Here is a 55,504-nt window from a genome sequence, read left to right on the forward strand (position 1 = left end):
TAAATGCCAAATATTTCAGCCTTTTTCCTAAAAGCTGTTTGTGACCTAAATAGTGATACCTTTGAACCAATTCGTCCCATAAAGGTTCCAGGTCACTCCCACAAACTTGCATCAGTTCTGCCGATGGCAATTCTTTCAATGACCCAATGAATAGATTTTTATTCTCCAAGATATCAAAATTGATCTTCACAGCTTCCTCCACAGTTCTTCATGTAGGCCGGAAGTGTATCAGATAAAAAAGACTCCGTCTATAATTTTATATGTCGCTGTCGTGCTAGGTTTCCTTTGGTATTTACCAAGGTATTACTTAATTGGGCCGCATCCAAGGGATAAGCATATTTTGGCCCTGCCCACTGAAGAAGAAAACGTACGTCAACAGGATATATAAAAAAATTGCTATAGTAAATGTGTATAGCTTAAAAAAGGCTTAATCATAACTTCGGCAATATGTTTGTTTTCCGCAGATATCGTATATGGTAAAAGGAAATTAGTATCAATTCCAAAACATTAGAAACAGGACTGCGGACATGATAGAAATGATAGATATTGGCATATCTGATGCCATCGCTTACCGAATAGAAGGCAAGATCACAGAAGAAGAGATGAAAGCGGTTCTTGCTGCTTTCAAAGAAAAAATCAGAAAAAATGAAAAACTGATAGTCTCCTCAAAGAATTTGTAAAGGATTTTATATTCCAGGTTGTGTATGGCACATATCATACAGTTAAGCCGGGATCAGGTCAGACAATTCCCGAACGAGGAATTCCAGAAGCATTCTATTTCTCAACGGCAGGTGTTTATTGGTTGGAAAGACAATATTAATGTCCACATCATCAAAGAGAAGGTAATCGGGAAGAATATGCACTAAATCGCCGGTCTTTAAGTCATCTGCAACATCCCAAAGAGATTTTATGCATATTCCTAATCCAGCCTTGGCTGCGGCAACCGTTGCTTCTCCGCTGTTGCTGCGAAAATTGCCCCGCATCAGTATTGTCGTTTGTCTCCGCGTGTGGATATTGACCAATGTCCACCGCCTGTAGTTCCCTAATATCAGTGCATCATGTTTTTCTAATTGTTCAATTGTATCTGGTTGACCATATTGCTGCACATAGGTTTTCCCTGCCACGAGTATCTTTTTATTCGCTGCCAACTTTCTGACTATGAAATTCGATGCGTGTAAAGGCACGATTGTAATTGCGAGATCAATGCTTTTTTGTAACAGGTCAAAACGCATGTCGTCCAATATTAAATCGATTTTTACGAGAGGATAGGCGTGCAGAAATTCGGCCAGGCAGGGAACCACGTATTTGAGACCAAAAGAGGTCGGCGAAGTCAACCGGATGCGCCCCTTTAACGTTTCGGCTGAAACGGTTTCAGCCTGTATCCCCAGATCATCAATCTCTTCGAGAATGCTTATCACCTGTTCGTAAACCCGGCGCCCATCTTCGGTAAGCGAAATCTGTCTCGTTGTCCGGTTAAACAGCCGTTGCCCCAGTGACGTTTCCAACCGTTGCAGCCGTTTAGAGGCAACAGCCGGCGACATGTCCAATGCTTTCCCTGCAGAAGATATCTGGCGGTGACGGGCAACTTCGATAAACAGGCGCAGATCCGATATATTTTCAAGCATTGTGGGGTAACCCTTTTATCCATGTATGATTTTCAATAAATTTGAAAAAGTATTTCAAGAAAAGGCGGTATTGTCAATTTTTAAACGATAAATACTTTGGTATCAGGGAAAGGGTCGATCCAATTGATCAGGATAGCACCCCCAAATTATATGGCAATTTAAAACTAAACCCATCACCTATAAATAAAACATGGAGAGCAATCATGGGATATCAGAACATAAAACAACAAAGGGATTTAAGTTTAGATCATAACGAAACCGGCAGAAACGCTTATCCTGAAACCGGCGACTTCAGTATGCTGTTTAAGCCGTATAGGCTTGGAGACCTGACACTGCCTAACCGTTTGGTTATGGCTCCGATGACCCGTTCGCGCGCTGACATTAACGGCCGGCCAACTGAGTTGGCTGCCACGTATTATGCACAGAGAGCCGAAGCCGGGCTGATCGTAACCGAAGCAACACAGATTTCCCGCGAAGGTCAGGGGTATTCTCTAACACCAGGGATTTACACACCCGGGCAGCGTGATGGGTGGCGCGTGGTTACCGATGCAGTACATGCCGCCGGCGGCCGGATTTTACTCCAACTCTGGCACGTTGGCCGAATATCACATCCGCTGTTGCAGGAGAACAATCGTCTGCCGGTCGCCCCTTCTGCTGTTCGTGCTAAGGGGGTGCGGGTCTATGTGGTTGACGGCGATGGGGAATTGAGATCCGTTGATTGTGAAGAACCCCGCGCCCTCGAAACTCACGAGATTCCAAGAATCGTTGACGATTTTCGCCGTGCTGCCGCATTAGCCATGTCGGCGGGGTTTGACGGCGTGGAGATCCACGGGGCAAATGGTTATCTCATTGATCAGTTCCTACGTTCGACAACAAACCTTCGTACCGACAGATACGGTGGGTCACCTGCCAACCGTGTCCGTATTCTGACTGAAATAGTCGATGCAGTTACTGCCGAGGTCGGGGCGAGGCGTACGGGTGTTCGCCTGTCTCCGCACGTTACACTACAGGATACTGCCGACCCTGAGATGATTGACACCAGCCTTGTGGCCATTGAAGCGCTTGCATCCAAAAATATTGCCTATGTGCATTTTGCAGAAGCCGACTGGGACGATGCTCCCCAAGTGCCGATCGATTACCGGGAATCCGTCAGAAAGCGCTGGCCTGGAAGTATTATCGTTGCCGGCCGTTACACGGCTGCGCGGGGGGCCAGACTTATCGCCTCCGGTCTGGCCGACCTTGTGACCTTTGGTCGTCCGTTCATTGCTAATCCCGACCTGCCCACACGGATTGCCGAAGCTTTGCCGCTGGCAACTGCTGATGCTTCGACTTTCTTCCGTGGAGGAGAAAAAGGCTACATCGATTATCCACGCTTCGGTCAACACCCCGAGGAGGGATAGACCTTAGGGGCTCGGAAAAATTGGCATTCCGTAACAGCTTGCCGAGTCCCTTGAAATTGAAAATTTATGGAGGTAGGAAAATGGAATACAAAACATTAAAGAAATCAAGATGTAATCAGAACATATCCGGCATTGGCCACATGGTACAAAAAAAACGTAATTTTGCCGGCTTATCGAAAGCAATGCGCATCGGATTAACGGTCATCATCATTGTATTCGCCATTGTTGGAGGGGGGACGAACAAAACTTTGGCAGATGACGCCATATGGGTGAAAACCTGGACCGCCAGCCCGGAACCCACATGGACCGGTGACTTCCCGCTTCCGACACTGTTACCTTTCAATTTGTGGAATCAGACGGTCCGTCAGAAGGTCCGGGTCAGTCTGGGTGGGGACAGGCTACGTATCGTCCTGTCCAATGAATATGGCAAAGCACCGTTGACTATCGAGTCGGTCCACATTGCCTTGCCAGGCTCAGAAGCATCAGCAATAGAGACTGGCACCGACACGGTGGTTACCTTTAGTGGTGTTGAGCGTTTGGTCATCCCTGCCGGCGCACCAGCGATAAGTGATCCGATTGAATTGAGCGTACCTGCGCTTGGCGAAGTGGTGGTTTCTTTTTTTGTTCCCGGCCCCATGCCCATCGAAACATTTCACTGGGATGCCCTGGAGATTGGACATATCGGGATAGGAAACCAGGTGAGCAACGGGTTTATCCATCAGCCGACCGAAACAACCACCCGCATCTTTCTCACTGATATTCTCATGCAGGCGCCTTTGAACACAAAAGTCGTGGTTGCTTTCGGCGACTCAATCACTGATGGAGCGGCTTCGGGTCTCGGAACCCATTCCAGCTGGCCGGATTTTTTGGCTGAAAACCTTGTTTTGAACAATGTAGCCGTTCTGAACGCAGGTATTTCAGGCGCGCGTCTGCTGGACACCCGTATGGGTGAAAACGCCATGGCCCGGTTCTCGCGTGATGTGTTGAGCGTGCTGAATCTAAAGACTGTTATTATACTCATAGGCATTAACGACATTGCCTGGCCGGGACATCCTTTTGCTCCCAACGCACCTTTTCCCACCAAGGAGCAATTGATTGCCGGTTATCGTCAGCTTATTGCAGCTGCCCACGCCCATAATGTGCGTATCGTGGCTGCCACTCTCACGCCGTATAAGGATGCGCTCAAGGATACGCCACTTGAAGGCTACTACACTCAAAAAGGAGATGACCTTCGCCGGCAGATAAATGACTGGATCCGTTTAAGTGGTGAATTCGACGCGGTTGTAGATCTGGACAAACAAATGGCCAGTCCTGATGATCCGCTCGCCATACGCAATGCTTGGCAATCCGACCACCTTCACTTTTCTCCAAAGGGGAATAAGGCGGCAGCCGATCTGATGACACTGGAAATTTTATTCGGAAAATAGAATCCCGAATTTGCTGTGTGGATTCAGGGGAATTGCATGTAACAAATATGTAGACTGGGCGCGCTTTTTGGTCTCAATGCAATGCAAGGATGGCCAAACCGTCCCTTTCAGAAAAAGTACATGGCCCGAACCCAGACAACATGTTATAACAGCCATGGGCTGACCTGGTCTATCAACACCCAGACTCAGCCCACAACGAAATAAAATCTGGTCAGACTAACGACGGTTCCGGAATGATTGTCAGTTCTTCGAGGAGTGTTCTATACGCGAGTAGTGGCCCTGACTTTGCTGAGGCAGCAAGGGCAGTTACATTAGAACTACGAGACAGGATCAACACATACAGGAATAAGGTATAACACCAGCATCACCGGATGAACCGGTGATGCTGGTGTTATATTGCACGACATTATGACAGAAAAGAAAATGAATCCCCATAAAAATGATAATATCCGCATCTGTCCTCATTGCGGTACTGAAAATGTCCGAAGAGCAGAAGTCTGGATGACAGGCATGAGCGAAAGAGACCCGCTTTTATGCTTCAATTGCAAAAAATATTTTTATGCCGATATTGACCCCGGTTCTTCAGAAAATGAAAAAATTTCAGGCCGGAATTTCAACACAGGTTTTTTCATAACCGCTATTCTTCTGTCGGGCCTTGTACTCTGGCTGAACCGGACTTTTGATGTATTAACCCTCAAAGAAGATTCGGGACGTATTGTTTATGAGATATTAGTCATTCTGATTGTCAGTTCAAGCCTGGCTTCGGGTAAAATAAGACAGAATCTGAAATATCTTGCAATCTGGGCCGGAATTTTTCTGATTATGATGACGGGATACTGCTATCGTCATGAAATGTCAGCTATAAAAGAAAAAGTCCTGGCGGAATTTGTCCCGGCAAAAGGCTTCCAAAAAATTCCGGATTCTATCAGTTTCCCCGTATCATCCGACGGACATTTCTATATACGTGCCGAAGTTGACGGAATTCCCGTCACTTTTCTGGCAGATACAGGTGCAAGCCATATTGTGCTGTCTCCGCATGATGCCGAAAAACTGGGTATCAAGAAAGACAGCCTCCGCTTTGACAGATTCTATGAAACCGCCAATGGAACTGTCCGGGGGAGTTCGATCAGAATCACCGACTTCAGAGCAGGGACAATTCATCTGAAAGAAATCGGAGCATCGGTAAACGAGGCGGAAATGCGGAATTCACTTCTGGGAATGACTTTTTTCAGGCGCATGAAAGGTTACGAAGTGAAAAACGATGTATTGACTCTGTTTTGGAAAGAATAAAAATGCAATATAATCGAGTAGATAAGTGAGTATGAAAGATAAACAGAAACCATAAAGCAATTTGTTGACTTCATAAAATATGAAATGGAGATAATTCGAGATTTACTTTCAAAAGGCGCTGAGGGTATTATTTTAGGATGTACTGAGATACCATTGCTGGTTAAAAAAGAAGATGTAGACGTTCAACTTCTTGATACAGCAATAATTCATTCTGAAGCTGCTCTTAAGACTTCCGTGAATTAAAATATTAAGCCAACCAGTCATTCCGGCGGACTCGCTGATGCTCGCCGGTGAATTTAACATTATGCATAATGTGTTAAGGACAATAAATATGAAAAAAAGTTCTTGACCCGTCTATTGGTTCACCCTTTAGAACTGTCATTGTCATGGCCGTGGCAGAAACTAAAACTTATAATAAAGGGGAAGTGTAATCATGCAACATCAATTGACCAAAGAAGATTGGGTTGATATGTTCAAGCAAATCGGACTGACTGAAGATCAAATGCAAAAATGGCATCATAATTTTGAAAAAAGCCACCCGGAGGGACACAAGGCTTTTCTTTCCTGGTTGAGGATTCCTCCCGAAAAGATCGTTGAGATCCGGGATAACAGCAAATAGAAGAAAAGTGGCGGCAGCATTGGCTGTCGCCACGCTTTCGAAAAAATGAAAATTTACTCCATTTCTCAACTGGCCAGACTGTTCGGTCTTTCACGGAGTACCCTGCTTTACTATGATCGAATTGGTCTTTTAATTCCCTCCGCTAGGTCAAAGGCCGGTTATCGCCTCTATACGCGAAACGATTATGATAGGCTTGACCAAATCTGCACCTTTCGCAATACAGGAATGGCCCTGGCTGATATAAAAAAAATGCTGGCCTCAGAGAATGCCCCAAGTGTAAAAATACTTGAGAATCGACTATGGGAAATCGGACAGCAGATAGCAGATCTGAAAGGCCAGCAGCAGGTCATAATCCGCCTACTCAAAGAAATGACAAGTGACGTTTACGGGCCTGTCATTGACAAACAGATGTGGGTAAAAATGCTTCAGGCTGCCGGCATGGACGAATCGGCCATGATGAAATGGCACGCAGAATTTGAATCCCGATCTCCAGGGGCCCACCATGACTTTTTACTATCTTTAGGAATATCGGAGATAGAAGCGAAGGATATTCGTTGCCGGTCTCGAAGGCTCGTAGACAGATAGCGGTAAGGGTTTGGAAAAGCCAGTGATACAGAAGCTATTCACTGGCTTGATAATCTTTACGGTTGAACTTTTCGGGGATTGGCATAAGTCGCTCCCCGATTTACATTGAAAATATGGTTTCCGTTCAGACAATAGGTGTCGATTCAATCAGAAACGTTTAGACGGTGGGATAAAATTAATTGCCAATGGCCCTATGTGTGGATAAATTAAACGTTTTGGTTTAATGCAATTTACGTTATGGTGTCTTCCAAATACTAATTTATACTTAATAAACAAAGAGGTGCTGCCATGCCAATTGCAGACAAGATGGTCGGAATTGTAAAATCCGCATCCATGATTCGAAAAATGTTTGAGGAAGGCATCCGGATGAGAGAACAGTTCGGGGCTGATAATGTGTTTGATTTTTCTTTGGGAAATCCCGATGTTCCCCCGCCGCCGGTGGTCAAGGAAACGATTCTGGACCTGATCAACGATGCCGCAACCTCCCACGGATATATGCCCAATGCCGGATACCCCTGGGTGCGCCAGGCCGTCGCCGATTACCTGAACGCCCAGTGCGGCGTTGGGATGACTGCGGATCTGGTGGTCATGAGTGTAGGCGCGGCCGGTGCGTTGAATGATACCTTAAAAGCCTTGGTCAATCCCGGCGAAGAGGTTTTGGTGCCGGCCCCCTATTTTGTGGGGTACAACCAGTATGCTTTTATTGCCGGTGCCAGCCTTAAAACCGTCTCTACCCAGCCCGATTTCCATTTGGATCTTGGCGCCATTGAGGCCGCCATTAATAAAGAGACCCGCGTCATGCTCGTCAATTCCCCCAACAACCCCACGGGCGTGGTCTACACCAAACAGGAGCTGGATGAACTGGGGCAGCTTTTAGAAAAGAAGAGCCGGGAGTTTGGTAAGCGCATTTATCTGATTTCGGACGAACCCTACCGCAAGATTGCCTATGATGTGGATGTGCCCTGGATGTTCGGCGTATATGACCATACCATTGTTTTGACCTCCTATTCCAAGGAACTCTCTTTGGCCGGCGAACGTGTGGGATATCTTGCGGTTCATCCTGCTGCTGAAGATGCGGCGTTGATTGCAGCAGCCGCCGGCGTGGCCAACACCATGATGTTTGTCAACGCCCCGGCCTTGTTCCAGCAGGTGGTGGGAAAGCTGCAGGGGGTTTGTGTGGATATTGATATCTATCGAAAGCGCAGGGACCTTGTCTGTGACGGGCTTGCTGCGGCAGGGTATGAGTTTAACGTACCCGAAGGTGCATTCTACCTGTTTCCCAAGACCCCCATTGAGAATGATGTGGAATTTGCGGGCCTGCTTAAAGAGGAGAATATTTTGGTTGTGCCCGGTTCCGGATTCGGCGGACCCGGCCATTTCCGCCTCTCCTATGCGGTACCTGAACAGGCCATTATAAATTCCATGCCCGGGTTTAAACGGGCTATGGAAAAGGTTTAAAAGCTAAAATAACGCCATTTTAACCACGGAAGACACGGAAAGTTAGGGCACAAAGCCCTTTCCGTGTCTTCCGTGCTTTCCGTGGTTAAGTCTAATTTTTTCAAGTTTAGCGATCCGATAGGGCGGCCTTGGATACGCCCTTTGTTTCTTTTTTCTCATACTCAAGAATAAAAAACAGAACCGCGCCGACAATCAGGGCCATGGTCGGTCCGGACCAGAATGCACTGCCCCAAAGCTTGGTATAGTTGGCTGACACCAGCGCTGCCGCCATAATGCCGGCAATGCCGCGCTGGACATTTGTGGTGCAAAGGGTCAGCGCAAGATAGATACACAGATAGCCCTGAATCAGAAGGGTCAGGCCGAATCCGATCAGCTTGCCGGGCAGGATGACTTGAACCAGCGGATGAAATACCATGGCCAGGCTCATGCCCCAGAAAATGGAGGTGGCCCCGCCCCAGTAGGAGGGCTCCTGTTCAGGTGTTGAGTGTTTATACCGGTTCACCACCAGGGCCTGGCCGCCTGTCCACTGGGGGCCGCAAAGAGGCAGAAATGGCAGGAAAAGGCCTTGAACGCCATTTCTGATGGCAGTGATAATGTGATTGCGACGAACTTCGAACACAATGCGTTCATCTTTGCGGGCCTCGTTGCAGTCTTCGATCATCGTCTTCAGCACCAGAATATCACCGAATGCCAGCACATAGGCGACAATGGCCAGGGAGAGCGCCGCCATCCATTGACCGGCAGACGGCATGCCCACGCTCATCACGGAAAAAGATGAAAGCATCTCCCCAAACGGGGCATCAATGATAATCCTGTCAAACATTCCCGAAGGCGGCGCAATTTCACCGGTGACCAGCCCAACGCAATATCCAATGATAAATCCGGGGGCAATCCCGAAACCTGCCACCCAGGTGAACAGATTTGATCTGGCCCTGAACCTCAGAGCCCGGGACGAGAACAGAATAAAAAAGCTGGCCAGAGCGGCCACGCTGAAGGCCACCGGCATTTTACCGATAAACGGCTGGCCCGGATCAAACACCCGCATCAAGGAGGCGAATCCTGCGCCCAAAAGAATACCGGACCGCATGGAGATGGGAAAGTTTTTGATAATCCAGCGGGTAATGCCGGTGATACCAAAGACCAGAAATATCAGCCCCACAATCACCTGCAGGGCAATCAGCGCCTGGATACGTTCCGGTCCGGGATCAAATCCTGTTAAAAAAGAGATATACAACGGCACTCCCGCAGTAATCCAGCCGCTGATGGAGGGATCTCCAAAAGAGGTATGCAGCAGATAGAAGAAATTGTTGATCACGACCATCAGCACCGCGATTTCAAGGGGGATGCCCAGCACTTTGACCATGGCCGCAGTGATTCCCAGCGGGATGCAGCTCAATATGGCGCCCTGGATAAAGTCTTGGTACTCAAGCCTGTAATGAACAAATGGAATGCGCAGCTTAAGCGGTCCCCCGGCATATGGCAGTTCATGTCCTTTTTCATGGGTGGTATTCATTTGAAAACCTCCTGGTAAAACAATTTGTCGAAAGTTGTTTGTCCGGCTGCGGCATCAATGGTTCTGCCGTCCGCACGGCGCCCCTGGGACCGGTAGCGCAACTGCCGGTCCCAGGGCTGAAGTATTTCGAGGATTAGAATTTCAGACCAACGCCGTAATCGGCAAAATTTACGGTTTTCGGTCGGGCACTAATCTATGCAGCGCTTAGCCGGCCCATGCGCAGACGCCTTTAATTCCCAACGATTTCAACAAATAAATTGATTTTTGTCTGATTTTTTGGCATGTTGCTGTCCGCAGAAACACAAGATGAAACCATTTGAGGTTAACTAAATGAACACAAAACGACTGATGCTGGGAAACGAAGCGTTAGCCTATGGGCTGCTGAAAAACGGTTGCCAGATGGCCTGCGCCTACCCCGGTACCCCTTCTTCGGAAATTTTGTCCGCAGTTGTTGCCCTGAAAAAAGAGATGGATCTGGATATTCACGCCCAGTGGGCCGTGAATGAAAAAGTGGCATTTGAAACCGCTTATGCAGGCGCCCAGGCCGGGCTTAGAACAACGGTTGCCATGAAACAGGTTGGATTGAACGTGGCTGCCGACCCTTTGATGAGTTCCGTATATTTAGGCGTGAAGGGAGGTTTTCTGGTGATCAGTGCCGATGATCCCGGCCCCCACTCCTCCCAGACCGAACAGGATTCACGCCTGATGGCGGTCATGGCCAAGCTGCCGGTGCTGGATCCGGATTCCCCGGGCCAGGCGGCAGAGCTTGCCGGCATCGCCTTCGAGTTGTCCGAAGCCTTTGAAATTCCGGTGATGCTGCGGCCCACCACCCGGGTGTGCCACTCCCGCCAGAGCATGGACGTGGAAAAAGTTGACATAACATGGCGCGAGGCCGCCTTTGAAAAAAATCCGGGCAGATGGGCAGCAACGCCAAAATTCCGCCTCCAGCTGCACAAGGAACTGGAAGCCAAACTTGCCAAAATCGCAGATTATGAACCCACCCGCCCCCGGCTGGTATCCGGCAGGGCCAAAGATGGTGGGCAAGCCATAGTCGTGGCCGGTGTGGCCGCGGCCAATGCCAGGGACATTATTAAAAAAAGAAACCTGGATATTCCCGTGTACCAGGTGGTTCAGCCCTTTCCCTTACACAAGGAGTTCATCAGACAAATGGACACCTACGATGAAATCCTGGTGCTGGAAGAAACTTGGGGCGTCATTGAGATGCAGCTGGCAGACAAAAACCGGGTTAAAGGTAAAAACACGGGCTTTATCTCTCCGGCGGGTGAATTGTTGCCCGAAAACGTGGAAGAACGAATCTGCGCCTTTGCCGGTGTGGATTATCAGGCCCCGCAGATTACCATGATGCCGGGACGGCGTCCCACCCTGTGCGCAGGCTGCCCCCACCGGGCCAGTTTTTATGCCATTAAAAAGGTTGCCCCCAAAGGTATCTTCACCAGCGACATCGGATGCTACACACTGGGCTGCAACCTCGGGGCCGTGGATACGGTTACTTGTATGGGGGCCGGCATAAGCCAGGCCGCGGGTTTCACCATTGCCTATGCCAAAAACAGGAAACAGCCGCCCGTCTTTTCCACAATCGGCGACTCCACCTTTTTCCATTCGGGTATTCCCGGGTTGATCGAAACCGTTACCAAAAAAATCCCTTACGTTCTGGTAATCCTGGACAACCGGACCACGGCCATGACCGGCCACCAGCCAACACCGGCCACGGGCCGGGACGCCTCGGGCGATGCCTGCATTGCCGTGAATATTCCTGACATTGTCAAAGGCTGCGGGGTGAATTTCATCAAAACTGCAGACCCATATGACCTGCCGGCATTTATCGACATTCTCAAAGAGGCAAGCGCCTATTGCAAAGAAAACGGACCGGCTGTGGTCATTGCCGAACATCCCTGTTTGCTTGACATGGACAAGGGCGAACTCAAGGCATCCTTTAAAAAAGTAATCGTTGATAAAGATATTTGTGACGGCTGCGGATATTGCGTAAGCCAGTTTGAATGCCCGGCTTTGAGTATGGACAACGAGACTGAACAGGTCTGCATTGACCCCGGCCTTTGCACCGGATGCGCTGTTTGTTCCTTTGTCTGCCCCAAGGGCGCACTTGTACTTGAAAACCAGGAGTAAATATCATGTCTAATAATCAGATTATCATTTCAGGCCTGGGTGGCCAGGGGGTTCTTTTTATAACAAAACTGCTGGCAGGGGCTGCCATGGCCGACAATCTTCCCGTACTCACCTCAGAAACTCACGGTATGGCCCAGCGGGGTGGAAATGTCATTTCCTATCTTAAGATCGGTGATTTTTCAGGGCCGCTGATCCGGCCTGCCACGGCAGATGCCTTGATTGCCCTGAAAGCGGAAAGCTTTGCCCACCATTCCTATTTTCTCAAACCAGGTGGCTTGGCCGTGGTGAACAGTTCCGATCCTGTTGAAGATGACAGGTACCGGGTGTTCTCCGGGGACGCCGCCGCTTTGGCCGAAGCGGCCGGCAACGTACGCAGCGAAAATGTAGCCATGCTGGGGTTTTTCCTAGGCGCCATGAAAGACAACACCCAGGTCTTCAACCCGGACAGTCTTGCCCGCATGATCAAGGAAAAATTCCAGACAAAACCTGCGGTGGCGGAAAATGTATTGAGCCTGCTTGAATCAGGCATACAACTATATGAAAAAAGGTAAGTTAATGAGTTTTATCCCTTCAAATATAACCGGCGAACAGATCGCAGATATTCAGGAGCAAGGTCTGAAATGGACCGTTTCCCACGCCTATAACAACAGCCCTTATTACAAAAATAAGCTCGAAGATGCAGGGTGCAGGCCCGAAGATATTAAACGCCTTGATGATCTGGAAAACCTGCCCTTTACGGATAAGCACGACTTTCTTAAGGACTATCCCTTTCCGTTGCGGTCTGTCCCAATGTCCGACATCGTACGGATCCACGGTTCTTCCGGGACCACAGGTAAAAGAAAGATCCTGTGCTACACAAGAGAGGATGTGGACAACTGGGCCAACATCTTTGCCCGGTGCTATGAGTTGGCCGGTGTGACCAAAACGGACCGGGTTCAGATTGCCGTGGGCTACGGGCTCTGGACGGCAGGTGTAGGTTTTCAGAACGGGTGCGAGCGTTTGGGTGCCATGGCCGTTCCCTTGGGGCCAGCCAACGTGGACATGCACATAGACATGCTTATGGATCTTGAATCCACGGTATTTTGCTCCACAGCTTCCATGGCCCTTCTCATGTCCGAAGAAATTGAAAAACGCAAACTCACGGAAAAAGTCAAATTAAAGACCATCATTTTAGGTGCCGAACGCCACAGCGCGTCCATGCGTAAACGCATCCAGGAGATTACCGGAGCCGAACATATCCATGACATCTATGGCATGACCGAGCTTTACGGCCCCGGCACAGGCCTTGACTGTAGGGAACACGCAGGAATTCATTATTGGGCCGACCATTTTATCTTTGAAGTGATAGACCCGGTGACCCTGAAACCGGTGCCTGTCGGGGAAGAAGGAGAGCTTGTGGTCACCACCCTGAAAAAACAGGGAACCCCGTTAATCCGGTACCGTACCCATGATGTCACCCGGCTGATCTCCGGGGCCTGTGCCTGCGGCAACCCCTTCCCCCGGCATGCCAGGATCTCCGGCCGAACAGATGACATGTTTATTTTCAGGGCCGTAAATATTTATCCCAGCCAGATTGATCATATCCTAGGCGACATTGACGGGGTGGGCAGTGAATACCAGATTCACCTGAACCAGGATGCAGACGGCAGGGATTATATGACCATCCGGGTGGAGCGTACCAATGGTGCCGGGGCAGGAGAAGACAACGGCCTGGCCGACCAGGTCTCCGGCCGGATCCGTAAAAAACTGCTGGTCAGATCCCAGGTTGAAATTGTGGATTACGGCGATTTGCCCCGGACAGAAAAAAAGAGTAAACGGGTGTTTGATACAAGAAACTAGAAACAAGAGGGAGAAGCGCCTTTGGCGCCCATTTTATATGTCTGCTTATAGTTTCCAGGTTTCTGACTTAATAAAATAACATTAAACCGCGCATATTTGAGATATGTGCCCAGTGGCGAAACGTGGAAGACGGCTTAAAAGGCAAGGCATATGGGTGGTTTTATTTTGATCCCGGGCCTAGCCCAAAACAAACAATGAAACTAAAGGCTCAAAACAAGACAAGGCTCAAATAGGCGCCGAAGGCGCTTCGCCCACTTGTTTCCTGTTTCTTGTCTCTAGTTTCTTGAACAAAGGAGTTAAAATGAAAAAAGTCTCATTATTTTTCTGTGTTCTGGCAGCGGTCGCCTTGGTTTCCGGTATCACCCCTGTAACGGCACGGGCCAAGGTCAGCTTAAACTATGCAAATTTTCCCCCTGCGCCCACCTTTCCCTGTGTACAGATGGAACGATGGAAAACTGAAATTGAAAAACGCACGGACGGCGCCGTACAGATCAACACCTTTCCCGGTGGTACGCTTTTGGGGGCCAAGGACATGATGGACGGGGTTATCAACGGCCAGGCCGATATCGGTTGTATCTGCATGGCTTACCAGCCCGGCCGTTTCACCGTGACCAATGCCACAAGTCTGCCCCTGGAAATTCCCGATGCCAAAACCGGCAGCCTTGTGCTTTTGGACCTGTACAACAAATACCAGCCCAAGGCCTTTGACAAGGTCAAGGTGTTGACCATGTTTGTCACAGCCCCTGCCAACATCATGTCCAAGGCGCCTGTGGCCGAGCTTTCCGACCTCAAGGGATTGGATCTGCGTGCATCCGGAGGTGCGGCTCAGATTCTTAAATCCTGGGGCGCCAACCAGGTGGGCATGCCCATGTCAGACACCCCCGAAGCCCTGCAAAAAGGTGTGGTCAAGGGCCTTTTTTCCTCTTTGGAGGTGATGAAGGATCTTAAATTTGCGGAAATTTGCAAATACATCACCATTACCGACACCGTGATCTATCCCTTTGCCGTAATCATGAATAAAAGCGCCTGGAACAAACTGCCCGATAATGTTAAGCAGGTCATGGACGGCATGATCGAAGAACAGGCGGCCTGGACCGGCGAATACATGGACCGGCATGTCAGCGATTCCATTGCCTGGTCAAAGAAAGAACACCAGGTCGAGGTGATTACGCTGACGCCTGAACAAAAGACCGAGTGGAATGCGCCACTTGCACCCATTACGGAAAGCTGGATCAAAAAAGCCAATGAAAGCGGTCTGCCCGGAGATCAGATTATAAAAGACATTAAAGAACTTATTGTGAAACGCACCGCAAAATAGCGATACACCCATGGAAACCATTGAAAAAATAAGCGATGCCTTAAACCGGTGTGCCGGATTCATTGCCGGGATCATCCTGGTGTTCATGATTCTTTTAACCATGGGCAATATTGTGCTGCGCAGGGTCTGGGTGCCCATCCGGGGCACCTATGAAATCATGGGATTTGCAGGGGCCGTGATCACGGCCCTTTCCATGGGCATTACCCAGAAAAAAAGAGAGCACATTCATGTGGACATTTTAATCAGCCGGTTTCCGAGAGGTGTCAAAAAGGCAGTATTTGCCGTGAACAATGGGTTATGCACCATTTTTTTTCTTGTGGCCGCCTGGTTTGTGGGCCGGCGGGGCATGACCCTTCTTGAAACAGGCGAGGTGTCGGAAACCCTTAGAATGGTCTATTATCCCTTTGCCTTTGTGGTCGCATTCGGCTGCTTTTTGCTGGCTGCCATGCTGTTTATTGATCTGGTCAAATTATTTATTCTAAAGGATTCCAAATGAGCCTGACCCTGGTGGGCATCCTCGGGATTGCCGTTCTGATGGTTTTGCTGTTCGTGTTCGGCATGCCCGTAGGCTTTGCCATGGCCCTGGTGGGCTTTGGCGGCTTTTCCTATATTCTTAATTTCAATGCCGGTGTAAACATGGTCAGCCAGGAGTTCTGGTCGGTGTTTTCCAAGTACGGGCTCACCGTTATTCCTTTGTTTGTGTTCATGGGACAGATCGCCTTTTATTCCGGGGTCAACGAACGCCTTTACAAGGCGGCGTATAAGTGGGTCGGCCATATACGGGGCGGTATTGCCATGGCCACCATCATGGCTTGTGCCGCATTTGCCGCCATCTGCGGGTCCAATACCGCCACGGCAGCCACCATGACCACGGTTGCATTTCCCCAGATGTCCAATTTCAGGTATAAGCCCATGCTTTCCTGCGGATCCATTGCCTGCGGTTCCACCCTGGGGGTTGTGATCCCTCCCTCCGTGGTGCTCATCATTATCGGCCTTTCCACGGAACAGTCCATTGCCCGGCTTTTTTACGGCGGCATCGGGGCTGGCCTTCTTTTGTGTCTGCTGATGCTGGCCTCGGTGTATGTGGTCTGCCGTCTGAATCCCGAATGGGGCCCGGCCGGTCCGAAAGCGGGTTTCGGAGAACGTATCCGGTCTCTTTCAGGTGCCGTTGAGATGCTGATTCTGTTTTGTCTGATCATGACCGGGCTGTACGCCGGATATTTCACCCCGTCCGAGGCTGGCGGGGCAGGGGCCTTTTTCGCCGTGGTCATCAGTCTGGTTCAGCGGACCCTTTCCTGGGAGAATTTCAAAAAGGCCATCATGGATACCCTGCGGGTCTCCTGCATGGTCATTATGCTCATCGCAGGGGCCATGATCCTGGGTAAATTTTTAACCATCACCCGTATTCCGTTTAACATGGCCTCGTGGGTGGCGGGCCTGAACGTTCCCGATCCTGTAATCCTGGCCGTAATTTTCGGCATGTACGCTATTGGCGGTGCCATCATGGATGCTTTGGCCCTTTTGCTGATCACCATTCCCATATTTTTTCCGGTCGCCTCCCAGATGGGCTGTGACCCCATCTGGTTTGCAGTGCTCATCACTGTGGTCACCACCCTTGGCGCTGTCACGCCCCCGGTGGGTGCCACCACCTATGTGGTGGCCGGTATGGCCAAGGAGAGCACCTTAAATGAAGTATTTAAAGGGGTTAGCTTTTTTCTGCCGGCCTACCTGCTCTGTATTGTGCTGTTGATGGTCTTTCCCTGGGTTATTACCTTTCTGCCGGGACTGCTGTAGGTGTCTTACATTCAGCGCAGATTTGCGTATGAGTTGAATATTTCAGGCTTTGGTTGACAAAAGGGTTTGCCTATTTTAAAAATTGAAGAGCGGATAAATTCTTCTACAACAGAAATTTTTGCTTCAAAATACCCTTGAAAAAGGAGGATTCAAAACATGGCGTTACGAATCAACGCGCTTCTTTTGGTAATTTTTACAGGCTTTTTTGTTTCGGCTTCTGACTGCGTTTGTGCAAGGTCTTTGCAACCTACTTTGGAAAGTGCCTGGCATGCCTATCTCCAGGCCAGCAGATCCGGAGATGAGTCGGAACTTGAAAAAACAATGTCTTCCTACAGCCTTTACACCTTGAAAAATAAACTGATTTCGGCACGGCGGTCGTTAACGTCCGACATCATAAAAAGTTTTGCAAAATACGGCCCCGATATTTCCAAAATGGAATTTGTCCGGTTGATTGAAAGAGAAGATAATGCAGGGCTTGTCTATGTCATGGATTCAGAAAAAAAAGACGCCGATGGAAATCCCACAGTGACTTTCAGTGCTATTAAATTTGTAAATGAGTCGGGATGGAAAGTGGAAGCCACCATGAATTGCGACCGGCCAAAATATCTGGTTGATGGCCGGAAAACAAAATTTTATCTGTCAGACCTGCGACCGGCTTGTGCCATGGACGGAAAGGTAAAACCTGCTCCGGCTCTGGTCCAAAAGCCGTATTCAACAGCGCTGCTTGATATATTCAGCTATGGGTATCAGGCTCAGGTTACGGTTAACGGTGTCCCACAGGAACCCGTCACAGCCAGTTGGTCCGGGGTGCTGATAGGTGGCCTTAACAAGAACAAAAACAAAATCAGCATTAAAATGACGAAGGTAGACACAGCCAAACAGAGCGTCCCTAAAATAAGAATTCGTCAGCTTCTTAAAAATCGTACAACACGGGAAGTTTTGAAGTTTGCACCCCAAAAAAATATTGAAGGGGTTCATACATTTACCGTCTCTGTTAGATAACTTCCTGTAAATGGAGGTGAATTATCATGACAAGCATGAAGAAAATACATAATTACAACGGGTTCTCCACGGAGTCAGACAATTCAATCTTCAGCCTGGAAAGCAATTTCGGCGCCCATCACTATAACAGGATTAACCTGGTGGTCAGAAGCGCCCAAGGTTGCTGGCTCACCGACGACAAGGGAAACAAATACCTGGACTGCCTGGCAGCCTATTCGGCCGCCAATCCGGGGCACCATCATCCCACCATTACCAATGCGTTGCTCAATGCGCTCACAGGCAATTATGCATCGGTTATCTCCAACGTGGTGTTCACTGACCCATTGGGCATTTTTCTTTCCGAGTGTGCGTCATTTGCCCCCCAGCTTGCCCCTAAATTCGGTGCGCACGGCAATAAGATCCTGGCTAAAAACGGTGGTGTGGAGTCCGTTGAAACGGCGATCAAAGCTATGCGCTACTATGGGTTCAAACAAAAAGGAATTGAAGACGGCAAGCAGGAAATTATTGTATTTAACGGCAATTTCCATGGCCGGACCCTTTCGGTGGTCTCCTTTTCTTCCAATAAAAAATACAGAGAAGGGTTCGGTCCTTTAACTCCGGGCTTTGTCTCTGTGCCCTTTGGGGATTTGGCCGCAGTAAAAAAAGCGGTGACCCCCAACACCTGCGGCATTCTTGTGGAACCGCTGCAGGGCGAAGGCGGTATGATTATCCCGCCCAGGGGATTTCTCAAAGGATTGAGAGAACTGGCTGACGAAAAAGACCTGTTCCTGGTTTGTGACGAAATCCAGGTGGGGTTGGGCCGTACGGGCAAACGGTTCTGCTTTGAGCATGAAGGCATTGTCCCCGATGGTTTAATCCTGGGCAAAGCCCTTTCCGGCGGCCTGGTGCCTTTGTCCGTATTCATGACCAACGCTAAAATCATGGATATGATTTTTTCCAAGGGGTCCGACGGTTCGACATTCGGCGGTTATCCCCTGGCCTGTGTGGCAGGTACCGCAGCCCTGAAAGTATTCCTGGAAGAAAAACTGGATGAACAGGCTGCAGAAAAGGGTGCACGATTAAAAAAACGCATTGAAGATATCGGCAAACGCTCTCCCCATGTCAAGGAAGTCCGGGGCCTTGGACTTTTCATCGGTATTGAAGTTAAAGACAGCAATGCCATGGAGTTCTGCCGCAAACTGATGAAGGAAGGACTTGTTGTCAATGACAGCCACGGCCACACCATCCGCATTTCTCCGCCCCTGGTCATCAATGATGCGGAGATGGATTTTATGGTGGAACGTCTGGAACGGGTTCTGGTTCCTTAAACGCAGTATCTGAAATGATTTCCCCATTAAAGGGCAGGGCTGGTCATATGACCAGCCCTGCCCCTTGTTTTCCTAGACAGGGTCTACCACCAGCAGCATCTGGCTGATTGATTGCGGTACTGGCCACCACAAATTCCACCACCCGGGCCGTATCCCCGGCCGCCCATGGGACCTGAGATATTGTACTGCCGTGCCTTGGTCCTCAGTTCAATCTGGGTCTTGCTGATATTTTCAGACAATGCCCTGGCTTTCTTGGGATCGGGGTTTGTTCCTGCCATCAATGCATTCAGCTCAGCCCGGTCGGCAAAGAGTGATGCCCGAAGCGCCTGGGTATCTTTGAAAAAGGCATCCAAGTCTTCCTGATTGACTGCGGACTGATTATTTAACCGGTTGCCATAACCGCGGTTGCCTGCGCCGGGTCCGTAACCGCATCCCCAGGCATATGCACTGACTGCAAAAAATCCCACGATAAAAATTGTTGTGACTGCTGTGATTGTTTTTTTCATGATAAACTCCTTTTAAGTTAGGTGGTTATAAAATTTAAGGTTTTAAAATATGTACATCGTTCGATCTTATGGACCTAATATTGCAAGTGGTATGCCAGAAGATATATTTATATATAACTACCTGTAATTGCATGGGGTTATATTTTTAGTGGTTTCTAACCATTGTAAAAAGGAGATGCCGTGATTAAAATTTAATCACTTTGCCGGATGCCGGTGATTAAAATTTAATCAGTGAAGCAGAAGCGTATTATGAAGTCAGAGAACAAAACACCCTATTTAAACCGGTCCATATCCCCTTGGGTGATCATTGGAATCAGTGTGGTCCTGGTGGGCGTGGTGGTTACCCAGGCCGCCATGAACTATAATCGTGAAAAAAAATATATGGGACAGATCCTTTCGGAAAAAGGCGCGGCACTGATTCGATCCTTTGAGGCGGGAACAATCACCGGCATGCTGGGCCGGATGGGAAGCGAGGCTCATCTGCAGACGTTGATGGAGGAAACGGCGGCTCAGGAGGATATCTCATATATCGCTATCACGGATCAATCTGGGATGATCCTTGCGCACAATCAAAAGGATAGAATAGGTACCTCGTTTACACCGCCCCTTTCCAAAGCGGATGCCCAGCCATCGGATCACCCCCAATGGCGCACGGTCAAGGGTCAGGGATCAAAATATTATTTTGAAGTATATAAAACGTTTCTGCCGACATTAAGAGGCAATGGGAAGCATCTGCATGGTCAGGGCAGAGGGTTCCGACGGCATATGATGGGCCGCGACCACATGGAAGAGTCCCATGAGTGTGCCCAGGGCTGGATCAGAGGCCAATCCCGGCAGCGCCTTTTAGATCCTGAAAACCGGCCGGCCATATTTATTGGGATGGACATCGCACCATTTGAACATGCCCGAAAAGAAGATCTTCAAAACAGCACTATAAGTATCGTACTGATTTTGTTTCTGGGACTGGGTGGCATTGTTTCTTTGTTCTGGGCCCAGAACCATGCCCGTTCCCGCAGGCTTCTTCTGGACACACGAGCATTTGCCTCCGAATTGGTAACAAGCCTGCCCATGGGGATTGTGGCGGTGGATGATGCTGCAAAGGTTATCTATGTAAATGAGACAGCCGCCAATTTTTTAAGAAAAAAGCTTGATCAAATAAAAGGTAAAAAGGCCGCCCAGGTGCTGCCGCCTTCTTTGTTGACACGGCTTGACCAGGTGGATAAAGGCGGTTTGGTTTCAGAACAGGAAATGAAACTGCCGTCCCACACGGGCAAAGCAATTCCGGTCACTGTAACCATTACAAAGATTGCCGGTACCCAGGGCAACTTTATCGGCCATGTTTTCATTATTAAAGATTTAAGCCGGATCAGGGCCCTGGAACTTGAGATCAAACAAAAGGAAAAGCTTGCGGCCGTAGGTATCCTCGCGGCCGGAGTGGCCCATGAAGTCAGAAATCCCTTAAGTTCCATAAAAGGTTATGCCACCTATTTCAGCAGCCTGTTTGATGCTCAGCCTGATAATAAAAAAGCCGCCAACATCATGGCTGAAGAGGTTGACCGGGTGAACCGGGTCATTTCGGAACTGCTTGAGTTTGCCCGGCCCATTCAACTGGAATTAAAGAAAACCAAGATTTTTGAGCTGGTGGACAAGGCATTGCGGCTGATAAAGTATGAGGCCGATCCGGCAGGTATAAAGATCATCAGTTCCGTTGAACCCAACCTGCCTGAAATTGAGGTGGATAAAGACCGGTTAACCCAGGTGCTGCTCAACATTTTTATAAATGCCATCCAGGCCATGCCGTCGGGCGGCACGCTAAGCGTCAACGTTAAGGCTGTGGAAAACAGGCTGCAATTTGATATTTCAGATACGGGCAACGGCATATCGCCCCAGGACCAAGCCAATATATTCAATCCCTATTTTACAACCAAAAAAAGCGGTACAGGCCTTGGCCTTGCCATTGCCTTTAAAATCATCGAAACCCATGGCGGGACCATCACCATTGAAAGCCTGAAAAATAAGGGCACCACCTTTTTGATTTCAATCCCCTTGAAACAAAACAAATTGGATCATAATGAAGAGGAACTGATATGAAAGGCCGATTACTGATTGTAGATGATGACACCGCCCACCTGTCAATGCTGGAAACCCTTTTAAAAAGTCTTTCTTACGACATTGAATGTGTCAAAGACGGTGCCGATGCCATCCGGCAAGTACAAAAAATGCCCTATGACCTTGTTCTCATGGACGTCAGGATGGCCAACGTGGGCGGCATGGAGGCGCTCAAAGAGATCAAGCACCTTAATCCCGCCATACCAGTCATTATCATGACCGCATACTCTTCGGTGGATAAAGCGGTTGAGGCCATGCGGCTGGGGGCGGATGACTATCTGACCAAGCCCTTGAATTTTGAGGAACTCAAGCTCTCCATTGAACGGGTGACCAAACATCTGCAATTGTCCCTGGAAAACAGTCAACTTAAAGAACAGTTGCTGGGTGAAGGAGATTTCTCCGGGATAATCGGTACAAGTCCGGCCATCAGAGAGGTCATTGACACGGCTAAGATTGCCGCACCCACCGATGCGAATATTCTGATTTCCGGGGAAAGCGGTACCGGTAAGGAGCTGTTTGCAAAGGCCATACACAAAAACAGCAAACGAAAAGAGAGTCCTTTGATTTCGGTGAATTGTGCCGCATTGAGTGAAACCCTGCTGGAATCTGAATTGTTCGGCCATGAAAAAGGGGCGTTCACCGGGGCGGATAAATCACGGGACGGCCTTTTCATATCGGCGGACAAGGGCACAATTTTTCTTGATGAAATCGGAGAGATCCCTTTATCCATGCAGGTAAAACTGCTCAGGGTCCTCCAGGAAAAAGAGATCCAGAAGGTGGGCTCCGATAAAGTGAAAAATATTGACGTGCGTGTGATTGTGGCCACCAACAAAGATTTGGAAAAAGAGGTGGAAGGGGGGAATTTTCGCCAGGACCTGTTTTACCGGCTCAATGTCATCAATGTAAAGGTGCCCCCACTGCGGCACAGAGCAGATGACATCCCTTTGCTTGCCCAAAAATTCTTAAACAGGTACACAAAAGAGAACAAAAAAGAGATTAAAGGGTTTACCCCCATGGCCATGGATGCCTTGGTCAAATACGGCTGGCCGGGTAACGTGCGCGAACTTGAAAACATTATTGAACGCGCCATTATTTTGTGTCTGGGGCAGTATATCTGTGAAAAAGATTTGCCTTCAAACGTGTTAAAGGATTATGAACCGGAAAATATAGTCGGCCATGGGCTTTCCGGGGGCGGAAAAACCCTGAATGAGATCGAAAGCATTGCCCTGATTGAGACGCTTAAGCAGACAAAGGGCAACAAAACCGAAGCGGCCAAAATTCTTAACATTACAAGAACAACGTTGAACAATAAGCTTAAGCGGCACAATCTGGACCTGGATAAAATTTTGCCGGAAAATCCATGATTGTAACGGTTAGAAATGAGTCAGACCGGACTTTATTGGGGATTTTTACACACGACAGTTTTATCCATGATGTATATTGGGGCCATTGAAATGAAACAACAAAAAGAAATACATAAGGCTTGAAACATTCTTACAAGTATCTTAGATTGAAAAAGTTATAAAAGCCATTCCCTGGTATAGGGTTAACGGTAAATGAGAAGTAATTGATACAAATTAGGAAACTTATGTCAGTTACAACTTGTCTTCGGCTGTCTGTAATCGTCTCTTTGCTCTTTCTGTCTTTTGGCTGCGGAAATGTAAAATCCCCCAGCCCTGCCCAGACTATTTCTAAACTTGAAAAGAGTCGCATAAGGGCAAAAAAAGCACGGGCTGACGTTTCTGATGATCCGGAAGAAAAAACAGCAGCGGCTCCTGTATCAAAATTACGCTTGAAACCTGTTCAAAAATCGGGTCCGCATGCTGCTCAAACGGCCCGGCAACCCATTTATTCTGAAATCGGCAAGGCCTCCTTTTACGCAGACAAATTTCAGTCCAGGAAAACCGCCAGCGGAGAACCCTTTAACCAGAAAGCAAAAACTGCAGCCCATAGACAACTGCCTTTTGGTACCAAGGTAAAGGTCACCAACAAAAAAAATAAAAAGAGTGTAATTGTAACCATCAATGACAGAGGCCCCTTTGTAAAGGGCCGCATCATTGATCTAAGCAAGTTTGCCTTCAGCCGCATCGGCAATACAAGAGACGGCACCCTGAATGTGGAAATTCAAATTGTCGATTAAAACGATTTTGATCAGCACGCTTTGTCATTAGTTAAGAATTTGTCAAATTGAAAAATCGGCTAAAGTCGTTAATACCTCTACTGGAAAAGCTCAAATGCAAAGCCTATGCAGAAATCTCAAAACAAATTATCCCAGCCGGATGATGCTTCATTCGAGCCGGCGTATCCAATACGTGATCATCACTTAGAAAAAGCCTCAAGGACATCATTTCAAACCCACTTGAGTCAAGCCGAAATGCGTCTAATGAAAGCAGGCGCAAGACGCAAACAGGTGTGGCGCACCATTCGAAGGATTTTTACATTCCTGTTGATCCTGGCAGTACTCTTGGGGGTGATTTATGAGCTTCAAACCTCCAAGCTTCAAGCGCATTATCTCAGCAGACTGGCGGCAAAGATCTGTGTGCGGGTTGATTCCGGAAAAAGTACGTCTGTTCAGTTTCCTACGGCAGGGCCCTATGATACGCGGCTTGGATATGTAGAATTGCCGACATTTCTTCGAAATCTCGACATCGCAGGTTACGACATCGAAGCCCAGGCACGCTTTTCTCCTTTTCTGCTTGAATACACCCAGGCCGGGTTTTATCCTGCGTACCGGGAAAAATCCAATGCAGGTCTTCGCATCGAAGACCGGTTGGGGCGCCTTATCTATGTCACTGCCTATCCTGAACGTATTTTTTCAGATTACAGCCAGATTCCGGACATCATCGTAAAAATTTTGCTCTACATCGAAAATCGTGAGCTGCTGGATCCACGCTACCCCCTTAAAAATCCCGCCGTGGAATGGAAACGCCTCACCGCCGCGGCCTTGGAGCTGGGGATTAAAGTCGTGGACAACAGTCGAAATGTTCCGGGGGGAAGTACCTTGGCTACCCAGATCGAAAAATACCGCCATTCGCCCCAGGGCCTGACACTTTCTGTTAAGGATAAATTTCAACAGATGGTATCTGCAAGCATGCGTGCCTATCTGGATGGAAAGGAAACCCTGCAGGCCCGATATGGCATTCTATGTGATTTTATCAACTCCATGCCCCTGGGTGCAATTACCGGGTACGGGGAAGTCATGGGGCTTGGCGACGGTTTGTATGCCTGGTACGGCGCCGACTTTACCCAAACAGTTCGCCTGTTGGCAGAGCGGCCCTTAAATTTATCCGGTTCAGACGTAAAAGCCAGGGCTGTTGCGTTGAAGCAGGTCGTCAGCCTTTTTGTGGCCCAACGCCGTCCATCGTATTATCTTTTACAAGACCATCCTGCCCTGAAAACCAAAACCGACACTTACCTTCGTTTGCTGGCCCGGGTTGGTATCATCACGCCAAGAGATCGGGATGCGGCGATCGAGGCACCTCTTGTTCTTCAGGAGCGGGTGGTGCTGCCAAAGGCCCAATCATTTCTCCATCGAAAGGCGCTCAATGCAGTCAGAGTCCAGTTACTGAACTTGCTGGATGTCGACCGGCTGTATCGGCTGGACCGTTTCGATCTCTCCGTTACCAGTACCGTGGACCAGTCCGTACAGCAGGAAACAACAACCTTGCTCAAAAGTTTCAGTGATCCCTTAACGGCCCAAAAGAATGAGCTATACGGGTATCACCTCCTCGGAGACGGTGATCCGTCCAATATTGTCTACAGCCTGACTTTGTACGAGCGGTCTGAAGGAGCCAATTTTATGCGCCTTCAGACCGACACGCTTGATCAGCCGCTCAATATCAATTCGGGCACCAAGCTGGAACTCGGCTCATCGGCCAAATTCCGGACATTGGCGACCTATCTTGAGATCGTTGCTGCCCTTCACGAACAGCACCATTCGCTCTCCCGGGCAGAATTGGCCGCAGTGGAGGTGGACCCAGCGGACGATTTGAGCCGCTGGGTGATCTCTTATCTAAGCGGATCTGGGGACAGGGCCCTTTCCGCCATGCTGAACGCCGCCATGCAGCGCAGCTATTCGGCAAGTCCCGAAGAGCAGTTTTTCACCGGCGGCGGTGTTCACACCTTTTCTAACTTTGACACGCGGCATGATGCCCGAATGTTTTCCGTGCAGGATGCCTTCAATCATTCGATCAACCTGGTATTCATTCGAATGATGCGAGACATTACCCAGTACTACAAATATCAGATCCCCGGGGTTCGGCAGCTTCTGGCAGATGCCAACGACCCCCGGCGGCACGATTATCTGGCCAAATTCGCGGATCAGGAGGGGCAAATTTTTCTTCAGCGGTTTTACCGCAAATACGCAGGAAAATCTTTTGATGAGGCATTTGACATCCTGCTGGAGGGAATGCGCCAAAACCCGAAAAACCTGGCTGCCGCTTTTCGATATATCAAACCGGCTGCCGGGCTCAAAGAATTCGAGGCGTTTCTTTCCGGTCACTTGAAAAACGGGCAGGCCGCCGGCAATCGTTTGCAGGAATTTTTTGAAATATCAGGCCCCCATGCCTATTCGCTTGTGGAGCTTGGCTATGTTACCCGGGTTCACCCCCTGGAGCTGTGGACGCTGGCTTATCTGAACCGGCACCCGGATGCCGGCCAAGGCGAAGTGATTCAAAACAGCGCGGCGGAACGTCAGGAGGTCTACACATGGCTGTTTAAGACCTCCAGAAAGAATAAACAGGATGTGCGCATCCGAGCCCTTCTCGAAGTGGAAGCGTTCAGTGAAATATTTTCGGAATGGAAGCGCTTGAAATACCCGTTTAACAGCCTGGTGCCGTCCTATGCCACAGCCATCGGCAGTTCTGCAGATCGACCGGACTCCCTGGCGGAACTTGTGGGCATCGTTTTGAACAAGGGCAAGTGGTATCCCACCATTCAGATCCAGAAACTTTGTTTTGGAGAAAAAACGCCCTATGAAACCAGGCTGGCCTATCAAAAAAGTGAGGGGAAGCAGGTGATGCACCCGGAAGTTGCCAAAGAGCTGCGCCAGGCGCTTTTAGGTGTGGTTGAAAGCGGTACGGCCCGGCGTATTCACAACGCATTTTTGCTTTCCGACGGCACCTATTTGGCCGTTGGCGGGAAAACAGGCACTGGCGACAACCGCCACAATATCTACAATTCGGACGGACAACTCATTGAATCCAAGGCGATAAACCGCACCGCCGTGTTTGTCTTTTTCATCGGCGACCGGTTTTACGGTGTTGTCACCGCCTATGTGGCGGGCCAGGATTCCGACGACTATACCTTCACAAGCGCCCTTGCGGTACAGATTCTCAAGGCCGCAGTACCGAAGTTGATGCCCTTATTAACAGGCGGTGGATAGCAGCGGGCCTCAGGTCTATTCCTTTTAAATAGCATTGATTTGTTAAAATGTCTTGACAACTTAACATGCTGTCAATTATGATGCGGGTATTATTAATTGAACGGTCCGCCGGATAATGCGTGAAATACAATTTCCGGGGGACTGCAAACTTGAGAATAAGACAGGCCATGCTGAATCCAGACTCCCCCATACCCTTGTATCATCAGATTTGTGAACAGCTCCAGTCCCGTATCCGGGAGGGGCTTTACCCACCCGGGCATATGATTCCGTCTGAAACGGAACTCTCAAAATCATATGGGGTAGGCCGGCCCACCGTGCGCCAGGCCATGGATCTTCTGGTGCAAAGGGGCTTGATCCAAAGAAAGCGTGGGTCCGGGACCTTTGTGAAGGAACCTTCGCCGCAAATTGATCTGTTTTCCCTTGCCGGGACCTCCCAGGCATTTTCAACCAAGGGGGTTCCCACACAAAAAAGAGTAATTGTGCCTTTGGAAAAAAAGACCGTTACAGGTGATGGTGCAAACCCTTTTCACGGCAAGGCCGCCTTTGCTATGTCCCGTTTGACCGTTGCCCGGGACGAACCTGTGCTGCTGGAGGATATTTTTTTGGATCCGGACTTGTTTGCGGGTATTGATCATATGGATCTTGGGGATAAATCCTTATCCCGGGTGGTGTCCGAACGGTTTTATCTTACACCCTCCGACGGTACCCAGCAGTTCCAGGTGGAACCTTTGAATGAACAACGGGCCTCTCTTTTGAGCATGCCGCCTTTAGATCCGATTCTGGTGGTTCGGCGGCTGTTAAATTTTCCCAAAGCGTCCGGCGCGATCTATTCAGTGCTGTTCTGCCGGACGGACCGGTTTGCTTTTTCCCAGACCATTAAAAATCAGATATAAATTTATGACCTTAATCAAATTGCCAACCATTTTACGAAAGGCAGATACATGAAACACCGCGGATATTACGGCCCCTTTGGCGGGGCATTTTTACCTGAAATCCTTGTGGCCACCTTTGAGGAGCTGGATGAGCGGTTCAGGCTGGCCAAAGAAGACAAGCGTTTCTGGGAAGAATATGAAACTTTGATGACAACTTACTCCTGCCGTCCCACGCCCTTGACCTATGCCGAAAACCTCACCCGGCACTTTGGCGGGGCAAAAATCTATATCAAACGCGAAGACCTCAACCACACAGGTGCCCATAAGGCAAACAATGTCATGGGCCAGGGGCTTTTAGTAAAAGAGATGGGTAAAAAACGGGTGATTGCCGAAACCGGGGCAGGGCAGCACGGTGTGGCCACGGCCACCATGGCCGCTAAGTTCGGTTTTGACTGCACCATCTACATGGGTGAAGTGGATGTCCTGCGCCAGCGGCCCAATGTGTTCTGGATGGAGCAGCTTGGTGCCACCGTGGTGCCGGTCACCGACGGTACCCGGATTCTCAAAGATGCCATCAATGAGGCATTCAGGGACTGGGTCACCAACATGGACTCCACCCACTATGTCCTGGGAACCGCCTGCGGACCCCACCCCTTTCCCGAAATGGTCTCCTGGTTCCAGTCCATTATTGGAAAGGAAGCCCGTACCCAGATCATGAAAGCCGAAGGCCGGCTGCCGTCCAAGGTCTTTGCCTGTGTGGGCGGCGGCTCCAATGCCATGGGACTTTTCCAGGGTTTCATGGATGATCCGGTTGAGCTTGTGGGTGTTGAAGCCGGTGGCGAAGGCATTGCCTCGGGCCGTCACGCATCCCGGCTTTGTTCCGAAGATGCCAGTCCCGGCATTGCCCAGGGGTATAAAACCTATTTTCTGCAGAACAGCGACGGCCAGATGAAAGAGACCCACTCCATTTCCGCAGGCCTTGACTATGTGGGTGTCTCCCCTATTCTTGCCAACATGCGGGATGAAAACAAAGCCCGGTTTGAATATGCCACGGACACCGAGGTGGTGGACGCCCTGAAATTGACCATGCAGATGGAAGGCATTATTCCGGCCCTGGAGTCTTCCCATGCCTTTGCCGGGGCCTTCAGGGAAGTCGGCAACATGTCCAAGGATGACATCATCATCATCAACCAATCCGGCCGGGGGGATAAAGACATCTTCACCGTGGCCGATGCCATTGGCGATCCCAAATGGAGAGAATTTATCTGTGCCAAAGCAGGAGAATATCAAAATGACTGATACAAAAACCCAGGCACCTGCCTTTCTGGAAACCTATATCCGTGAACAGCGAAAGAAAAAAGATATTTTGTTGATGACCCATATAGTCATGGGCTACCCGTCCTTTGACGCCTCATTTGAAATTGTCCGGCAGATGGTGGACGCAGGCGTAGACTTAATGGAGTTGCAGATTCCGTTTTCAGAACCCATGGCAGACGGGCCGGTGATCCTCAAGGCAAATCAGTCCGCCCTTGACAGGGGCGCCACTGTGGAACAATGTTTTGAGTTTGCCCAAAAAGTGTCTGAAAGTTTCGACATTCCGTTTCTGTTCATGACCTATGGCAACATCCTATATAAATACGGCATAGATGCTTTTGCCTCCCGGATGTCGGAAATCGGAATAAAAGGGGCCATTGTCCCGGATTTTCCTCCGGAAGAGGCGAATGATTATCTGTCAGCCATGAACAAACATGATCTGTCCCCGGTGTTTATCTTTTCTCCGGAGACATCGGACCAGCGTATGCAGATGATCGATACCCATGCCACAGGCTTTATTTACTGCCTGGCAAGAAAAGGGGTTACCGGAAAAGAAACTCAGTTTTCGTCGGAAATGGGGAGTTACCTTGACCGGTGCAGGCAACTTACCCGGCTGCCCACGGCCGTGGGGTTTGGCGTGAAAGAAAAGGCCGATGTCGATTTTCTTGTGGGCAAATCAGACATTGCCGTGGTGGGCTCCCAGACCATCCGGGAGGTGGAGCAAAAAGGAGTGGATGCCACAGGCCCGTTTATTCGTAGCCTGACATAATGAATCGTTTGATATTCAACGAATGATGTCATATAATGACTCTAAAGTGATATCAAAAACAGATTTCAATTTGGAGGGCATATGAAAACAATGACAATCAGAGGTGTTGAGCCTCAGCTTGCTGAAAAATTGAAACAGACTGCCCAGGAAAAAGGCAAAAGTGTCAACCAGTTGATCCTTGACCTGATCCAGGAACGTCTTGGCATGAAAAAACAGAAGTTGTATTCCAGGGAGTATGATGATCTTGACGGGCTTTTTGGCAGATGGAGCGAAACGGAATTTAAAACGATAGAAAACAACATCAGCAAAGAGCGGCGCATTGACCCGGAGATATGGGAATGAAAAAGGTGTTGATTGATACCAACATTTATTCCCTGGCCATGAAAGGAGATGTTGCCGTTGTCAGCCAATTAAGGAAAATAGACTGCATCGGGTTCTCAGCCATAAGCGTGGGAGAACTTTACGCCGGATTCAAAGGTGGCAGCTGGGAAGCGGCAAACCGGGATGAACTATACCTTTTTTTAGATTCCCCGCGGGTTATTGTTCTTTCTGTTGATGCAGAAACGGCTGAGTTTTATGCTTTTGTACTTCATAATCTAAAGAAAGCAGGAACACCCATACCAACCAATGATATATGGATTGCCGCCATTGCCTTCCAGCACGGATATCAAATGTTTACCCGGGATAAACATTTTTATTTTATTCCGGGATTGGTGCTGATTTGATAATGCATTCGCCACCTGTGATATTGCCATTTGGTTAAAATAGCATTGCGTCTTGATTCCTGATCCGGTTTGGGGTTTTATGATACAAATAAAGTGTTTGATCTGATATAACGGCCATGGGCCGACCTGACATATCAACTGCCAGGCATATCCCACAACAAAGATAGAAAGATCTGAGTAACCTGCCCAGACTTTCTTATAAAAGAATTAAAAAACCCCGAAGGAAACGTGCCATGAATGTGGATGGAAAACAGATGCGGCCCATCTGGTTTGATAAAGAGTCAAAAACCGTTAAGGTCATAGACCAGAGACGCCTGCCCCATGAATTGATAGTGGCAGATTTGACCACCAACGATCTGGTCATCCATGCCATTAAGGAGATGTATGTCCGGGGTGCCCCGTTGATCGGTGCCACAGGGGCGTTGGGAGTCTATGTTATTCTGGTGCAGCAGGGCAATCAGGGGGCGGACGATGCATGGTTTAAACGTGAATGTGCACGCCTTAGTGATGCCCGGCCCACGGCCACCAATTTGGCCTGGGGCGTGGACCGGGTTATGGAAAAAGCCCTCTCCGCATCCGGATATGATGCCCGGGTGGCCGCCGCCTTAAAAGAGGCCCTGGATATTGTGGAAGAAGAGGCGGTGAACTGCCGGAAGATAGGTGAATTCGGCCTGTCCATCATCAAAGAGATTGCTGAAAAGAAAAACGGTGAGCCCGTAAACATCTTGACTCACTGCAATGCCGGGTGGCTTGCCTGCATTGAGTACGGTACGGCCACAGCGCCCATGTACACCGCCTTTGATGCAGGTATTGATATTCATGTGTGGGTGGATGAAACACGACCCTTGAATCAGGGATCGCGCCTGACCGCCTGGGAACTTGGCAAACACGGTATCCGGCATACCGTGATCACGGATAATGCCGGGGGGCATCTCATGCAGCACGGCATGGTGGATCTGGTCATTGTCGGCACGGACCGCACCACCCGGGCCGGTGATGTGGCCAACAAAATCGGCACCTATCTCAAGGCCCTGGCTGCCCGGGACAACGATGTGCCCTTCTATGTCGCACTTCCCTCATCCACCTTTGACTGGACCATCACCGATGGTGTAAAAGATATTCCCATTGAAGAGCGGGATCCGGACGAGATTAAATACGTGCAAGGGGCTTGCGATGGAAAGATTTCATCGGTCCTGGTGCCGCCGGAAAACAGTCCGGCCGCCAACCACGCATTTGATGTGACCCCGGCCCGTCTTGTGACCGGCTTCATCACCGAGCGCGGCATCTGTGGTGCCACTGAAGACGAGATTATGGCATTGTTCCCGGAGAAAAAATAGGCTGCGCATGAAGACGCGGCCCAAACAGAGTTTTTTGGAAAACAGTTTATGACAACATCCCTCACAGACCTGGAAAAAAAAGTAATTTCACTGTTGCAGACCGATATTCCGGTCTGCAAACGCCCCTATCTTGTCATGGCAGAACAGATTGGGATTTCAGAGGAAAAATTTCTTGAAGTGCTCTCCGGTCTCCATGACAGAAATATGATCAGGCGCTTCGGTGCCACCCTCAAACATCAGAAATCTGGGTTTAAGGCCAATGCCATGGTGGCCTGGAAAGTGCCCGAAGAGCGGGTGGAAGAGGTGGGCCGTATTATGGCATCCTTCCGTGAGATTACCCATTGTTACAGAAGAGATCCTGCGTCCGGGTGGGATAAAAATTTGTACACCATGGTTCACGGGTCATCCGAAGACGAATGCTTTGCCATTGCTGCAAAAATTTCCGAGGCCACAGGTGAAAAAGATTACACCCTGTTGTTTTCCCGCCGGGAGCTGAAAAAAACCTCCATGCAGTATTTTGAAAACTGACCCGCCCCATATCCTTTGCGTTAACCCCTGGGTCCATGATTTTGCCGCCTTTGATTTCTGGGCCCGGCCTTTAGGCCTTTTCACCATTGCCGCCATCCTGCGTCAGAACCGGGTGCGGGTCTCCTTTTTGGACTGCATGAATCGGTTCCATCCCAGGAGAACAAAGCGTGTCAAGGTGTATTGGGACGGCAGAGGCCCCTTTGATAAAACCCCGATTCCTTTACCCGAGGTGCTTGAAACTCATCTGGGAGACACCAATGAAAATTTCACCCGGTACGGGGCTTTAATGGAGTGGATTGAACAGGATCTTTCGGCAATGGATCGGCCCGATCTGATTTTGGTCACCTCGCTCATGACCTACTGGGCCACGGGTGTGGCTGAAACCATTGATCTGCTTAAAAAGATTTTTCCCGGCGTGCCCGTGGTGTTGGGCGGTATTTATGCCAGCCTTTGTGAGACCCATGCCCGAAAATATTCCGGGGCAGACCAGGTCATTACCGGCGCGGCCGAATCCGTCCTTGCAGACCTGGTTGAAACATACACCGGATTTACCCTGAATTACATCCCGGACCCGGCAGACCTTGACGCCACACCTTTTGCCGCCCTGGATCTCCAGGATACCATGGCTTATGCCCCGATTCTGACCTCCCGGGGGTGCCCCTTTTCCTGCGAATACTGCGCCTCCTCCTTTCTTGAACCACGGTTTCGCAGGCGCTCCCCGGAAAATGTCTTTCAGGAAGTCCGGCACTGGTACACCAATTCCCAGGTGAAAAATTTTGCCTTTTACGATGATGCGCTTCTGATCAATCCGGAAAAATACGCGTTTCCCTTGCTTGAACGCATCATTGATGCAGAAATGAACATTTTTTTCCACACTCCTAATGCCCTGCATATAAAAGAGATTTCGGCAAAAGCAGCTGATTTGATGCTCAAGGCTGACTTTAAAACCATTCGCCTGGGGCTTGAAACTACCGATTTTTCAAGTCATCGCCACGACATTAAAGTTAAACAGGATGAATTTTTTACGGCCGTGGAGAACCTGCGCACAGCAGGGTTTGCAAAGGACCAGTTGGGGGCTTACCTCTTGTGCGGATTGCCTGGCCAAAATCTTGATGAGGTGGAAGAATCCATTGCTTTGGTGAAACGCTTAGGCGTAACCCCGGTTCTGGCCTATTACACCCCCATTCCCCATACCCCCATGTGGGCGGATGCCGTAAAAAATGCCCGTTTTGATATCACGGCCCATCCGGCGCTGACCAACAACAGCCTGTTTCCCTGTGTGCGCTCGCAACAGGACCTGGAGCGCATTTCTCAATTGAAAAAAATGGTGAAATAACGTATATCCCCCTAATCATGATAGTATTTGATCTGGAATGCATTAACGGCCATATTTTTGAAGGCTGGTTTGATGACCGGGACGATCTTAACCGGCAGCAAGAGCAGGGCCTTTTGCAATGTCCTGTGTGTGATAGCTTCTCCGTAAGCCCCAAACTGTCTGCCGTGGCCATACGAAAATCTGCCTCCCCAAGCCCTGCCGGTTCCGGCCGGGAGATGGCCTCCCAGGCCCAACTGGACGCCATGGCAGAGTTTGCCGAAAAAGTGACCCGGTACGTTGAAAACAACTACGAAGATGTCGGCTCATCCTTTGCCAAACAAGCCTTGGAAATGCATTATGGAGCCAAGGAATTTAAACAGATCCGGGGCACCACAACCCAGGAAGAGGAAAAGACCCTGGAAAAGGAAGGGGTTCCGGTAATGAAAATTCCAACTTTTATTAGAGATGACGAGGACCTCAATTAATTCCTTGTTTCCTGTTCCCTGCAATTCCAATTAAAAGCACGAAGGTCATTAAGATATTACAGCATGACACTTCGTGGTTTTCGTGACCTTCGTGGGAAAAAAACAAAAACACCCTTGCCTTTTTGGAAAAATGCAATAAATTTGCATTTATGAGTCGTTCATGATTCTGTCCGTTATGACGATATAAAATCTATCTAAAAGGAGCCTGACATGAAAAGGATTGTTCAGTTTTTTACTGTAATTTCAGTAATCGCAGTGCTCTACGGGCCGGTCTGGGCTAAAACGCCGGTACCCGTATTTGTCAGCATCGTGCCCCAGCAATATTTTGTGCAACAAATTGGCAAAGATAAAGTAGATGTTTCCGTAATGGTTCAGCCCGGGGCCAGCCCGGCCACATATGAGCCAAAACCCCTGCAAATGGCCAAATTATCCAGGACCCGCCTCTATTTTTCCATTGGCGTGCCCTTTGAAACGTTTTGGCTAAACAAAATTGCATCTGCCAATCCGGATATGACCATAGTCCATACGGATAAAGGGATAAAAAAAATGCCCATGGGTGTTCACCATCACGAGGGGGAAGAACAGGCCGAACACTATGATACCAAGGCTGAGACAGAAAGCGACCATGACCACGATGCTGATCACGGCCATGCCGGGCTGGACCCTCATATCTGGCTCTCCCCCAGGCTGGTCAAGATCCAGGCCGGTCACATCCTTGGTGCCCTTGCCGCCGAAGATCCTGAAAACAAGGATTTTTACACGGCCAATTATAATGCATTTATCAAGGAGATTGATGCCCTGGACCAGGATTTGGCCAGGATGCTGAAGGGCAAAGCCGGTATGCAGTTTATGGTTTTTCACCCGTCATGGGGGTATTTTGCCCGGGATTACAATCTGAAAATGATTCCCATTGAAATAGAAGGCAAAAATCCGAAACCGGCCAAACTGCAGGAATTGATCAAACATGCTCGAGACGAAGGGATCAACGTGATTTTTGTCCAGCCCCAGTTTTCAACCAAAAGTGCAGCTCTTGTGGCCAAGGAGATTAACGGACAGGTTATACCGGCCAACCCCCTGGCACTGGACTGGCTGGATAATATGAAAAAGGAAGCTGAACAGTTCAAGGAGGTCCTAAAATAGTCGAGATTCTAGAAAAAGCGCTGGTTACGGTAGAAAATGTGGATTTTTCCTACAATGGAGAGAACGTTCTTTCCGACATCAATTTAACCATCCGGGAGCATGATTTTATAGCCGTTATCGGTCCCAACGGCGGAGGAAAATCCACCCTGATCCGGCTGATCCTGGGTCTTCTTAAACCTGATAAAGGTAAAATCCGGGTGTTAGGAGAGCGTCCCGGCAAGCATAGCCAGGACCTGGGATATGTGCCCCAGAATGTCCATATCAACGATCATTTTCCCATTACCGCACTGGATGTGGTGCTCATGGGATGCCTGGGGACAGGCGGGCGGTTCGGGCAATCCGGACGGTCCAGAAAAGAGTGCGAAAGAGATGGGTTAGCCACCTTGGAGCGCCTGGGCATGGCTAAACACGCCCGCAAAAAGATCGGGGAACTTTCAGGGGGCCAACGCCAGCGGGTATTCATTGCCCGGTCTCTGATGACCCAGCCCAGGCTGTTGTTTCTTGACGAACCCACGGCCAGCATTGACTCAAGGGGCCAGGAAGAGTTTTTAAACCTGCTTGAAATCCTGAATAAGGATGTGGCCATTGTGGTGGTCACCCACGACCTGTTTGCTGTGTCCGGCTATGTCAAATCCGTGGCCTGCGTGAACCACGGGCTGCATTACCATTCCCAAGAGGAGATTAAAGGGCAGATGCTTGAAACCATGTATGAATGCTCGGTGGAAGATGTCTGCCGGGTGCAGGTGCTGGCCCAGGTCATGCCCGGGGCACCAGGACATAAAACTGCAGGGGGTGCCGATGGAAATCCTTAAATACGAATTTATGCGCCATGCTTTGGCCGCAGGGCTTTTGACCAGCATCATCTGCGGCATCATGGGTACCCTGGTGGTGGTGAACCGCATTGTGTTTTTGTCTGGTGGCATTGCCCACGCCGCTTATGGCGGGATTGGCATGGCATTTTATTTTAACTGGCCGATAATTCCTTCCACCATGGGGTTTTCCCTGGGCGCCTCTCTGGTTATGGCAGCCGTTACCCTGAACAACAGACAACGGGCCGATACGGTTATTGGTGTCATATGGGCCGTGGGCATGGCATTCGGCATAATTCTGGTGGATTTGACCCCGGGGTATAATGTGGATCTGATGAGCTATCTTTTCGGCAGCATTCTCACCGTGCCCGGATCAGACTTGGTTATTATGGGTATCATTGGTGCCCTGATTCTTTTTCTGGTTGTCTTTTTTTATAAAGAACTGATGGCGGTTTCCTATGACGAGGAATTTGCGGGTTTGCGGGGGCTTCCGGTGCGCGGGATTTACTTTTCCCTGATTGCCATGCTCGGGCTTACCGTGGTCATGGTGATCCAGGTGGTGGGGTTGATCATGGTGATTGCGCTGCTCACCATCCCGCCGTTTATGGTGGAAAAATATGCCCGGTCCCTGGGGACCATGATGGCTGGTTCAAGTTTGCTGGGTGCCTGTTTCACCATGGCTGGGCTGTATTTGTCCTACCGGTTTGATCTGACCTCGGGGGCTGCCATTATCATGGTGGCCGGCACCGTGTTCCTGGTCTCCCTGGGTGTTGAAAAATTCTGGGCGTTTATACCCAGAACGGTTCAGCATGCCGGAGAAGTCAAAAGGTAAGATCATGTGTATCCACTGTGATTACAGGGAACTGCTTGAAGACGCGGGTGTGGCATCCACCACCAACCGGATGCGGGTACTGGAAGTCATCGGCGGTAACAATTTTCCTTTGTCTGCGGCAGATATCCACGAAACCCTGGAGAGATCTGCCCACATCAACCGGGTAACCGTATACCGCATCCTGGATCTGCTCGTTGAAAAGCAGATTGTGGTCAGGATCGCCACCGGCGGCCGGGCCGCCTACTACGGCATGGCTCCCAACGCACATCACCCGGCACATCCCCATTTTTACTGCACCCGGTGCGGGCGCATGGACTGCCTGACACCTGAAGCCGTGAACATTGATTTTCAAGCCTTTGAAAATACCTTCCCGGGCCGTATAGATAAGTTTGAGTTGCGTATAGACGGCATTTGCAGAAACTGCCTTAAGAAAAAGGAGTAATCTGGCTTCCTTATTTTTAGGCTTGACAAGAGTCACTTCTCTGTGCATTGTTGATTGGCCGGACGGTTAATAGGTAGCAATAAAAACTACCACGAACGAATTTGTTATCTGCCTGGTTTGCCCACAACAAAACATAAAAAATGATGGAGATATAAATGAGCGTTCAACGTGCAAGAGACCCGGAAGCCACGAAAAAAGCACTGTTGGATGCCGCAGAGAAAGAGTTTCTTGAAAAGGGGTTCGGAAAAAGCGCCATGAGCCAGATCGCACGGCGGGCCGGCATTACAAAAAGTTTGATCCACCATTATTTTGGATCCAAGCAGGGACTGTGGGAAGAAGTTAAGGCCCGCAGATTTGAGGAGTATTATCAAAAGCAGATGGAGATGTTTGACCAATACGACAACTCCAACAGACTGGAGCTGCTCCGGGAATCCGTGGCCGTTTATTTCCGGTTTTTGAAAAAAAATCCCCAGTTGATCCGTATCCTGGTCTGGATGTATCTGGAGCGGGACCAGGAAATGTGCCTGGAAAAGGATAAAAAGCTGGTGGAAATCGGGGGAGCCGAATTGAGACAGGCCCAGCGGGACGGCTATATCCGCCAGGATATTGATCCACGGTTTATCCTGTTTACGTTCATCGGTCTTTGTCAGCACTGGTTTCAGGATAAGGAGCATTTTTTGAGCGATTTCGGTTCGGAAGGTCTGCCGGAAGATTTGGACGAGGCTTACCTGGATGCCGTCAGTAAGATTTTTTTGGAAGGACTTTTGCCGCGATAAGCGGCATTTTTTTGAAAATTTAATTGACCGGCCGGCCGGTTAAGTGCAATCGATTCAAACTGAACAGGAGGAAATCATGAAAACAAAGACCCGGCATCTGCATGTGATTTTCGGATTCATCTTTTTGGGGGCTGCTCTGACCTTATGGATATGGCCTCAGAAACAGCAGGCCTCGCCATCCCGGCAACACATTACTACTGTTGGCGTGGACAAGGTGGAGAAAATCACCACCCGGCGGACGATTCGGTTTTCAGGGGTTACCAGAGCCGTTCAACGCGCGGTGATGGCATTTTCCATTCCCGGCCGGTTGGTCAATAGACCGGTGGAAGTGGGATCCCGGGTAAAAGAAGGCCTTGAACTGGCCAGGATTGATGTCTGGGAATACCGGAACATGGTGAACATGGCCCGGGCAACAGTGGCGGAACTGAATGTTCGCGCATCCCAAGCCGGGAGAGATAGGCAACGTATTCAAAAACTGGCAGACGTGCAGGCGGCAACGGCCGAGGAATTGGAGCAGGTAACCGCCGCAGCAGATTCCGTTAATGCGTCGCTTTCGGCAGCAAGTGCCCAGCTGGACGAGGCCAAAAGGGTCTTGAACGAGGCAACGCTCAAGGCCCCCTTTGCCGGAACGGTGACTGCTGTTTATCTGGAACCTGGCGAATATGCCTCTCCGGGTAAACCGGTTGTGGAGTTGTCCGGGGACGGGGATATCGAATTGCAGGTGGAGGTCCCGGAGAACATGGTCATGACGCTGGCGAAAGGGGAATCCGTCTGCGTGATCCTGCCCATAGCCGGTGGAAAACAGGTCGCCGGGCGGGTCAAATCCGTAGCCCGGGCTGCGGCCGCAGCGGGACGCTTGTTTCCGGTTGTGGCAGCCCTGGAACCGGTACCCGGCCTTTCCGCCGGCATGACCGCAGAATTGGTCCTGGAAGTGGAAACCGAAGGGGAACTCACCGTACCTGTGAAGTCTGTCCTGAATCCGGGTTCCAGTCGCCCGTATGTTTTCTGCCTTGATGGAGAGGTGGTCCGCCGGGTGGCGGTGGCGCTCAGGTCATTCTCGGGTGACCGCGTCGTTGTCCGGGGCGGCCTGTCCAGGGGGAATCGTGTTGTGGTTTCCGGCCATACCATGCTCAGAGACGGTGAAAGGGTGAGGGTGGCATTATGAAAATTGTTGACGCCATTTTGAACCAACGCCGGCTGATCTTGACCCTGGCAGGCGTTCTTTCTCTGGTGGGCGCGTTCATGTGGACCACCATGACCCGTCAGGAAGACCCGCGCCTTCCCGATTTCTGGGGGCAGATCGTTGCGGCCTATCCGGGCGCGGACGCAGAAACCGTAGAACGCCTTGTACTGGAACCTATGGAAGACGCCTTGGCCGAAGTATCCGATATCAAAAAGATCGAGGCCACAGCGTATGACGAGGTCGCTGTGGTTTTCGTGGAACTGAGAGGGGGCACAGCAGACTTCTCGGAAGCCTGGGACGACGTGCGGGAAGCCCTTGAAACGGCATATGGGGAGTTTCCGGACGGGGCGGCCCCGCCGGCCCTGGACGACGACATGATGGACCAGGACTCCGTGGTGCTGGCCGTGTCAGGCGATCCCGATCCCTTGGTGCTTCTGGACGCTGCCCGGAAACTGAAGGACGGCCTTCTGGCCCTTTCCATGGTGAGCCGGGTGGAAATCGTTGCCGACCCGGGAGAACAGGTCACATTGGACCTGGATGACGCTGCGGCCCGGCGCATTGGCGTTGATGCCGTTCAAATGGCGAAGCTGCTTAATGCCCGGAATCAGATCATTGCCGGCGGCTCACTCCGGCTGGAAGATAAAACCGTTCGTCTGCGGCCGCTCTCCGAGTTTTCATCCGTGGCGGAGATTGCCCGGACCCAGGTTCTGCTTTCTTCAGGAAGTTCAATTCCCCTGGGGGAAATCGCCCGGGTTCATCTGGGACCGGAAGAGCCGACCACGTCCCGGATGCGTGTAAACGGTACGAGAACTCTGGGTATTGCCATAGTTCCCCGCCGGGAGATCAATCTTGTGAATTTTGGGCAGGCCGTCCGGGAGAAGGTCGATGCCATTGCGCCGGCCTTAAGTCCGGTCTCCATACAGGAGGTGACGTTCCAGCCAAAACGCACCGAGGCCAGATTGGGGGAATTAGGCCAGTCTCTCCTCCTCGGAATCCTGATTGTGGGCGGCATTCTGATCCTCGCCATGGGCCTGCGCATGGGCCTGGTGGTCGCCTCCGTGGTGCCCTTGGTTACGCTGTCGTCCCTGGCTGTTTTCGCCTGGGCGGGCGGCGTGCTTCATCAGGTATCCATTGCCTCACTGGTGCTGGCCCTGGGCATGCTTGTGGACAACGCCATCGTGGTGGCGGAGAATATCCAGTGGCGCCTGGACCGGGGCGCCCGCAACGGGGAGGCGGCCGGTGGAGCGGTCCGGGAACTGGCGGTCCCCTTGGCCGGTGCCACAGCCACCACCATGGCCGCTTTTGTTCCCATGCTGATTGCCAAGGGACTCACTGCGGAGTTTACAAAGAGCATTCCCATTGTCATCATGCTGACCTTGTCGGTGAGCTATTTGTTTGCCCTTCTGGTGACACCTGTGCTTTCCCGGATGTTTTTGAAACCAAGATCGTTAAAGGCAGTGTCGTCGGCTGAATGCTTGGGATCGAAACTGGCCCGTTTCGCGGTCCGGCGGTCCGGGTGGGTGATTCTGGCCGCCTTGGCAGCGGTGGCCAGTTCATTTGCAGGCGCCGGGTGGGTGCATCAGCAGTTTTTTCCGGCTTCGGACCGGAACCAGTGCGTGATGGACCTGAAACTGGCCGAGGGATCTCACCTGGACGCCACGGATGCAGCGTCCCAAAAATTAGAACAGGCCCTTCTGTCCCGGCCGGAGGTGGTCAAGGTCACCGCTTTGATAGGCAGAAGCGTTCCCAAGTTTTACTACAACATCAACCGGATTCCCTATAGCCCGCATCTGGCCCAACTCATCGTCGAAACACGGAAGAGGGGAGATTTGACAGGATTGTTGACCTGGACCCGGAATTATGTCGAGGCCCAGCTTCCCGGCGTGGAACTGGTGGCCCGGAAACTCAAACAGGGGCCTCCGGTTGGGGCTCCGGTGGAAGTTAGAATATATGGAAATGATCTGGAGGATCTGAATACCACCGCGGCAATGGTCGCCGGAAAGTTGAAAAAAATCGGCGGCGTCACAGATGTTCGGCACGATCTTGGACCTGGCGCACCAACGATTCGATTCAACATCAATGATGCGGCCGCGTCCCGCTACGGTTTATCCCGGGCGGACTTGGCCCAAGCCCTGTACGGACGGACCCGGGGGCTTCCAGTTGGTGAACTTCACGTGGGAGAAGATCCCATCCCGGTGGTGATCCGCTCATCCGCAGGAGAAAATCTGCCCATGGATGATCTGGCATCTATTTCCGTGGCCGCTCCGGATGGGCAGCTCATTCCTCTGGCTCAGGTGGCAAGCATAGAGACGGCCTGGCGGCCTGCTGCTGTAAGGCATTGGAACACCCGCAGGGTGGTGACGGTGTCGTCCCAACTCATGGAGGGATATACCTTCAGCGATATTTTGGCACAATTGGAACCCGGGATCAGGGCCATGGATCTTCCCCCGGGTGTGGAGATCGGGTTTGGGGGGGATGCCGAAGGCTCCGGAGAGGCCAATACTGCGTTGATGAAAACGTTTCCTATTGGGCTGATACTTCTGCTCGCTGTGCTGTTGGCTGAATTTAATTCATTCCGCTGCATGTTCATCATTTTGGCCACGGTGCCCCTTTCCGCTGCTGGAGTCGTGCCCGGCCTGCTTATCGGCGGGCAACCCTTTGGATTCATGTCCATGCTCGGCATAATCGCACTGGTGGGTATCGTGGTCAATAACGCCATCGTGCTGCTGGAAGTGGTGGAAAACCGGCGGCGCGCAGGAGCCGGTGTGGGCAAGGCCCTTGAGGATGCCGTGTCCCGCCGAATCCGTCCCATCCTGCTGACCACCGCCACAACGGTGGCCGGACTGCTCCCCCTGGCACTGTCGTCTTCCACCCTGTGGCCGCCCCTGGCCTCAGCCATGATTTCCGGACTCCTGGCTTCCACGTTGCTGACCTTGGTGGTGGTTCCGGCCCTGTACCGAGTCATGTTCAGTCCAAGATCGTTTCACCTTCCCGCCATGGGAAAGCGGGGCACTGGGGTTGTCATGTCTATGGTTATCGTCCTGGCAGGGGCAACGGCTGCCAGGGCAGACGGACCGATCCGTGTCTCTTTGACCCGGGCCATGGAGATGGCCATGGCCCGTCCGGCGGTTGCATCTGCGGATGCGTTGGTGCTTGCCGCACAAAAGGCGGCTGAAGCCGAACGCCGAACGGCGCTCTGGCCCGTCATTGGATCATCGGCATCCCATTCATGGCGGGACCGGGACCAAGCCATGGAAACACCCTTCGGGGCGTTTTTAGCTGGTGAAAGAAACACCAATGCCGCCACGGTCAAGATTTCACAACCGATATTTGATCCGGCCGGGCTTCTTTACTCGGCGCCTGCCGCGCGTGACGAAGCCCGGTCAGAGTCTTTGCGGTCGGAATGGCTCCGCCGGGAAATGGCCGCCGAAGCGGGGGATGCTTGTCTATATATCCTGGAGATTGATGCCCGGATTGACGCCACCGGAGCATTTTTGAAGAGTCTGGCCGCCCGGTTGAATGAGAGTCGGGAAATGGTAGGCGTAGGCCGGGCCTTGGAGGCAGATGCGCTTAAAATCGAGTTGGCCCATGACCAGGCCCAGCAGGATATGAGAGAGCTTAAGCGCTCCCGGGATATTGCCCTGGTGGCTCTGGCCCGGGCCGTGAATTACGACGGGCTCTTGGAACCGGAACCTGCCCCGGATCTGGTGAACCGCGAGTCTCCCTCTGCTTCTGAGGCATTTGACATGGCCCTGGCGCAACGCCCGGATCTGGCCGCCCTTAAAACCGCCATTGAGGCCCTGGAAAAACGGCGCTTGGCCGTGCGCGCAGGTGCTTGGCCCCGACTGGACGCCGACGCCGCCTGGGTTTGGAATGATCCCTCGTCCTATACGGAAAAAGAGTGGTGCCAGGTATCGCTCACCCTTACCTGGACGCCTTTCACCGCCGGGACCCGGGGCCCTCAAGCCGCCGCCATAGCCGCTCGCACAGATTCCCTTCGCTATGACCTTGAGGAAGCCCGGCAGGGCATAAACCTTGATGTGAAATCCGCAACTACCGCCATCGAAAATGGCCGGGACGCGTTTCGGGTGGAAGAACGGGGCGTTGTCCAGTCCGAGGAAACCCTGCGGGTAGAACGCGCCCGTTACCGGGGCGGCCGAGCCACGACAAATGATCTACTCGATGCCGAAGCCCAAGTCCGGGAACGCCGGACCATGCGTGAAATTGCCCGGCTCAGGATTGTCCGGGCCTGGATTCGATTGTGGATGATTACGGGGAAAGACAAACCTCCCTTTTGAAGTTTTACTTCTTACCCGTCATTCAATTTAATTTCCTGGGGGAATACCGGCAGGTACCGGTATGCAACCGAGATCAGGATGATGCCGTAAGCCACGGGCAGTATAGTCGTGGCCACTTCCTGCCAGCTTGGCACGTATAGCGCCCAAGTGTCAAAACTCATGACCGGGGCGGCCATTGTTTGGAGCACCATGGCCCAGCGGTTCAGACAGATGCCGATTACGCCCAGAATGAGGGCAGTCAGGCGCATTGCCGGATTTTCACGCGTGGGTTTGTAAATCAGCAGGAGCCCCGGGACAACTCCGCAGAACACGACTTCAGCGATTAAAATCCAATAGCCGTAGAAACTGTTGTTTGAATAAAAACGGCTGAACTCAAATCCGAGTCCGGGTGCGGTTACCGTTGCCCAGTAGATGGTATCAATGATCTTGGCAACCATATAACACACAATCATCCAGCCCGATATTTTTGCCAGAAGGTGAACCGTTTGGTCACTTATCAGCTTTTTATGGGTAATGGCTTCGGTGATATTTGTGACCAGTAATGTAAAGCACGGTCCAAACGCCGCAGCAGACCAGGTGTATAAAAAGAAGGTCCAGGGCCAGATCAGCAGGCCTTCCCTGACGGCAAACGGGCGGCCGAACATAACACCGGTAACCCCGCCAAGAGACCCCTGGTGGAAAAAGGAGAGAAAGGCACCGGTTGCTGCAAAGACAGCCATGACGCCGTGCATGTTGTGGCTTAGGTGACTGAAAAAAGAAATTTTGGCGGCTTGCCTGTTTTCCAGAATATTGGGGATGAATTCAATGGTCAGCACCATAAAATAAGCGGTTAGGCAAAAGGCCACTTCCGTCAGCATGGAGTGGATGTTGGCATGCCAGTAAATGAACCAGAAACGCAATGGTTGCCCCACGTCAATGGCAAGGATCATCAGGGCGGAACTATAACAGACAAACCCGATGATCACAGCAAAATTGATTATATTTTTAAGTTCTTTAACGTTAAAAATATACTTGAGCAGTCCTGTGAAAAACGCGCCGCCGCCAACTGCGATGACTGCCAGGTCTGCCCAGATCCAGAGGGCGAATCCATAGTAATCGTCCATGTTGGTTTGATTCAACCCCTTCCAGTAGATCAGTACCCAGGCATAAACTCCCCAAAGAAGAACAGCCCCCACAACGGTTAATCTGAAATAAAATTTCCCCATGGCGCAGCGTTTTGTTCCTTTGGGCAATAATCCGGAATCCATGTGTTTAATCTCCTTGACGACCATTTAAAGGATAAATAATCAGGTTTTTAGGGTCTATAGCACATGGCACTAAAGATTAACTAAATTGAGCTTTTTTTCGGATAAGCTTTTCATACAGTGCCTCCACATCTGGGCTGACCGGGCATGCCAACTCCTGCGCGGCGTTCCGGTAAGTTTGATATGTCTGTTTTACTTGGGTAAAACTGCCTTGATCTGAATGGAAGGCCATTATTTTTGTTGCTGCGGTTTCATTAAAAGAATCAATGCTAAGGATTTTTTGGTTGCAGTGAAGGGCATTTTCCATGTCATCCTGCTTTTCGTAAATATCAGCCATCTCTTTGAGCATTATCAGGTAATCTGAGTTGAATTTATCTCTTAAGCGATTGCACCAGTCCTCATATTGATCTTCTTCCAGAAATGATCCCCCATAAAGGGATAGGGCCAAACGGTATGATTCGAGCGCTTTTGGGGGATTGTCCCTGTTGGCCCTTGCCAGGATGAGCGCATCTGAAAACTGCTCTGAATCAATCCGGATTCTGCTGTCATCGTACAGTCTGTAGGTGTCTTTTTTGCGTTCAATATATGTGGAGGCCCTTTTGGGGAGAATCCCGGGTTCCAGGATTTTGCGAAGGGCGCTCATGGCCATGTGAAAGCGGCCGGCTGTTTTTTCCGGGTCAGCCTCGGGCCACAGCATTTCAATCAATACTTCCCGGGGAATAAAGCCTCTGGTTCTGTTGGCGGCAAGATACTTGAGAATCATGAGCGCTTTTGAGCTGTTCCATCTGGCCGGCGGGATCTCTTTATCATCAATCGTCAGTTTGAACCGGCCAAACAACTTGATTTTCAAGACCGGACGTTTGTTTGTCATATCTGCTTTAATAACGGATCTCAGGTAGGCATCAGTTTTTTTGTTCAGTGTTATCTGTTTTGAAGAACCGGACTTCAAAAGAGAATTGATCCACTGGGATTCTTTTTTAACAAACCGGTGGTAGTCTCTTTTTTCAGATAAAGCCAGACCTTGTGACAGGCACTTGAGCGCTTTTTGCAGCATACCGGATTTAAAGCAGGCTTTTGACGCCAGCAAATGGTTGCAGAACAGATGGAAATCCACACCTTTAAATTTATCTTTTGCACGTTCAAGACAATCCAAGGCGCTTGAGTAATTTTCTTCAAGAATATACAGCTGGGCAAGGCTGTTTTCAAAGATGCCTTCTGTGGAAACCAGCCCGTAACCCTTGATGGTGTCCATGGCCTTTTCCAGGCTTTGCCGGGCCGACTGCATATCCCCTCGGGCAATATCTATTTTATGCAGCAGCTCCCAGGCATGGGCAAGACCCCAGCGGTTTCCCATATCCTCGAATATCACAACACAGTTTTGGATCAGTTCAAGGGCCTGATCCGTTCTGTCAAGGGCGACACAGTTTTGGGCCCACATGAAATAGATCCATCCCCGGGTGCTGTCAAACTGGGATGTTTGATCACAGATCGCAATGGCTTTTTTTGCATATTCAATGCCCTTTTCATATTCTCCCAGCATAAAATAGTGGGAACTGAACTGATAATTGAGCAGGGATAAAAATGCCTCTGCGCCAGACTCAAGCGCTTTTTTCAGTATCTTTTTGCTAAGTTGATATGCCTGGTTAAATCTTCCTTTAATATACAATGTGTATGTATAAGCAACGTTTACGGAAATTTCAGATAAATTGCTTTCAAAACCGGAAGAAAGCCCCCGGGCTATTTCCCGTCCGGTTTTATAGTAGTTTTCCGCAGTTTCAAACTCGCATAAAATTGAGGAGAGCAATGTCAGGTAGGCCAGTGCGGTAATGTGAGTAAAAGAATTTTCCTGCACTTCTCCAAGCACCTGTTCCATAAGCAGCTTGGCTTCTTTAATATACCCGGTTGAATAGTATTGGGTGCCCAACTCAATGAGGCATTTGACCATTCTGTCTCCGGATTTTTGTTTTTTTAACAGCTGGTGGGCCCGGGTCAGGTTTTCCATGGCCTGTTTGTGCTTCCCGAAATGGGAAAAAAGTTTGGCCTGGGCCAGCAGTGATTCGGGATTTTTCTCAATAACGGATTTGGGTAGTTTATTTAAGCACCGGCCCAGAAAATTGACTTTCCCTTCCAGCAAAAATTTTCTTTCATGGGTTCCGATGAGGTGAATGGCGTCATCAAAAGCCTGGCCTTCTAAAAAGTGGTGGATGGCCTGAAAGACATCTTCTGTTTCGAGTTCACGGGCAATCCGGCGGTGCAATTGATTGATTTCAGGCCTGGAAAATGTTTGATGAAGCTGGTCAATTAAAAAATCCCGGAAAAGATGATGCAGGTAAAAGCCTGTGCCAACGTCATCTGTGGGAAAAATCATTAAATGGTCGTCAACCATTTTATTGATAATGGCGGCGGCATTATCTTCATGAAATATTTTGCTGCAGCGGTTTATGTTTATTTCGGCAAGGAGGGCTGCTTTCATCATAAATGCTCTGAAATGAGGCGGCTGCAGATCAAATATGGTTTCTTTGAAATAAGAAAATATATGTCCCGGGTTTTGTACGAATGAGTCAATTGCGGCTTTGATCTCTTCAGGCGCTTTTTTCTCCAGTGAATAGCGAAGCAGCACCAGACCGGCTGCCCACCCTCCTGTGCCGGCAAAGATATCCTTGGCAGAAGTTGGGGTGGGCAATATGTGATCCGAGAAAAAAAGTTTGATTTCCCCGGGGGTAAACGCCAGATCAGCTTCATCAATTTCAATAAGCGTTTCTTCTGCCCGTAGCTTTGATAAGCCAAACCCTGGATTTTTCCGGCCGATCAGAATTAGGTGAATATGATCCGGCAGGCGATCGATAATAAATTGTATTGCTTGATTGATGGCGGGATTGTCTCCAACCAGATGATAGTCATCCAGGACGATGACGCTGGGCTGTGTTACCGTCTTTTCCAGAAAAGCCAGCCATTCCAAAAGGGTCTCGGTGTGTTTTGTTAAACCGGTTTTTGAAACCGTATGCTGCATATCCATTTCATCAACACCAGAGCCGTGCTGTTTAAGAGCGGCATACAGATAGGCAACAAACACGGCAAAATCGTTATCCTGTTCATCCAGCCGGTACCAGAGGGCGTCAAGGTTCATTTGTTTAAGCGCGTCTGCAACCAGAGCCGTTTTGCCGTATCCGGCACCGGCACTGATGGATGCCAATTTTGCCGTTTTGATTTTGTTCAAAGACCGGACCAGCCGCTTTCTGGAAAGCGTGTGATACCGTTTGGGAACCTGAAGTTTTGAGTTTAGAATGTTCATGACCCTGCAACCCGAACGTTAGTCGTTGCCTGTTGAAGGGGATACTATAAAAATATGAACCGGATTTCAAGTTGACTGATGATAACGGATTTGGGAGGCCCGTCCATAAGCCTTCCTATAACGGCCACGGGCCGTCCTTGGTCTATCTACACCCGGGCTTCGGCCCACAACAAAGATAGAAAGAATCCAGTTAGTTGCTGGAGACTTTCATATAAACGTGAAATTAAAATGTTTTAAAACCGGTTTTGGTGATACTAAATTCGTTTCGGTTTATCAATCCTGACCCAACTCATCTGTCTCTGACAGTCCTTTCAGAGCCTGTTTGACCGTATCTTCTATCGCAAGGTGGACGGCCTCAGCGGCTAACTGCTGAGATTTGAATCTGGAAAAAAGATTTCCCCCGGTCTGGGAATTTCCCGTGGTTGTCTGGGTGAAGATAATATCATCTCTTTTATCATAACAGCCTTTGCATTATATTCCCGGCCTATTTTTAAAGCCGTTTTCCGGCCTGAGGCCGTTTCAAGCCTTACAGGGCAAGTGGTATATGAAAAACGGACAGGATCAACAATTTCCATGGCGGTTCTGCCATCCCGCCACAGCGCATTGAATCTCCTGTCAGCTGAACTCTTTCTATCAAGCAGCCGAGCCGGTTTTGTTTTTTGAAGCTCAGCAGTCAACTCCCGGCCAATGATACCTGAGACCCGATTATTTCCCTGTTGGGACGTCTCATTGCCCAAAGTACCACGAGCGATAACCTTTATTTTTGGCATTAAGACAAGAATATCATCTGATTCGTTTAACAATTGTGTTGTATTAGGCGGACAAACAGTTTCATCCGCCAGTGTCAGGCTTGCAGAAATTTTCACAGGCCGGGCTGTGTCAATTTTGATAACAAAAGGTTGAAATCCTCTTTTTTCAACCTTCAACCAGACATCTGCCGCTGTATAAAGAGATACTTCTTTTTTAAAAGGCGTCTCCCCAATAGCCGTTATGGGAGAACCGGACTGTTCTTTCTAAAGGTCAGGACTGATTCAATAGGGATGTCCGTTACCAGTCGGTCCGGTTGTTTGTGTTGCGTTATGAAAAAAGATTATTAAGTTATAAATCAACGTTGTTGGATTCGGTAATTATCCCGTGGGGAGAAATATAATTATACCAGTGAGGCAAAAGATGAGCAAAGCCATTATAATCAGCAAAACAGGCGGCCCCGAGGTTCTGGAGTGGAAGGATCATGATCCCGGTCGACCCGGCCCCGGCGAGGTGCTCCTGCGCCATGATGCGGTGGGGCTTAATTTCATTGACGTCTATCACAGGACAGGACTTTACCCGGTGGCTGAATCGCCCTTTATACCGGGCCTGGAGGGCGCGGGTATTGTGGAAGCCGTCGGGTCCGGTGTAACCGAGGTTAATGTTGGTGACAGGGTGGCCTATGCCGGCGTTCCCATGGGGGCTTATGCTGAGAAACGAGTTATTCCCGCACATCGTCTTGTCTCCCTACCCGAAGAAATACCCACAACACAGGCTGCTGCCATAATGCTACAGGGTATGACTGCCCGTTATCTCATCCGGGGGTGCTACTCGGTCAGTGCCGGGGATACCATTCTGGTCCAGGCCGCAGCTGGAGGGGTCGGGCTGATCCTTTGCCAATGGGCAAGGCATATCGGGGCAAAGGTGATCGGTACGATGGGCTCAGAAGAAAAGGCGGAGCTTGCCCGGGCCAACGGTTGTGAATTTCCCATCCTTTACAACCATGAAGATTTCCCTCAAAAAGTTAAAGAGATTACAGGCGGCCAAGGGGTTGACGTTGTTTACGATTCTGTGGGCCAGGCCACCTTCATGAAATCCCTTGACTGTTTAAGGCCCATGGGCATGATGGTCTCTTTCGGGCAGTCATCGGGGGCGGTGCCTGCTTTTGATCCCGGCATCCTTGCCGCCAAGGGCTCTTTGTTTCTGACCCGGCCAAGCCTTATGGCATATACTGCCCAGCGCAAGGATCTTCTTGATCATGCCAAAGATCTTTTTGATCATGTTCTCCAAGGGGCAATAAATATCCGGGTCGGCCAGACCTATCCCCTTGCAGATGCGGCCCTGGCGCACACGGAACTGGAAGCACGAAAGACAAAAGGGTCATCCATCCTTACCATTTAGAGAAGAGAGGCGAATAATGTCCGAAAACGCTGATTTAAATATCGTTTCAAACATTGAGCCCTTGGGGTTTAATTGGCCAACGGTTAATCCGTTTCTTTTTTGTGTTCATCACAAGGACGATTACCCGGCAGGAAACGAACAGTTGGGGCCTGACGCCCCTTTGGCGGGCAGGAATATCGGTCAGGATTTTACTGTAAAGGATGGGTGGAGGATGTACCATGGACAAAGGGTTCCGGGCTTTCCCGTCCACCCCCATAGAGGTTTTGAAACCGTTACCATTGTTTTAAACGGATTTGTGGACCATTCCGACTCCCTGGGAGCTGCCGGCCGTTACGGAAACGGAGATGTGCAGTGGATGACGGCGGGAGCCGGCATCCAGCATGCTGAAATGTTCCCCCTGATTCATCAGGACAAACCCAACCCCCTTGAGCTGTTTCAGGTCTGGCTAAACCTGCCCCGAAAGAAAAAATTTGCCACCCCCCATTACGCCATGCTGTGGGCGGAACAGATACCCATCCGCCGTGAAAAGGATGCCCAGGGCAGACCCATTGATATAAGGGTGATTGCCGGAGCGATCCAGGATACCGTTCCCCCGGGTCCTACCCCTGACTCCTGGGCCAATGATCCGGCCAATGAGGTTGCCATATGGTTGGTAAAAATGGGAGCAAATGCCAGATGGACGCTTCCTGCGGCGTCGGCGGGCATCAACCGGACCCTCTATTTTTATAACGGCGATACGATCCAGGCTGCCGGAACAATGATCAAAGATTACCATTCGGCTGATCTGGCTTCAGGTCATCCGGTACCGCTGAAAAACGGCGGCCACGAGGCCCATCTGCTCTTGCTGCAGGGAAAACCAATTAACGAACCCGTGGCCCAGCACGGACCTTTTGTTATGAACACCCAGGAAGAGATCAGACAGGCCTATGATGATTACCAAAAAACACGGTTTGGCGGATGGCCCTGGTCCCAACCAGATCCGGTACATGGTTCGGAACAGGGCCGGTTTTCCCAATATACAGACGGCAAAAGGGAAAACAGGTAATGCCGAGGTAACATTAACCCCAAGGCAAGGTGATCTGGACAAATTGTCAATGCTGAACAGATAGTTTCAGATTGACATAATTCCTGGTCTACCGCTGGTATCGATACTTCATCACTGACTGCATGTTACGAATCACCAGGAATGCTTCTTTAAGGAGGTTGCGATCAACGTGAGAAAGGTTGTCCGGTGACACAAAGTTGTCCATTTTCTTGCCGGCTCTGACCTGTCTTGCCTGGTGCTGAATGCGCAAATTGCTTATAAACTCAAGCGCATCGTGCAGATCCCCGGCACTGTCTTTAGAGATCGCTTTGCTGCTTTCCATCAAATCAAGGCGATCCAGGGTATTGATTGCGCTACTGCACTGGGCAAGGGCATAGACACGGACAAGGTCCACAATGGGGACAATGCCATTGAGCTTGATATCAAATGTTTGGTCGTGTTCTCCACCTTTGATTAATACAAAATTACGGAAAAATCCCAGCGGTGGTTGGTGGGAAAGCGCGTTCATTGTCATATGGGCCAGGAATATTTGATTGTCGCGGGTCTTGCCTAATACATGATCACGCAGGTCTTGAAACAGGTTGCGGTTGCCGTATATGCAACGTAAATCAAAAAAGACACTGGTCAGCATCAGGGCTTCGGGGTCAGGCCGGTCAATCCACTGATTGAAATTTTTTTTCCAGACTTTCAGAGATTGGCGCCAATCATAGTTGGTTGCCATCATGTCGCCGGGGCAGTAAATGTAGCCACAGGCGTTGAGTCCATCACAGACATGTCTGGCCAGCAGACTGAAGTATTTGCTATGCTCTTTTGGAATGTAATCATCCGCCAGGATCAGGATATTATCCTGATCAGTCTTGGCAATCTGTTCCTCTCGCGCCTGGGAGCCTGCGGCAACCCAGGCGTAGGCCACGGGTGCAGGCCCCAGTCTTTTTTCTGCCAACTGAAGCAGGCGGGTAGTGACGGCATCTGTGATAGACGTAATCAGGTGCCCTATGCTCATGGCTGTTGCTCCGGAGGCAATCAAATTGACCAGCAGCTCGGGAATCTTTGCCGTTACCTCCTTTATTTTGTCAATATCAGTGTGTTTGTAGATATCACCAATAATATAGACCGTAGGGCAGGTGTGCTGTCTGGTGAGATCCGTGGTGGTAATCATGCCCGCCAGGCGGTTGTTGGCCATTACCGGCATATGATGGACGTTGTAGCGGACCATTTGAAGCTGGGCTTTAAAAACAAAATCGCTGCTGTTAATAGTAACCGGGTTCTCGGTCATGATTTCACTTACTCTGTCGTTAAGGTCCAGGTCCTTGGCAATAACCCGGTTGCGCAGGTCACGGTCGGTAACAATCCCGATCAGTTTTTGTTCGCGGCGTTCTGGTTCGTGGTATATAAGGACTGAAGAGACACGCTTTTGGCTCATTACCTGGGCAGTCTCATGTATGGTGGCTGTAACCGGTACTTTGACCGGGGTGCGGCGTAACAGTTCCCTGACCGGTGTATGCATCAAGTTGAGCTGGGTCTGATCACTTTGACTGAACAGGCTTGTGGCTTCACGCTGCCGTCTACTTTGCACTTCATCGGAGGTATCGAAGAAACTGTGGCGCTGGACATTTTGATCGCAAATCCTGTATAGATCAGCAGCGCGGAGCTGATATACCAGGGTGTCCTCCATGGCAAATGCTTTGAGTTTGTCCCGGCTACCGACGTGGGATGAACGATATCCAAACATATCATTTTCACCGAGGCGGGCCTGCAGCTCACCGTCCGCTGTATTAAGTTCCACCTTTCCGGTACGGATCAGGTAAAGGTGATCAAATAGGGTTCCGGTCTCTGGTATCTCGGAACCTCTGCGAAAATAGCGTATCTGTATCTTTTCCGGCAAGTCGGACAACGTTTTTTCCGACAATAGGTCAAATGGATGGTTGTTTGCCAGAAAGCTGCGTATTTCCTGTAATTCAATATTCATCTGTCTTGTTTAATTCCTTTTAAACTGGCGAAAACCATCCTTAAAATTGATGATTAAGAAGTCATAAGGATTTCAGATGCAAGGCATCAAGGTTGAAGCTGTCGTAATCTACCACAAAATCTTGATAACGCCGAAGATAAAATTTTAATGGCTTCCCCAGACACCTGCTTCACAGGGAAAGTCTGGGGGCGTTGTCCGACCAAAAAACAGGGCCTGGTCGAAGGGTAGTCTTCACCTCAGCCCCTTAATTTGGTCTTCCAGATTTCCGATCCAGGTCACCAATAACAAAAGTAGCCAACGCCGCTTCAATAAAGGCTTGGGAAATATATGAATTGCATCTGAACGAGATAGAGGGTAAAGATAAAAATTTAAAAATTGGGGAAAGTACGTTTTGCTGGTGGATTCATCATTGGGAGTAGCTTGTGGGGAAAAAAGCAAAAAGAAGACTTAAAAAAACGATGTCAATCCGTAACACCGCCAACAGGCAATCGCCGTCCCCTATAGTAGAGGTATCAAAGGATTTAATGCCTCAAGGTGGGAATGAGGATAGAAGGCTCCTAACTACCATGACCAAAGAAATCTATATGCTGGCCAGATTGCATTATGATTTGTTGGATTCAAAAAAAATACATCGGGTATTTTTAAAACTTCGTTGTATGCAACATGATTCGTTTCGAGATAGATGGGTATGGCTGTACGAGGCGGAAGCCAAGAGATTGAAGTTCAAGGGCACGTATAAGGATATTCCTATTGAAAGAAGGCCGATCGTTCTTGGGGCTTTTTTCTTCAGGAACAAGGGCGAAATGGTTCTTGACCTCAATTCCTTTGATCGGGCCATCAAAGCAGTCGTATTTTTCGACAAATATTTACCAAGAAAGGCCGCTAAGGTTAAAGATATTACTGTTTTGAATAAGTTTCATGATGGTTCGAAAGGATTTGTCCCTAAACACCAGGACTATTTCGATAAGGGGCTGGAGGAAGTGATTGATCCCGATGGTCTGATCAATGACCTGAAGATGGCTACGTCCCCTATCGAAAACCCCATGGAAAAAGTCAATGCCGCATATCCTCGAATAATGGAAGAGTTTCAAAAATCTATTCCGGAAGTTGAACGTATGCCCATTCATTTCTATGAAGATGGGATATCCAGTCTAAAGGGGCGTCTCTCCTTGCGGGAAATAATTGCCATGCAACATTGGCAAGGAAATAGCGATTACTCGTTCAATAATGTGTTCGAGCAGATCTTGCCACTGATACTGCCATTATCGAAACCCGAAGAATAGAAGGGGAGAAAATCGAATCAGACTGATCATTAGGCCTTGATTATTGATTTATAACCAATGAATAAACCGGTGACGGGCTTAAGGAATCGACAAAAAACATGATATACATACCACCACAATCGATTATTTTCGCGATTCCGAAACATATCAGTAAGGATTATTGGGGAGGCAGATCTGATATAAATTCCAGGGCAAGATTAATATCAACCCAAGTTTTCGATTGCAAATTATAACTTATTGTAATCACGCGGATTGTTGTTTTTAAGTTCCTGGTTATGGCACTACTTTTGTCTAAAAATGTTTTTAATCACCGGCCCTGGATATAAACCTATCTCCAAAGCTTTATAAATTTTTTGTTGTCTGGGTTCTGGTCGTGTG

46 protein-coding genes and 1 pseudogene are annotated in these 55,504 nt (G+C 49.9%); 39 read left to right on the plus strand and 8 right to left on the minus strand.

Annotated features, from left to right (window positions below):
- Positions 1-190, minus strand: a pseudogene (locus B147_RS28355) (Druantia anti-phage system protein DruA); the annotation flags it as partial.
- Positions 191-527: 337 nt separating this feature from the next.
- Here B147_RS28355 and B147_RS31790 point away from each other — a divergent pair.
- The gene (locus B147_RS31790; protein WP_020587716.1) at positions 528-680 is read left to right on the plus strand and encodes a SpoIIAA family protein; all 153 of its coding nucleotides are present in this window, start codon (positions 528-530) and stop codon (positions 678-680) included.
- 42 nt (positions 681-722) lie between these two features.
- On the opposite strand, the gene B147_RS0113420 is transcribed toward B147_RS31790, so the two are convergent.
- On the minus strand, positions 723-1,625 hold the full coding sequence (locus B147_RS0113420; protein ID WP_020587717.1) for a LysR family transcriptional regulator: 903 nt from the start codon (positions 1,623-1,625) through the stop codon (positions 723-725).
- 41 nt (positions 1,626-1,666) lie between these two features.
- Here B147_RS0113420 and B147_RS0113425 point away from each other — a divergent pair, with 41 nt between their 5' ends.
- The 7 genes from B147_RS0113425 to B147_RS0113450 all read left to right on the plus strand — a co-directional run bounded on the left by B147_RS0113425 (position 1,667) and on the right by B147_RS0113450 (position 8,404).
- Complete coding sequence (locus B147_RS0113425; RefSeq protein ID WP_211216943.1) at positions 1,667-3,025, plus strand: alkene reductase; 1,359 nt, start codon at positions 1,667-1,669, stop codon at positions 3,023-3,025.
- Positions 3,026-3,105: 80 nt separating this feature from the next.
- Entirely contained in the window at positions 3,106-4,452 is a 1,347-nt protein-coding gene (locus B147_RS0113430; protein ID WP_020587719.1) for an SGNH/GDSL hydrolase family protein, read from the plus strand.
- A 408-nt stretch (positions 4,453-4,860) separates the two neighbouring features.
- Positions 4,861-5,742, plus strand: coding sequence for a TIGR02281 family clan AA aspartic protease (locus B147_RS0113435; RefSeq protein ID WP_020587720.1), 882 nt, complete (start codon positions 4,861-4,863; stop codon positions 5,740-5,742).
- A gap of 84 nt (positions 5,743-5,826) precedes the next feature.
- On the plus strand, positions 5,827-5,985 hold the full coding sequence (locus B147_RS33515; protein WP_083927894.1) for an aspartate/glutamate racemase family protein: 159 nt from the start codon (positions 5,827-5,829) through the stop codon (positions 5,983-5,985).
- A gap of 190 nt (positions 5,986-6,175) precedes the next feature.
- Positions 6,176-6,361 (plus strand): MerR family transcriptional regulator, encoded by a 186-nt coding sequence (locus B147_RS0113440; RefSeq protein WP_020587721.1) that lies wholly within the window; start codon positions 6,176-6,178, stop codon positions 6,359-6,361.
- A gap of 45 nt (positions 6,362-6,406) precedes the next feature.
- Complete coding sequence (locus B147_RS0113445) at positions 6,407-6,946, plus strand: MerR family transcriptional regulator (protein ID WP_020587722.1); 540 nt, start codon at positions 6,407-6,409, stop codon at positions 6,944-6,946.
- A 288-nt stretch (positions 6,947-7,234) separates the two neighbouring features.
- A complete protein-coding gene (locus B147_RS0113450) occupies positions 7,235-8,404 on the plus strand; it encodes a pyridoxal phosphate-dependent aminotransferase (protein WP_020587723.1) in 1,170 nt (389 codons plus the stop codon).
- 106 nt (positions 8,405-8,510) lie between these two features.
- Here the strand turns inward: B147_RS0113450 and B147_RS0113455 are convergent, their stop codons facing one another.
- Positions 8,511-9,917, minus strand: coding sequence for a permease family protein (locus B147_RS0113455; RefSeq protein ID WP_020587724.1), 1,407 nt, complete (start codon positions 9,915-9,917; stop codon positions 8,511-8,513).
- Between the two features lie 330 nt (positions 9,918-10,247).
- Here B147_RS0113455 and B147_RS0113465 point away from each other — a divergent pair, with 330 nt between their 5' ends.
- The 8 genes from B147_RS0113465 (at position 10,248) to B147_RS0113500 (ending at position 19,322) form a co-directional block, all read left to right on the plus strand.
- Positions 10,248-12,062 (plus strand): thiamine pyrophosphate-dependent enzyme, encoded by a 1,815-nt coding sequence (locus B147_RS0113465; RefSeq protein WP_020587726.1) that lies wholly within the window; start codon positions 10,248-10,250, stop codon positions 12,060-12,062.
- 5 nt (positions 12,063-12,067) lie between these two features.
- Entirely contained in the window at positions 12,068-12,613 is a 546-nt protein-coding gene (locus B147_RS0113470) for a 2-oxoacid:acceptor oxidoreductase family protein (protein WP_020587727.1), read from the plus strand.
- A 4-nt stretch (positions 12,614-12,617) separates the two neighbouring features.
- Positions 12,618-13,901: a phenylacetate--CoA ligase family protein gene (locus B147_RS0113475; protein ID WP_026259648.1), complete on the plus strand. Its 1,284-nt coding sequence runs from the start codon at positions 12,618-12,620 to the stop codon at positions 13,899-13,901.
- A gap of 301 nt (positions 13,902-14,202) precedes the next feature.
- The gene (locus tag B147_RS0113480) at positions 14,203-15,219 is read left to right on the plus strand and encodes a TRAP transporter substrate-binding protein (RefSeq protein WP_020587729.1); all 1,017 of its coding nucleotides are present in this window, start codon (positions 14,203-14,205) and stop codon (positions 15,217-15,219) included.
- 10 nt (positions 15,220-15,229) lie between these two features.
- The gene (locus B147_RS0113485; RefSeq protein WP_020587730.1) at positions 15,230-15,715 is read left to right on the plus strand and encodes a TRAP transporter small permease; all 486 of its coding nucleotides are present in this window, start codon (positions 15,230-15,232) and stop codon (positions 15,713-15,715) included.
- On the plus strand, positions 15,712-17,013 hold the full coding sequence (locus B147_RS0113490) for a TRAP transporter large permease (protein WP_020587731.1): 1,302 nt from the start codon (positions 15,712-15,714) through the stop codon (positions 17,011-17,013). The genes B147_RS0113485 and B147_RS0113490 overlap by 4 nt, the downstream gene beginning before the upstream one ends.
- Before the next feature lie 156 nt (positions 17,014-17,169).
- Entirely contained in the window at positions 17,170-18,015 is an 846-nt protein-coding gene (locus tag B147_RS0113495) for a hypothetical protein (RefSeq protein WP_020587732.1), read from the plus strand.
- A gap of 26 nt (positions 18,016-18,041) precedes the next feature.
- A complete protein-coding gene (locus tag B147_RS0113500) occupies positions 18,042-19,322 on the plus strand; it encodes an aspartate aminotransferase family protein (protein ID WP_020587733.1) in 1,281 nt (426 codons plus the stop codon).
- A gap of 83 nt (positions 19,323-19,405) precedes the next feature.
- Here the strand turns inward: B147_RS0113500 and B147_RS28360 are convergent, their stop codons facing one another.
- On the minus strand, positions 19,406-19,828 hold the full coding sequence (locus B147_RS28360; protein ID WP_020587734.1) for a Spy/CpxP family protein refolding chaperone: 423 nt from the start codon (positions 19,826-19,828) through the stop codon (positions 19,406-19,408).
- 249 nt (positions 19,829-20,077) lie between these two features.
- Between B147_RS28360 and B147_RS0113510 the strand changes: the two genes are divergently transcribed.
- The 20 genes from B147_RS0113510 (at position 20,078) to B147_RS28375 (ending at position 44,145) form a co-directional block, all read left to right on the plus strand.
- Positions 20,078-21,919, plus strand: a complete 1,842-nt coding sequence (locus tag B147_RS0113510; RefSeq protein WP_020587735.1) for an ATP-binding protein — start codon at positions 20,078-20,080, stop codon at positions 21,917-21,919.
- A complete protein-coding gene (locus tag B147_RS0113515; RefSeq protein WP_020587736.1) occupies positions 21,916-23,301 on the plus strand; it encodes a sigma-54-dependent transcriptional regulator in 1,386 nt (461 codons plus the stop codon). Before B147_RS0113510 ends, B147_RS0113515 begins: the two co-directional genes overlap by 4 nt.
- Positions 23,302-23,525: 224 nt before the next feature.
- On the plus strand, positions 23,526-24,077 hold the full coding sequence (locus tag B147_RS0113520) for a septal ring lytic transglycosylase RlpA family protein (RefSeq protein ID WP_020587737.1): 552 nt from the start codon (positions 23,526-23,528) through the stop codon (positions 24,075-24,077).
- Positions 24,078-24,311: 234 nt separating this feature from the next.
- The gene (locus B147_RS0113525; RefSeq protein WP_026259650.1) at positions 24,312-27,320 is read left to right on the plus strand and encodes a transglycosylase domain-containing protein; all 3,009 of its coding nucleotides are present in this window, start codon (positions 24,312-24,314) and stop codon (positions 27,318-27,320) included.
- A 167-nt stretch (positions 27,321-27,487) separates the two neighbouring features.
- On the plus strand, positions 27,488-28,213 hold the full coding sequence (locus tag B147_RS0113530) for a GntR family transcriptional regulator (RefSeq protein ID WP_033397391.1): 726 nt from the start codon (positions 27,488-27,490) through the stop codon (positions 28,211-28,213).
- Between the two features lie 48 nt (positions 28,214-28,261).
- Complete coding sequence (gene trpB, locus B147_RS0113535) at positions 28,262-29,491, plus strand: tryptophan synthase subunit beta (protein WP_020587740.1); 1,230 nt, start codon at positions 28,262-28,264, stop codon at positions 29,489-29,491.
- Entirely contained in the window at positions 29,484-30,275 is a 792-nt protein-coding gene (gene trpA / locus B147_RS0113540) for a tryptophan synthase subunit alpha (RefSeq protein ID WP_020587741.1), read from the plus strand. Before trpB ends, trpA begins: the two co-directional genes overlap by 8 nt.
- 81 nt (positions 30,276-30,356) lie before the next feature.
- The gene (locus B147_RS0113545; RefSeq protein WP_020587742.1) at positions 30,357-30,617 is read left to right on the plus strand and encodes a RodZ family helix-turn-helix domain-containing protein; all 261 of its coding nucleotides are present in this window, start codon (positions 30,357-30,359) and stop codon (positions 30,615-30,617) included.
- Complete coding sequence (locus B147_RS0113550) at positions 30,614-31,000, plus strand: type II toxin-antitoxin system VapC family toxin (RefSeq protein ID WP_020587743.1); 387 nt, start codon at positions 30,614-30,616, stop codon at positions 30,998-31,000. Before B147_RS0113545 ends, B147_RS0113550 begins: the two co-directional genes overlap by 4 nt.
- Positions 31,001-31,233: 233 nt before the next feature.
- Positions 31,234-32,337 (plus strand): S-methyl-5-thioribose-1-phosphate isomerase, encoded by a 1,104-nt coding sequence (gene mtnA, locus B147_RS0113555; protein WP_020587744.1) that lies wholly within the window; start codon positions 31,234-31,236, stop codon positions 32,335-32,337.
- Between the two features lie 48 nt (positions 32,338-32,385).
- Positions 32,386-32,865 (plus strand): siroheme decarboxylase subunit beta, encoded by a 480-nt coding sequence (gene ahbB, locus B147_RS0113560; protein ID WP_020587745.1) that lies wholly within the window; start codon positions 32,386-32,388, stop codon positions 32,863-32,865.
- Positions 32,855-34,201: a B12-binding domain-containing radical SAM protein gene (locus B147_RS0113565; RefSeq protein WP_020587746.1), complete on the plus strand. Its 1,347-nt coding sequence runs from the start codon at positions 32,855-32,857 to the stop codon at positions 34,199-34,201. Before ahbB ends, B147_RS0113565 begins: the two co-directional genes overlap by 11 nt.
- A gap of 17 nt (positions 34,202-34,218) precedes the next feature.
- Positions 34,219-34,665, plus strand: a complete 447-nt coding sequence (locus B147_RS0113570; protein WP_020587747.1) for a DUF1178 family protein — start codon at positions 34,219-34,221, stop codon at positions 34,663-34,665.
- 210 nt (positions 34,666-34,875) lie between these two features.
- Entirely contained in the window at positions 34,876-35,805 is a 930-nt protein-coding gene (locus tag B147_RS0113575; protein WP_020587748.1) for a metal ABC transporter solute-binding protein, Zn/Mn family, read from the plus strand.
- Between the two features lie 38 nt (positions 35,806-35,843).
- Positions 35,844-36,617 carry a metal ABC transporter ATP-binding protein gene (locus B147_RS28365; RefSeq protein WP_020587749.1) on the plus strand — a complete coding sequence of 258 codons (774 nt, stop codon included), beginning with the start codon at positions 35,844-35,846 and terminating at the stop codon, positions 36,615-36,617.
- Positions 36,604-37,446, plus strand: a complete 843-nt coding sequence (locus B147_RS0113585; RefSeq protein ID WP_020587750.1) for a metal ABC transporter permease — start codon at positions 36,604-36,606, stop codon at positions 37,444-37,446. Before B147_RS28365 ends, B147_RS0113585 begins: the two co-directional genes overlap by 14 nt.
- 4 nt (positions 37,447-37,450) lie before the next feature.
- Positions 37,451-37,888 (plus strand): Fur family transcriptional regulator, encoded by a 438-nt coding sequence (locus B147_RS0113590; protein WP_020587751.1) that lies wholly within the window; start codon positions 37,451-37,453, stop codon positions 37,886-37,888.
- 155 nt (positions 37,889-38,043) lie between these two features.
- The gene (locus tag B147_RS30305) at positions 38,044-38,664 is read left to right on the plus strand and encodes a TetR/AcrR family transcriptional regulator (RefSeq protein ID WP_020587752.1); all 621 of its coding nucleotides are present in this window, start codon (positions 38,044-38,046) and stop codon (positions 38,662-38,664) included.
- Positions 38,665-38,740: 76 nt separating this feature from the next.
- A complete protein-coding gene (locus B147_RS0113600) occupies positions 38,741-39,829 on the plus strand; it encodes an efflux RND transporter periplasmic adaptor subunit (protein ID WP_020587753.1) in 1,089 nt (362 codons plus the stop codon).
- Positions 39,826-44,145 carry an efflux RND transporter permease subunit gene (locus B147_RS28375; protein ID WP_020587754.1) on the plus strand — a complete coding sequence of 1,440 codons (4,320 nt, stop codon included), beginning with the start codon at positions 39,826-39,828 and terminating at the stop codon, positions 44,143-44,145. Before B147_RS0113600 ends, B147_RS28375 begins: the two co-directional genes overlap by 4 nt.
- Positions 44,146-44,156: 11 nt before the next feature.
- Here B147_RS28375 and qrcD read toward each other — a convergent pair whose 3' ends face one another.
- From qrcD to B147_RS0113620, 3 genes are all read right to left on the minus strand, one after another.
- Complete coding sequence (gene qrcD, locus B147_RS0113610; RefSeq protein WP_020587755.1) at positions 44,157-45,392, minus strand: menaquinone reductase integral membrane subunit QrcD; 1,236 nt, start codon at positions 45,390-45,392, stop codon at positions 44,157-44,159.
- A 76-nt stretch (positions 45,393-45,468) separates the two neighbouring features.
- On the minus strand, positions 45,469-48,681 hold the full coding sequence (locus tag B147_RS0113615) for an AfsR/SARP family transcriptional regulator (RefSeq protein WP_020587756.1): 3,213 nt from the start codon (positions 48,679-48,681) through the stop codon (positions 45,469-45,471).
- Between the two features lie 362 nt (positions 48,682-49,043).
- A complete protein-coding gene (locus B147_RS0113620; RefSeq protein ID WP_157237885.1) occupies positions 49,044-49,451 on the minus strand; it encodes a hypothetical protein in 408 nt (135 codons plus the stop codon).
- A gap of 400 nt (positions 49,452-49,851) precedes the next feature.
- On the opposite strand from B147_RS0113620, the gene B147_RS0113625 reads away from it, so the two are divergent.
- Both B147_RS0113625 and B147_RS0113630 read left to right on the plus strand, forming a co-directional pair.
- The gene (locus tag B147_RS0113625) at positions 49,852-50,829 is read left to right on the plus strand and encodes a quinone oxidoreductase family protein (RefSeq protein WP_020587758.1); all 978 of its coding nucleotides are present in this window, start codon (positions 49,852-49,854) and stop codon (positions 50,827-50,829) included.
- A gap of 16 nt (positions 50,830-50,845) precedes the next feature.
- Complete coding sequence (locus B147_RS0113630; protein ID WP_020587759.1) at positions 50,846-51,874, plus strand: pirin family protein; 1,029 nt, start codon at positions 50,846-50,848, stop codon at positions 51,872-51,874.
- Positions 51,875-51,962: 88 nt separating this feature from the next.
- Here the strand turns inward: B147_RS0113630 and B147_RS0113635 are convergent, their stop codons facing one another.
- Entirely contained in the window at positions 51,963-53,843 is a 1,881-nt protein-coding gene (locus B147_RS0113635) for a DUF294 nucleotidyltransferase-like domain-containing protein (RefSeq protein WP_020587760.1), read from the minus strand.
- Between the two features lie 422 nt (positions 53,844-54,265).
- On the opposite strand from B147_RS0113635, the gene B147_RS0113640 reads away from it, so the two are divergent.
- The gene (locus tag B147_RS0113640; protein WP_033397387.1) at positions 54,266-55,126 is read left to right on the plus strand and encodes a hypothetical protein; all 861 of its coding nucleotides are present in this window, start codon (positions 54,266-54,268) and stop codon (positions 55,124-55,126) included.
- Positions 55,127-55,504: the final 378 nt, after the last annotated feature.

It is taken from the genome of Desulfobacter curvatus DSM 3379 (assembly GCF_000373985.1).
GTDB classification, from domain to species: domain Bacteria; phylum Desulfobacterota; class Desulfobacteria; order Desulfobacterales; family Desulfobacteraceae; genus Desulfobacter; species Desulfobacter curvatus.

What these genes read in the sequence shown, in the direction of transcription:
- B147_RS31790 (WP_020587716.1), top strand. Translation starts at nt 528, where the DNA reads ATGATAGAAATGATAGATATTGGCATATCTGATGCCATCGCTTACCGA.
- B147_RS0113420 (WP_020587717.1), bottom strand. Translation starts at nt 1,625, where the DNA reads ATGCTTGAAAATATATCGGATCTGCGCCTGTTTATCGAAGTTGCCCGT.
- B147_RS0113430 (WP_020587719.1), top strand. Translation starts at nt 3,106, where the DNA reads ATGGAATACAAAACATTAAAGAAATCAAGATGTAATCAGAACATATCC.
- B147_RS0113435 (WP_020587720.1), top strand. Translation starts at nt 4,861, where the DNA reads ATGACAGAAAAGAAAATGAATCCCCATAAAAATGATAATATCCGCATC.
- B147_RS33515 (WP_083927894.1), top strand. Translation starts at nt 5,827, where the DNA reads ATGGAGATAATTCGAGATTTACTTTCAAAAGGCGCTGAGGGTATTATT.
- B147_RS0113440 (WP_020587721.1), top strand. Translation starts at nt 6,176, where the DNA reads ATGCAACATCAATTGACCAAAGAAGATTGGGTTGATATGTTCAAGCAA.
- B147_RS0113445 (WP_020587722.1), top strand. Translation starts at nt 6,407, where the DNA reads ATGAAAATTTACTCCATTTCTCAACTGGCCAGACTGTTCGGTCTTTCA.
- B147_RS0113450 (WP_020587723.1), top strand. Translation starts at nt 7,235, where the DNA reads ATGCCAATTGCAGACAAGATGGTCGGAATTGTAAAATCCGCATCCATG.
- B147_RS0113455 (WP_020587724.1), bottom strand. Translation starts at nt 9,917, where the DNA reads ATGAATACCACCCATGAAAAAGGACATGAACTGCCATATGCCGGGGGA.
- B147_RS0113465 (WP_020587726.1), top strand. Translation starts at nt 10,248, where the DNA reads ATGAACACAAAACGACTGATGCTGGGAAACGAAGCGTTAGCCTATGGG.
- B147_RS0113470 (WP_020587727.1), top strand. Translation starts at nt 12,068, where the DNA reads ATGTCTAATAATCAGATTATCATTTCAGGCCTGGGTGGCCAGGGGGTT.
- B147_RS0113475 (WP_026259648.1), top strand. Translation starts at nt 12,618, where the DNA reads ATGAGTTTTATCCCTTCAAATATAACCGGCGAACAGATCGCAGATATT.
- B147_RS0113480 (WP_020587729.1), top strand. Translation starts at nt 14,203, where the DNA reads ATGAAAAAAGTCTCATTATTTTTCTGTGTTCTGGCAGCGGTCGCCTTG.
- B147_RS0113485 (WP_020587730.1), top strand. Translation starts at nt 15,230, where the DNA reads ATGGAAACCATTGAAAAAATAAGCGATGCCTTAAACCGGTGTGCCGGA.
- B147_RS0113490 (WP_020587731.1), top strand. Translation starts at nt 15,712, where the DNA reads ATGAGCCTGACCCTGGTGGGCATCCTCGGGATTGCCGTTCTGATGGTT.
- B147_RS0113495 (WP_020587732.1), top strand. Translation starts at nt 17,170, where the DNA reads ATGGCGTTACGAATCAACGCGCTTCTTTTGGTAATTTTTACAGGCTTT.
- B147_RS0113500 (WP_020587733.1), top strand. Translation starts at nt 18,042, where the DNA reads ATGACAAGCATGAAGAAAATACATAATTACAACGGGTTCTCCACGGAG.
- B147_RS28360 (WP_020587734.1), bottom strand. Translation starts at nt 19,828, where the DNA reads ATGAAAAAAACAATCACAGCAGTCACAACAATTTTTATCGTGGGATTT.
- B147_RS0113510 (WP_020587735.1), top strand. Translation starts at nt 20,078, where the DNA reads ATGAAGTCAGAGAACAAAACACCCTATTTAAACCGGTCCATATCCCCT.
- B147_RS0113515 (WP_020587736.1), top strand. Translation starts at nt 21,916, where the DNA reads ATGAAAGGCCGATTACTGATTGTAGATGATGACACCGCCCACCTGTCA.
- B147_RS0113520 (WP_020587737.1), top strand. Translation starts at nt 23,526, where the DNA reads ATGTCAGTTACAACTTGTCTTCGGCTGTCTGTAATCGTCTCTTTGCTC.
- B147_RS0113525 (WP_026259650.1), top strand. Translation starts at nt 24,312, where the DNA reads ATGCGTCTAATGAAAGCAGGCGCAAGACGCAAACAGGTGTGGCGCACC.
- B147_RS0113530 (WP_033397391.1), top strand. Translation starts at nt 27,488, where the DNA reads ATGCTGAATCCAGACTCCCCCATACCCTTGTATCATCAGATTTGTGAA.
- trpB (WP_020587740.1), top strand. Translation starts at nt 28,262, where the DNA reads ATGAAACACCGCGGATATTACGGCCCCTTTGGCGGGGCATTTTTACCT.
- trpA (WP_020587741.1), top strand. Translation starts at nt 29,484, where the DNA reads ATGACTGATACAAAAACCCAGGCACCTGCCTTTCTGGAAACCTATATC.
- B147_RS0113545 (WP_020587742.1), top strand. Translation starts at nt 30,357, where the DNA reads ATGAAAACAATGACAATCAGAGGTGTTGAGCCTCAGCTTGCTGAAAAA.
- B147_RS0113550 (WP_020587743.1), top strand. Translation starts at nt 30,614, where the DNA reads ATGAAAAAGGTGTTGATTGATACCAACATTTATTCCCTGGCCATGAAA.
- mtnA (WP_020587744.1), top strand. Translation starts at nt 31,234, where the DNA reads ATGAATGTGGATGGAAAACAGATGCGGCCCATCTGGTTTGATAAAGAG.
- ahbB (WP_020587745.1), top strand. Translation starts at nt 32,386, where the DNA reads ATGACAACATCCCTCACAGACCTGGAAAAAAAAGTAATTTCACTGTTG.
- B147_RS0113570 (WP_020587747.1), top strand. Translation starts at nt 34,219, where the DNA reads ATGATAGTATTTGATCTGGAATGCATTAACGGCCATATTTTTGAAGGC.
- B147_RS0113575 (WP_020587748.1), top strand. Translation starts at nt 34,876, where the DNA reads ATGAAAAGGATTGTTCAGTTTTTTACTGTAATTTCAGTAATCGCAGTG.
- B147_RS0113585 (WP_020587750.1), top strand. Translation starts at nt 36,604, where the DNA reads ATGGAAATCCTTAAATACGAATTTATGCGCCATGCTTTGGCCGCAGGG.
- B147_RS0113590 (WP_020587751.1), top strand. Translation starts at nt 37,451, where the DNA reads ATGTGTATCCACTGTGATTACAGGGAACTGCTTGAAGACGCGGGTGTG.
- B147_RS30305 (WP_020587752.1), top strand. Translation starts at nt 38,044, where the DNA reads ATGAGCGTTCAACGTGCAAGAGACCCGGAAGCCACGAAAAAAGCACTG.
- B147_RS0113600 (WP_020587753.1), top strand. Translation starts at nt 38,741, where the DNA reads ATGAAAACAAAGACCCGGCATCTGCATGTGATTTTCGGATTCATCTTT.
- B147_RS28375 (WP_020587754.1), top strand. Translation starts at nt 39,826, where the DNA reads ATGAAAATTGTTGACGCCATTTTGAACCAACGCCGGCTGATCTTGACC.
- qrcD (WP_020587755.1), bottom strand. Translation starts at nt 45,392, where the DNA reads ATGGATTCCGGATTATTGCCCAAAGGAACAAAACGCTGCGCCATGGGG.
- B147_RS0113615 (WP_020587756.1), bottom strand. Translation starts at nt 48,681, where the DNA reads ATGAACATTCTAAACTCAAAACTTCAGGTTCCCAAACGGTATCACACG.
- B147_RS0113620 (WP_157237885.1), bottom strand. Translation starts at nt 49,451, where the DNA reads ATGCCAAAAATAAAGGTTATCGCTCGTGGTACTTTGGGCAATGAGACG.
- B147_RS0113625 (WP_020587758.1), top strand. Translation starts at nt 49,852, where the DNA reads ATGAGCAAAGCCATTATAATCAGCAAAACAGGCGGCCCCGAGGTTCTG.
- B147_RS0113630 (WP_020587759.1), top strand. Translation starts at nt 50,846, where the DNA reads ATGTCCGAAAACGCTGATTTAAATATCGTTTCAAACATTGAGCCCTTG.
- B147_RS0113635 (WP_020587760.1), bottom strand. Translation starts at nt 53,843, where the DNA reads ATGAATATTGAATTACAGGAAATACGCAGCTTTCTGGCAAACAACCAT.